General features: G+C 31.8%; 47 protein-coding genes and 3 pseudogenes (1 of these 50 cut by a window edge). 9 read left to right on the forward strand and 41 right to left on the reverse strand.

The window, feature by feature from the left end; all coding sequences use genetic code 11:
- From CLMAG_RS28945 to CLMAG_RS32820, 5 genes are all read right to left on the reverse strand, one after another.
- A protein-coding gene (locus tag CLMAG_RS28945; protein ID WP_066630855.1) for a dynamin family protein crosses the window boundary here: on the reverse strand, nucleotides 1–240 show its 5' portion. It extends 2,364 nt beyond the left edge of the window; 240 of the gene's 2,604 nt are visible here — the first part of the coding sequence; its start codon is at nucleotides 238–240; the stop codon falls past the left edge of the window.
- A 77-nt stretch (nucleotides 241–317) separates the two neighbouring features.
- Nucleotides 318–986, reverse strand: coding sequence for a hypothetical protein (locus CLMAG_RS28950; RefSeq protein WP_066630856.1), 669 nt, complete (start codon nucleotides 984–986; stop codon nucleotides 318–320).
- A gap of 410 nt (nucleotides 987–1,396) precedes the next feature.
- Nucleotides 1,397–3,295 carry a DEAD/DEAH box helicase gene (locus tag CLMAG_RS28955; protein WP_066630857.1) on the reverse strand — a complete coding sequence of 633 codons (1,899 nt, stop codon included), beginning with the start codon at nucleotides 3,293–3,295 and terminating at the stop codon, nucleotides 1,397–1,399.
- Nucleotides 3,296–3,984: 689 nt separating this feature from the next.
- Entirely contained in the window at nucleotides 3,985–5,706 is a 1,722-nt protein-coding gene (locus CLMAG_RS28960; protein ID WP_066630858.1) for an ATP-binding protein, read from the reverse strand.
- A 175-nt stretch (nucleotides 5,707–5,881) separates the two neighbouring features.
- On the reverse strand, nucleotides 5,882–6,055 hold the full coding sequence (locus CLMAG_RS32820; RefSeq protein ID WP_161487059.1) for a hypothetical protein: 174 nt from the start codon (nucleotides 6,053–6,055) through the stop codon (nucleotides 5,882–5,884).
- 127 nt (nucleotides 6,056–6,182) lie between these two features.
- On the opposite strand from CLMAG_RS32820, the gene CLMAG_RS31280 reads away from it, so the two are divergent.
- Nucleotides 6,183–6,353, forward strand: coding sequence for an H-type small acid-soluble spore protein (locus CLMAG_RS31280; RefSeq protein ID WP_073393363.1), 171 nt, complete (start codon nucleotides 6,183–6,185; stop codon nucleotides 6,351–6,353).
- A 36-nt stretch (nucleotides 6,354–6,389) separates the two neighbouring features.
- On the opposite strand, the gene CLMAG_RS28970 is transcribed toward CLMAG_RS31280, so the two are convergent.
- The 16 genes and pseudogenes from CLMAG_RS28970 to CLMAG_RS29040 all read right to left on the reverse strand — a co-directional run.
- Complete coding sequence (locus tag CLMAG_RS28970; RefSeq protein ID WP_066630930.1) at nucleotides 6,390–6,917, reverse strand: DUF5662 family protein; 528 nt, start codon at nucleotides 6,915–6,917, stop codon at nucleotides 6,390–6,392.
- A gap of 599 nt (nucleotides 6,918–7,516) precedes the next feature.
- The gene (locus CLMAG_RS28975; RefSeq protein WP_066630865.1) at nucleotides 7,517–8,083 is read right to left on the reverse strand and encodes a Uma2 family endonuclease; all 567 of its coding nucleotides are present in this window, start codon (nucleotides 8,081–8,083) and stop codon (nucleotides 7,517–7,519) included.
- Nucleotides 8,084–8,202: 119 nt separating this feature from the next.
- Nucleotides 8,203–9,912 (reverse strand): ATP-binding protein, encoded by a 1,710-nt coding sequence (locus CLMAG_RS28980; protein ID WP_066630867.1) that lies wholly within the window; start codon nucleotides 9,910–9,912, stop codon nucleotides 8,203–8,205.
- A gap of 192 nt (nucleotides 9,913–10,104) precedes the next feature.
- Nucleotides 10,105–11,394 carry a replicative DNA helicase gene (dnaB, locus tag CLMAG_RS28985; RefSeq protein WP_066630869.1) on the reverse strand — a complete coding sequence of 430 codons (1,290 nt, stop codon included), beginning with the start codon at nucleotides 11,392–11,394 and terminating at the stop codon, nucleotides 10,105–10,107.
- Between the two features lie 94 nt (nucleotides 11,395–11,488).
- Entirely contained in the window at nucleotides 11,489–12,385 is an 897-nt protein-coding gene (locus CLMAG_RS28990) for a DnaD domain protein (protein ID WP_066630871.1), read from the reverse strand.
- A 2-nt stretch (nucleotides 12,386–12,387) separates the two neighbouring features.
- The gene (locus tag CLMAG_RS28995; protein ID WP_066630873.1) at nucleotides 12,388–12,960 is read right to left on the reverse strand and encodes a sigma-70 family RNA polymerase sigma factor; all 573 of its coding nucleotides are present in this window, start codon (nucleotides 12,958–12,960) and stop codon (nucleotides 12,388–12,390) included.
- 28 nt (nucleotides 12,961–12,988) lie between these two features.
- A complete protein-coding gene (locus CLMAG_RS29000) occupies nucleotides 12,989–13,678 on the reverse strand; it encodes a sigma-70 RNA polymerase sigma factor region 4 domain-containing protein (protein ID WP_066630875.1) in 690 nt (229 codons plus the stop codon).
- Between the two features lie 484 nt (nucleotides 13,679–14,162).
- Nucleotides 14,163–14,309, reverse strand: coding sequence for a YvrJ family protein (locus tag CLMAG_RS29005; RefSeq protein ID WP_066630877.1), 147 nt, complete (start codon nucleotides 14,307–14,309; stop codon nucleotides 14,163–14,165).
- Nucleotides 14,310–14,403: 94 nt separating this feature from the next.
- Nucleotides 14,404–14,622, reverse strand: coding sequence for a DUF2922 domain-containing protein (locus tag CLMAG_RS29010; RefSeq protein WP_066630879.1), 219 nt, complete (start codon nucleotides 14,620–14,622; stop codon nucleotides 14,404–14,406).
- A 126-nt stretch (nucleotides 14,623–14,748) separates the two neighbouring features.
- Nucleotides 14,749–14,973, reverse strand: a complete 225-nt coding sequence (locus CLMAG_RS29015) for a DUF1659 domain-containing protein (protein WP_066630881.1) — start codon at nucleotides 14,971–14,973, stop codon at nucleotides 14,749–14,751.
- 431 nt (nucleotides 14,974–15,404) lie between these two features.
- Nucleotides 15,405–16,286: a VOC family protein gene (locus tag CLMAG_RS29020; RefSeq protein WP_066630883.1), complete on the reverse strand. Its 882-nt coding sequence runs from the start codon at nucleotides 16,284–16,286 to the stop codon at nucleotides 15,405–15,407.
- 358 nt (nucleotides 16,287–16,644) lie between these two features.
- Nucleotides 16,645–18,315, reverse strand: a complete 1,671-nt coding sequence (locus CLMAG_RS29025) for an AAA family ATPase (protein WP_066630885.1) — start codon at nucleotides 18,313–18,315, stop codon at nucleotides 16,645–16,647.
- Between the two features lie 55 nt (nucleotides 18,316–18,370).
- Nucleotides 18,371–18,583, reverse strand: coding sequence for a hypothetical protein (locus CLMAG_RS29030; protein WP_066630886.1), 213 nt, complete (start codon nucleotides 18,581–18,583; stop codon nucleotides 18,371–18,373).
- Between the two features lie 241 nt (nucleotides 18,584–18,824).
- Nucleotides 18,825–19,121: a Uma2 family endonuclease gene (locus CLMAG_RS31285; protein ID WP_139264202.1), complete on the reverse strand. Its 297-nt coding sequence runs from the start codon at nucleotides 19,119–19,121 to the stop codon at nucleotides 18,825–18,827.
- A 188-nt stretch (nucleotides 19,122–19,309) separates the two neighbouring features.
- The gene (locus tag CLMAG_RS29035) at nucleotides 19,310–19,735 is read right to left on the reverse strand and encodes a YkgJ family cysteine cluster protein (protein WP_242873167.1); all 426 of its coding nucleotides are present in this window, start codon (nucleotides 19,733–19,735) and stop codon (nucleotides 19,310–19,312) included.
- A 41-nt stretch (nucleotides 19,736–19,776) separates the two neighbouring features.
- Nucleotides 19,777–20,787, reverse strand: a pseudogene (locus tag CLMAG_RS29040) (DEAD/DEAH box helicase family protein); the annotation flags it as partial.
- Nucleotides 20,788–20,966: 179 nt separating this feature from the next.
- Between CLMAG_RS29040 and CLMAG_RS29045 the strand changes: the two are divergent.
- From CLMAG_RS29045 to CLMAG_RS33335, 3 genes are all read left to right on the forward strand, one after another.
- Complete coding sequence (locus CLMAG_RS29045) at nucleotides 20,967–21,290, forward strand: hypothetical protein (protein WP_066630888.1); 324 nt, start codon at nucleotides 20,967–20,969, stop codon at nucleotides 21,288–21,290.
- 646 nt (nucleotides 21,291–21,936) lie between these two features.
- Entirely contained in the window at nucleotides 21,937–22,188 is a 252-nt protein-coding gene (locus CLMAG_RS33330) for a hypothetical protein (RefSeq protein WP_066630889.1), read from the forward strand.
- Between the two features lie 7 nt (nucleotides 22,189–22,195).
- The gene (locus CLMAG_RS33335; RefSeq protein WP_242873168.1) at nucleotides 22,196–22,348 is read left to right on the forward strand and encodes an HRDC domain-containing protein; all 153 of its coding nucleotides are present in this window, start codon (nucleotides 22,196–22,198) and stop codon (nucleotides 22,346–22,348) included.
- 1,523 nt (nucleotides 22,349–23,871) lie between these two features.
- Here CLMAG_RS33335 and CLMAG_RS31295 read toward each other — a convergent pair.
- Nucleotides 23,872–24,241 (reverse strand): annotated as a pseudogene (locus CLMAG_RS31295) (VanZ family protein).
- A gap of 129 nt (nucleotides 24,242–24,370) precedes the next feature.
- On the reverse strand, nucleotides 24,371–24,949 hold the full coding sequence (locus CLMAG_RS29055) for a TetR/AcrR family transcriptional regulator (RefSeq protein ID WP_066630891.1): 579 nt from the start codon (nucleotides 24,947–24,949) through the stop codon (nucleotides 24,371–24,373).
- Nucleotides 24,950–25,090: 141 nt separating this feature from the next.
- Here CLMAG_RS29055 and CLMAG_RS29060 point away from each other — a divergent pair, with 141 nt between their 5' ends.
- Nucleotides 25,091–25,426, forward strand: a complete 336-nt coding sequence (locus tag CLMAG_RS29060) for a glycosyltransferase (RefSeq protein WP_066630893.1) — start codon at nucleotides 25,091–25,093, stop codon at nucleotides 25,424–25,426.
- A 74-nt stretch (nucleotides 25,427–25,500) separates the two neighbouring features.
- Here CLMAG_RS29060 and CLMAG_RS29065 read toward each other — a convergent pair whose 3' ends face one another.
- The 4 genes and pseudogenes from CLMAG_RS29065 to CLMAG_RS29080 form a co-directional block, all read right to left on the reverse strand.
- On the reverse strand, nucleotides 25,501–26,295 hold the full coding sequence (locus CLMAG_RS29065; RefSeq protein ID WP_066630895.1) for an ABC transporter permease subunit: 795 nt from the start codon (nucleotides 26,293–26,295) through the stop codon (nucleotides 25,501–25,503).
- A gap of 26 nt (nucleotides 26,296–26,321) precedes the next feature.
- Nucleotides 26,322–27,230: an ABC transporter ATP-binding protein gene (locus tag CLMAG_RS29070; RefSeq protein ID WP_066630897.1), complete on the reverse strand. Its 909-nt coding sequence runs from the start codon at nucleotides 27,228–27,230 to the stop codon at nucleotides 26,322–26,324.
- Nucleotides 27,202–27,818: pseudogene (locus CLMAG_RS29075) on the reverse strand (helix-turn-helix domain-containing protein). Before CLMAG_RS29075 ends, CLMAG_RS29070 begins: the two are co-directional and overlap by 29 nt.
- Before the next feature lie 472 nt (nucleotides 27,819–28,290).
- Complete coding sequence (locus CLMAG_RS29080; RefSeq protein ID WP_066616512.1) at nucleotides 28,291–29,565, reverse strand: IS110 family RNA-guided transposase; 1,275 nt, start codon at nucleotides 29,563–29,565, stop codon at nucleotides 28,291–28,293.
- A gap of 451 nt (nucleotides 29,566–30,016) precedes the next feature.
- On the opposite strand from CLMAG_RS29080, the gene CLMAG_RS29085 reads away from it, so the two are divergent.
- Nucleotides 30,017–30,556: a nitroreductase family protein gene (locus tag CLMAG_RS29085; protein ID WP_066630899.1), complete on the forward strand. Its 540-nt coding sequence runs from the start codon at nucleotides 30,017–30,019 to the stop codon at nucleotides 30,554–30,556.
- Nucleotides 30,557–30,589: 33 nt separating this feature from the next.
- Nucleotides 30,590–30,877, forward strand: coding sequence for a YciI family protein (locus tag CLMAG_RS29090; RefSeq protein ID WP_066630901.1), 288 nt, complete (start codon nucleotides 30,590–30,592; stop codon nucleotides 30,875–30,877).
- Nucleotides 30,878–31,164: 287 nt separating this feature from the next.
- On the opposite strand, the gene CLMAG_RS29095 is transcribed toward CLMAG_RS29090, so the two are convergent.
- A complete protein-coding gene (locus tag CLMAG_RS29095) occupies nucleotides 31,165–32,706 on the reverse strand; it encodes an AAA-like domain-containing protein (protein WP_066630903.1) in 1,542 nt (513 codons plus the stop codon).
- Nucleotides 32,707–33,555: 849 nt separating this feature from the next.
- Nucleotides 33,556–34,467: a PhzF family isomerase gene (locus CLMAG_RS29100; protein WP_066630905.1), complete on the reverse strand. Its 912-nt coding sequence runs from the start codon at nucleotides 34,465–34,467 to the stop codon at nucleotides 33,556–33,558.
- A 178-nt stretch (nucleotides 34,468–34,645) separates the two neighbouring features.
- On the opposite strand from CLMAG_RS29100, the gene CLMAG_RS29105 reads away from it, so the two are divergent.
- Nucleotides 34,646–34,987 carry a winged helix-turn-helix transcriptional regulator gene (locus CLMAG_RS29105; RefSeq protein WP_066630931.1) on the forward strand — a complete coding sequence of 114 codons (342 nt, stop codon included), beginning with the start codon at nucleotides 34,646–34,648 and terminating at the stop codon, nucleotides 34,985–34,987.
- 172 nt (nucleotides 34,988–35,159) lie between these two features.
- On the opposite strand, the gene CLMAG_RS29110 is transcribed toward CLMAG_RS29105, so the two are convergent.
- From CLMAG_RS29110 to CLMAG_RS29120, 3 genes are all read right to left on the reverse strand, one after another.
- Complete coding sequence (locus CLMAG_RS29110; protein WP_066630910.1) at nucleotides 35,160–35,603, reverse strand: hypothetical protein; 444 nt, start codon at nucleotides 35,601–35,603, stop codon at nucleotides 35,160–35,162.
- Between the two features lie 772 nt (nucleotides 35,604–36,375).
- On the reverse strand, nucleotides 36,376–37,746 hold the full coding sequence (locus CLMAG_RS29115; RefSeq protein WP_066630912.1) for an MATE family efflux transporter: 1,371 nt from the start codon (nucleotides 37,744–37,746) through the stop codon (nucleotides 36,376–36,378).
- A gap of 198 nt (nucleotides 37,747–37,944) precedes the next feature.
- Nucleotides 37,945–39,000 carry a sensor histidine kinase gene (locus CLMAG_RS29120; RefSeq protein WP_066630914.1) on the reverse strand — a complete coding sequence of 352 codons (1,056 nt, stop codon included), beginning with the start codon at nucleotides 38,998–39,000 and terminating at the stop codon, nucleotides 37,945–37,947.
- Between the two features lie 451 nt (nucleotides 39,001–39,451).
- Here CLMAG_RS29120 and CLMAG_RS29125 point away from each other — a divergent pair, with 451 nt between their 5' ends.
- Nucleotides 39,452–40,726, forward strand: a complete 1,275-nt coding sequence (locus CLMAG_RS29125) for an IS110 family RNA-guided transposase (protein ID WP_066616512.1) — start codon at nucleotides 39,452–39,454, stop codon at nucleotides 40,724–40,726.
- 250 nt (nucleotides 40,727–40,976) lie between these two features.
- Here CLMAG_RS29125 and CLMAG_RS29130 read toward each other — a convergent pair whose 3' ends face one another.
- The 9 genes from CLMAG_RS29130 to CLMAG_RS29170 form a co-directional block, all read right to left on the reverse strand.
- Entirely contained in the window at nucleotides 40,977–41,666 is a 690-nt protein-coding gene (locus CLMAG_RS29130; protein WP_066630916.1) for a response regulator transcription factor, read from the reverse strand.
- Nucleotides 41,667–41,719: 53 nt separating this feature from the next.
- Entirely contained in the window at nucleotides 41,720–42,241 is a 522-nt protein-coding gene (locus tag CLMAG_RS29135; protein ID WP_066630918.1) for a PadR family transcriptional regulator, read from the reverse strand.
- Between the two features lie 60 nt (nucleotides 42,242–42,301).
- Entirely contained in the window at nucleotides 42,302–43,150 is an 849-nt protein-coding gene (locus CLMAG_RS29140; RefSeq protein ID WP_066630933.1) for a sialate O-acetylesterase, read from the reverse strand.
- Nucleotides 43,151–43,843: 693 nt separating this feature from the next.
- A complete protein-coding gene (locus CLMAG_RS29145) occupies nucleotides 43,844–44,335 on the reverse strand; it encodes a hypothetical protein (RefSeq protein WP_066630409.1) in 492 nt (163 codons plus the stop codon).
- 540 nt (nucleotides 44,336–44,875) lie between these two features.
- Complete coding sequence (locus CLMAG_RS29150) at nucleotides 44,876–46,021, reverse strand: iron-containing alcohol dehydrogenase (RefSeq protein WP_066630920.1); 1,146 nt, start codon at nucleotides 46,019–46,021, stop codon at nucleotides 44,876–44,878.
- 154 nt (nucleotides 46,022–46,175) lie between these two features.
- A complete protein-coding gene (locus CLMAG_RS29155) occupies nucleotides 46,176–47,336 on the reverse strand; it encodes a UxaA family hydrolase (protein ID WP_066630921.1) in 1,161 nt (386 codons plus the stop codon).
- An 18-nt stretch (nucleotides 47,337–47,354) separates the two neighbouring features.
- Nucleotides 47,355–47,648, reverse strand: a complete 294-nt coding sequence (locus CLMAG_RS29160; RefSeq protein WP_066630923.1) for a UxaA family hydrolase — start codon at nucleotides 47,646–47,648, stop codon at nucleotides 47,355–47,357.
- Nucleotides 47,649–47,680: 32 nt separating this feature from the next.
- On the reverse strand, nucleotides 47,681–48,652 hold the full coding sequence (locus CLMAG_RS29165; RefSeq protein ID WP_066630926.1) for a 2-keto-3-deoxygluconate permease: 972 nt from the start codon (nucleotides 48,650–48,652) through the stop codon (nucleotides 47,681–47,683).
- A gap of 36 nt (nucleotides 48,653–48,688) precedes the next feature.
- The coding region (locus CLMAG_RS29170; RefSeq protein WP_066630929.1) for a dihydrodipicolinate synthase family protein at nucleotides 48,689–49,476 on the reverse strand (788 nt) is incomplete at its 5' end.

Below are 49,476 nucleotides of genomic sequence, written 5' to 3' on the forward strand. Positions count from 1 at the left end.
ATTACCAAAGGAGCTTTTTCCAACATTCTCAAGACCAATCATTGCTACTTCGAATGTACCTTTGTTTAGTTTATTTATAAAGGCTTTGTTATTCTCAGTTAATACTCTGAGCTTTTCTTGTGCTTGCTTATCTATTATTGAAATAGACTTTTCCATGCTGAATACTTTCTCTATTACATTATTGCAATTTTCTAGCTTTGTTAAGTAATTCATCTTCTTTTCTTCCCAGTTACTGTTCATTCCTATCCCCCATTTTTATTAGATTTAATTAGACCTTTTCCTGTTTTTCCTTGCTTTTCTTAAATTTAAATAAAAACCTATTCAATTATTTTATAGTCAGAGTTAACATACCTGGACTTATCCTCTAATTTCTTTTTATCTTCGGCACTTTTACTACGGATAACTCCATCTATGCTACCTGCTACAGTTGTTGCTGCATCTATTCCATGTAAAATAGCTTGTCCTGCTGCTATGCCACCACCGCCTGCTGAAAGTGCTCCACCACCTACAGCTGCTAAGGTAGCCTTTGTTGCTGCTGCACCATGAAGAGTTGCAATAGCTGTTCCTGTACTAGCTACACCTGTAGCCGCCGCCACTCCCGTTACTGCTGTTCCTATTAAATCTCCCGTAGCGAGTCCTACTAATCCTCCACCTATAGCATTGCCTACTGCTCTAGCCTTATTTATTTGTTCATCACTAGCTCCTTTAGATTTTGCAATAGTTGCACCTATTTCTCCACCTGCCTTTGAGCCAAGTTCTATAGCTTTGTCCATAGCAAAACCTGCTCCTTCTGCAATAACCTTTGTAGTTCCACCTACAAATTCACCTATACCACTACCTACTTTCCTGGACTTTTCTGCAAGTTCTGGCTTATCAGCCGCTTCCGCTACCATACCTATTACTTCTCCCGTTGCCTTCAGACCATATTCAGCAACAGTTCCTGCTATACTTCCTGCATTTTTTATAAGCTTACCCATAAAGCCCACTTTACTTCACTCCTTTACTTAATATTAAATTCTACATTCTTCTAAGTAATCCATGTTATTGTCTATAAAATTCTATACTAGTTAACTATACTACTTCTCCCCTATTTCTATCATCCAAAGCTATATATCTTGATACATTTATTTACAATTCACCTCTTCTTACCAACAAAATATTATTCAATATTTTGTTTTCTCCCCAAGTCAACCACTTAATATTTCACTAAATTGTAACATGTGCACATTATAGCATATCATGTTATTTTATCAAAATATATGTAAACCAAAAACTGCTGAATAAATTGAGACAAAAAGTGTTGACATTAATAAAACATCAATACTTTTACTTTTTACCAAAGTGATTTTCATTGGTATTAATATGGCATGAACTCAGAAATATTTCCGTTAAATTATTACCTTCCAAACAACCCCATTAATTTAGAAAGCAATCCTCCCTCATTCTTTCTCTCCACAACATCATCCTTTGTGGCAGCTACCAGCTCTCTTGCATCCTCACTATTTACTGAATTGGTCTTTATCTTTGCCTTTATTAAATCTCCTACAATGTCATTATCAATACTATAAGTAACCATCAAGCCATCTCTCGCCCTTGTCATTCCAACATAGAGAAGCTTCTTAGCCTCTTCCATACTTTCTGATAATCTATCATTTATACCACAAATAAATACATGCTTGAAATCCAATCCTTTTATACTATGAATGGTGGATATATTAACTGTCCCACTATCTAATTTAAACCTTGCCTTAGTATTTCCGCTCTTGCTAATTACAAAGTAAGGTATGCCTCTATTTTTAAAAATTTCTTCTATTATGTTTAAATAGTTTGTATTTTTATAACTGCTGTGAACATAAGCTACACACATATCACCATAGTCTATACCAGATTCCTTCAGCCTTATAATATTCATGGCAATCTTATTTATCTCTTCATGAAAATCTTGGCAGTACATTAAGTCTGGCTGTCTCCCCTCTCTTAGACTGTTATCAGGTTCAACTATATAATTGTTATCTTCTTCATTTATATTATCTTTTAACAATCCATCAGATAAAAAAGTGTGAGCAAAACTTAATATCTCCTTTGTGTTTCTATAGTTTTCCCTCATTATGATTGTTCTTCCTGCCGCTTTTATACCTACAGATTTTAGAGTGTATTTTCTACTATATAAATTTTGAGCTCCATCAGAGGTTAACATAAGATGACTATGTTCTGGATTTCTTAACATCTTAACCACAAAAGCAAGCCAATCTCTTTCCAAGTCTTGTCCCTCATCTATTAGTATTGCATCATATTTTGATACACTATTTAGCATACTGTCAGATATACTTGATATATTTTCACTAATTTCCTTATCCCTAAACAGTCCACTTCTTAATTTTAATGAATTAAATATTTTATTTATCCATCCATGGAAATGTATAACCTCTACATTTTTCAACTTATCATCTACTATTGAAGTCTTTAAAAAGTTAGCAAGAGTCTTGTTATAGCATAACACCAATATGTTCCAATCCTTATGGATCTCTGCTAAATATTTAGCCCTACATATTAATATTACTGTTTTACCACTTCCTGCAACTCCCCTAATTACTCTGTGGCCATAGCCTAAACCTTTAGCATATCCTTCCTGATTTAAGTTCATTACTTTAAAAACGGCTTCACTATCTGTGGAAAGCTTTACTTCTTTAAAGAGATTACCTCTAATTCTATCAGTAATCTGCTCTGACATTCTACCAAAGTCAAATTTAACTGGTATCATATCTCTAAGCATACTTTGCAATTTTATCTTATCGATACTATATTCAAGTTCTTTTAAATCATCTGAAAACATTATGCACTTTTCATCTATTGTATTAGCAAAAGGACTGCTTTCAAAGGTTCTCCTATTTATTTTACTAAACACTACTCCACAGCCAAAGTTGAAGCATAGGTTATTTCTATATTCATCTTTGTTTTGAAGTAGCTTACTATCTTTTTTTAATTCATCTACCATATTAAACATATAGGTTCTTGCCTGTTTTAGCGGATTTGTTTTAACCCCAAGTGTATTCAAAGTGTACGAAACAGTATCCGCACTTTCTATAGAACTTAAAGCCCAATCCTTTACCTCTAAAACTACACTTCCCAAATCCGGTCCTAAAATTATGAAATCTGGATATCTACCATTTACCCTTAAGTCATACCATACTGTGTAGTCTGAAGGCAGATTGCTTTTTAATATCTTAAATAATCTTTTTTCCCCTGCTGTAGCGCTGTCCAGAGCACTTATGCTCTCAGGAATCATTACTGCCATAGTTATACCCCCATAAACCCATTAAAATATAAATTTGAATATACAGTACAAATGAAAATCTTCTTTATTATATATTTTATTCCTGTATATTCCAATAATATATACTATTCTACCATGATTAGGATAAATTTGCAGTATATTATAATTTTCAGTTCCAAATTGTTGAAATAAAAAGAACTATAAGCAGATTAATTTATAAAAAATCCACCTATAGTTCTTCTATAATAGAGCACGCAATAATCTAAGTTGCACCACTATAGATAACTTATATTACCTCACTATGATGTTTCCACCATAATAAAGCAGTTCATTACCTATAATAATGGTTTCTTCGACTATATAAAATATCTACACAACTATATATAATCTTTCGACTATATATAACCATCTCAACACTCCATATAATCTTAGCTCGACCCTATATCATAAGTTGGAACCTTAATATAATCAATTAAATCGACTATATTAAAGCTTTTCCCCACAATATAGAATCTTCCCTCTGACTATATATAAGCTATCTTTAGTAACCTATATATAATCGTTGGCCGAATCACATACACCTCTAGTTAGAAGCATATATAACTCTTGGCTCAACTGTTACATACCCTATGCTATTATAATGACCTTTTTCGGTTTATTATATGATTGGTAATGTTTACCATAATAATAATAGAACAAATTAATAATTGTCATATTAATTCCTGTTCTATTTCAATATTTACCACACAGCTATCATTTACAAATACTAATGCCCACTTTTTTAAGTTAGGAAGTCCCATTAATTCCTGAGAAGCTTTATATTTTTGAAGCTGTTCTATTGCTTCCTTTTTCTTTTCTTCTATTATTTTTTCTCCTTCTTTTTCATACTCAGCTTTTGTTATATATTTCAGTTCGAAGATTGCAAAATAGGTTGGCTCCATGTTTGCTTGCTTTAAAAGTGCTATATCTATATAACCACTATCTACCTCATATTCTGACTTTACTAAGTATATTTTACTTAAAAAGCAGTAAGCTAGGAATATTAATTTTACGTATTTTTCATCGAATTTAATGTAATCTCTGTTTGAAAGCTTATTTAAAGTTTTTTCTACTATTTTTATTAGATTGTCATTCTTGCCTTTTAACCCTATTTCTCTAATAGCTTTTGTTATTTCAGGTGTATTTAATTCATAATTTAATTCTTCATTTATTTTTTTACTAAAATACTCAAAATATAATTCCTTTATCACATAATTAGGCACTTTAAAACTTACCCCACCTAAAATAGGCTTATCTATTGTAAGTAATCCAAGATAGAACAATATAGATTTAAAATCATCTTGATCAAAATTCTTTTCTAATGAAAATCCTTCTGTTATATTTCCTTCAATTTCCTCTTCCTTTAATATATCCTGTAAAACTTCCATATTGGCATCTTTATTCTTTAAATCAAACATCCTACCAAGCTTTCCATAGTCACTAGCTATATTTTTATCTATTAAACTTTCAGGTCCTTTACCTGAATCCATGTAACTTTGCATATAATAAAGAATCATATCACTGTTAAATAATCTTTCCTTACCATTACTTGCAAACAAGTATCCATTATAATTTTTTTGAAGTGTTTCAAGTAATTCCTTTAATTCAACCTCATCTAAAGGCTTTTTAACTGTACTATCTATTAGCCTTATAACCTCTGCTTTAGTAAAGCCCATCATTTCATTAAAGGCAGGATATCTCGTTATATCCATTGCTATATTAAAGCCGCTGGTTAAGCTATCTAGAGTTATAGGACTTACCCCCGTCATAAATATTCTTTTCACTATAAATTCTGTACCCTTTTTTAAAACCTCATAGAATTTCCTTACGAAGCCTGTTTTACTTACTATACTAGAAAATAATTCTGTTTGGAAGCTTAAAAGTTCATTGGCAAAGTGGTCATACTCGTCTATTATTACATAAATTTGACCTTTAATTTTGAAACTTACCTGTGTAAGGAAATTTTCAAATATGCTTGCTGCACTGCCTTCTTGTATGTAACTTATATCCAAATTATATATTTCGATAAACTTATCAAAAGAATCCTTTATAGTTCTTATAAAAGTCTTTTCCAAATCTTCTTTTGTGTCCGTATTTAACCCTGTAAAATTAAACTTTAAAATATAATAGCTGTTTTTTTCTCTAGTCACATTCTTTCCTATGTAGGTTTCACCAAATAGCTTTTCGAAGTTATCCTTTTCATTTATATCATAATAATTAGCTAAAACTGAGGTGAAAAGACTTTTTCCAAAACGTCTTGGTCTTAAAAAAATTATATACGGTGAATGAAAATTCTCTATTTTTTCAATGTATTCTGTTTTATCTATATACAAATATTTATCTTCTATTAAATTTTTAAAATTACTTATTCCATATGGCAACTTTTTATTCAAGTTTAACCACCCCTTATACCATTCACTATTATTTCTATTATATCCTAACCTCTAGTGAACTTAAACATGCATCCATAAGTTTAAACCACTCCCTTATTAGCCACCTTCATCATCTCTGCCGGTATCTCTTCCTTTAGCCTCCACACAAAACTGATAGGCATACTCCCACTATGGCTTACATACTCAGCATATCAATAGAGTCACAGCATAGTATTTCTTTTTTTATCTCACTCATCATGTTCGGCTCCTGTTTTGAACCAGTAAAAAGTGAACTTTGAGAAAGTGATGTTACAGGCCTTACTGCCTTTGTTTCCTTTACAGCTTTAATGCTATTTATTTTTGAGTACAAAGCCGTAAGTATTTCCCCTTCTTCATCAATCCTTAGTCCAGCGATATTTTTTTCATCAGCTAGCTTGCTTAGATATTTTAATGTAGAAGATATACTTGATAATAAAATATTAAAGGAGATTGCTACTATGGATATAAACCGCGCAAATGAAATCGCTTCCTCACCAGATATGGCTAGTGTCACCTATAATGGTACACCGATTTATATCGAAAGTGTGAACCTAGACAAAGGAATGGCTTATGTATATCCTCTTAACCAACCTGATAAAATACAAGAGGTGTCTGTAGATTCTCGTTAAAATGATATTAAAGTAGCTTTTCTTCTTATTTGTGTACTACTTTAAAACCTTATTTTTAATAAAAGCTAAAGTAGCCTCTTCCCCTTCATCTGCCAGTTTATTCAAAATCAATTCCAACAATTCTGCAGCTTCCTTATGCATGATACAATAATTCTTTCCTCTATTGTAATAATCAAGAGCATCTCTATCGGTATAGTTTTCTTTTCGATAATTTTTCGAAGCACACATTCTATCTATGAACATTTCCACCACATATCTAGTTGGCATTTTCATTCCAATTAGTCCATCTGTAGGGTTTATGCCAAAATCAATCCAATATTCAAAGTGATGTTTGTTTCTTCCTTTATGGTGAAGCCATGCTTCAGAATATCCTTGTTCTATCTTTTGCACTGCATTAGGACTCATAGTTCCTTTATAGTATTTTATTCCTGCAGAAAACTCTGTCCATGAATATTTTGATAAATCATGAAGTAATCCTTGTTTGTATAGTCCAATTTTAAAACAGTATTTCATAACCAACATTTTATGGTTTGTAATTGTTTTAAAATGATTAATCCCATTCATAATTTTTTTGTTAAGCATTAATTTATCCATCCTTCTTTCTCAATTACTCAACCACTTTATAATCTTAGTTAACATTCATGCTTAATAACCCCTTTCCATCTAATCGATCTATCTCAATTTTAGCTGATTTCAAAATTTATTGCTATAATCTACCGTTAAAAAACACTCATAATCCTCCATTCTGTAAGTGCGACCAAACAGATGAAAAGAGGGAAAATGAGTGCACTTACAGGATATCAACAAGCTAACTAGTAAACATACTGACGAAATATCACTTACTTTTATACCTTGTACCTGGTATCTTCAATACCTTAAATTCCGTTGTAAAAAATAGAACTTAATTCCAATTTTTCACTTTATATCGCAATAAAAAAACACTCACTAAAAAAGCAAGTGTCTCCATTTTACTAATATTACTTAACCAAAGTGTGTTTTAAATGTGTCATACCAAGAAACGTCCCAATTATTGCTAGCACATAGGTCATAAAGCTCCTCTTCATCATTTACTCCTGCATTAGTAATTACTTCATATCTCCATTTTGTAACTTTTGCTTTATTTGAATAGTGGGTTTTAGTAACTTTTAATTTTGAAGCCTGGTCTATTCCCTAAACAGTTCTCCTATATCTACAGCAAATCCATTAAAAATCTTAGAACTTATAGTCCCACTATTTTTAACAACATCAATTTGATCATATAATCCATCATTATTAAGGCTATATGTCTGAACTGTATTAATCATTGGATTGATAATCCAATATTCTTTAACTCCATATTTCATATATAAATTTAGTTTCACAACTAGATCATTGGATTGATTAGAAGGTGATAATATCTCTATTATAAACGTAGGAATACCAATATACTTATTGTCCTCTATTCCACTTTTATCACAAATAACCGAAATATCAGGGATTACCACTTTATCTTCTTTAATATCCTCTCTATGCAGTTGTACATCATAAGGTGCTGAAAATGCTTCACATTCTCTTCCCTCTAAAAAATTAAATAACTTAGCATACAGTCTACCTGATATTCTTTGATGTTTTGTAGAAGGTGAGGGAGACATATAAATAACTCCGTCAATAAATTCTAGTATTTTATCAGTGCTTTCCTTAATTTTATAAAATTCATCAATAGTAACTAATTTTTCCTTTTGTGAACTCATAAAATTTCAACTCCTTAATAAGTACCAATAATTTACTTATTCATATTATAGCCATTTTCTATAATTATATTTTATCATATACACGTCTTGTAAATAATTAATAATTGTCATATTAATTCCTATTCTATTTCACTATTTACCACACAGCTATCATTTACAAATACTAATGCCCACTTTTTTAAGTTAGGAAGTCCCATTAATTCCTGAGAAGCTTTATATTTTTGAAGCTGTTCTATTGCTTCCTTTTTCTTTTCTTCTATTATTTTTTCTCCTTCTTTTTCATACTCAGCTTTTGTTATATATTTCAGTTGAAAGATTGCAAAATAGGTTGGCTCCATGTTTGCTTGCTTTAAAAGTGCTATATCTATATAGCCACTCTCCACCTCATATTCTGACTTTACTAAGTATATTTTACTTAAAAAGCAGTAAGCTAGGAATATTAATTTTACGTATTTTTCATCAAATTTAATGTAGTCTCTGTTGGAAAGCTTATTTAAAGTTTTTTCTACTACTTTTATAAGATTTTCATTTTTACCCTCTAAGGCTATTTCTGTTATTGAATCTTCTATATCTGATACATCTATTTCATAATCTATAGTTTCGTTAAGCTTTTTATTGAAATATTCAAAGTAAAGACCTTTTATAGCATAATTGGGAACTTTTAGTGTAGACCTATCTAATACTTTTTTATCTATGGTTAGCATACCTAAATAAAACAATAAAGATTTAAAATCATCTTTACTAAAATCTTTCTCCAGAGAAAATCCCTCTGTTATCCTTGCAGTAATTCTTTCACCTTTTAATACATCCTCCAGCACCTGCATATTAGCACTTTTGTTCTTTAAATCAAACATTTTTCCCAATTTGCCGTAGTCGGTGGCTATATTTTTATCTATTAAGCTTTCAGGTCCTTTACCTGAATTCATGTAACTTTTCATATAGTAAAGAATCATATCACTGTTAAATAGTCTTTCCTTACCATCACTTGCAAATAAATATCCATTATAATTTTTTTGAAGTGTTTCTAAAAGTTCCTTTAATTCAGTTTTCTTCAAAGTTTTTGGCACTATATTTTTTATTAAATCCATAACCTCTTTCTTAGTAAATCCCATCATTTCATTAAAGCTATCATTTCTTGTTAAGTCGTCTGAAATATTAAATCCGCTGGTTAAACTATCTAGAGTTATAGGACTTACACCTGTCATAAATATTCTTTTTACTATGAATTCTGTGCCTTTTTTTAAGACTTCATAAAATTTCCTTACGAAGCCTGTTTTGCTAACTATACTTGAAAACAACTCTGTTTGGAAGCTTAAAATTTCATTAGCAAAGTGGTCATACTCGTCTATTATTACATAAATTTGACCTTTAATTTTGAAACTTACCTGTGTAAGGAAATTTTCAAATATGCTTGCTGCACTGCCTTCTTGTATGTAACTTACATCTAAATTATATATTTCGATAAACTTATTAAAAGAATCCTTTATAGTTCTTATAAAAGTCTTTTCCAAATCTTCTTTTGTGTCCGTATTTAACCCAGTAAAATTAAACTTTAAAATATAATAGCTGTTTTTTTCTTTAGTCACATTCTTTCCTATGTAGGTTTCACCAAATAGCTTTTCGAAGTTATCCTTTTCATTTATATCATAATAATTAGCTAAAACTGAGGTAAAAAGGCTTTTTCCAAAGCGTCTAGGCCTTAAAAAAGTTATATATGGAGAATGAAAGTTCTCTATTTTTTCAATATACTCTGTTTTATCTATATACAAATATTTATCTTCTATTAAATTTTTAAAATTACTTATTCCATATGGCAGCTTTTTATTCAAGCTCAACCACCCCTTACACCATTCATTATTATTTCTATTATATCCTAAACTCTACTGAACTTAAACATGCATCCATAACTTTAAACCACTCCCTTATTAGCCACCTTCATCATCTCTGCCGGTATCTCTTCCTTAGAGTATACTCATAAAAAGAACTATAAGCAGAATAAAGCAGTTCATTACCTATGTTAATTACACTATACTCTGAATCTCCGGCTTCCACTTAAGTCTGCTAGTCCCCACCTCCCCGTTCCTATTCTTTGCCACAATACACTCCATAATCCCTTTACTCTCACTGTCCTTGTGATAGTAGTCATCTCTATACAAAAGCATAACAACATCCGAATCTTGTTCTATGCTTCCTGACTCTCTAAGGTCTGAGAGCATAGGTCTGTGATCACTTCTTGTTTCCGGTGCTCTGGACAGCTGTGAAAGAACAATTATGTTTATATCTATCTCCTTAGCCATAAGCTTAAGTCTTCTTGTTATTTTTGAAATATCTTGGTTTCTATTTTCTGTTCTCTCACCGCTTTCTATTAGCTGAAGATAGTCTATTATTACCACATCCAGCCCCTCTTTAATCTTTAATTTTCTACACTCTGCAGCAATGCCGTTTAAAGTAAATATTTTATCATAAATTTTCATAGATGAATTGGCTAGGATGGATGCTTCTTTAGAAATTTGGTACCACTGCTCTTCACTGAGAGAGGCATTTTTTATATTATCTAAAGGTATTTTTGTTCTGAGTGCTACAGCTCTATCTATTATCTGCTTAGTTCCCATTTCTAAATTGAAAAAGGCAGTTTTAGCTTGTCCCTTGAAAGTTGTGTTTAAAAGAAGGTTAAGTGCCATTGCTGTTTTTCCCATAGAGGGTCTTGCTGCAAGTATTATCAGATCCTCCTTTGAAAATCCCCCTAACATCCTGTCTAAGGTTTTGTAACCACTCTTTACTCCATGAACCTCCCCTCCTTTTTCATATCTGCTTTGCAGGGTATCCATAAAATCATGTAATATTTTCTCTATCTCCCCGTCTTCCTTAGTTTCAGAGGCTTTTATAGATAATAAGGAGTCCTGAGCATAGTTTATCACTTCTTCCTGAGAAGCATCTCCACTTTGAAGTCTTCCAATAGCACTATTAAAAATCTTTAACAGCGCCCTGTTATTGGCCTTTTCTTTTACTATTTCCCCGTATTTTTTTATATTAACAGTGTTTATAATGGAGTTTAAAATGTCTGTTATATAGCTTATACCTCCTACTTCCTTCAAGCTTTCACCTAGTTTTTCTGAAAGTGTAACTATATCAACAGTTAAATTTTCTTCGTACATCTTTTTTAGGTTTTTATATAGGATTTTATGTTTTAGGTTATAAAAATCCTCAGGGTTTAAAAAGCCTATAACCTCGCATATGCTGTCACTTTCCATAAGTATAGAGCCAATAACATTGGTCTCTGCATTAAAATTATATATTCTATCCATATCCATTTTACCTGTACCTCCACCGCTAAAAACTCATTTATTTACAGCTTTGAAACCTAGGTGGATCAAAGAAATTTCCACCTAGCTTTACAACTATCTTTTAATCCAGATACTTATAGGCATCCTCATTGGCTCTTTTATTTACTGATCCTTTCTTGCTTTTGTCCCTATAGTTCTTTAACTTCTCCATGGTAAATAAGCCCAAGCTCCTCCAGCTTTTGACTATAGACTCCAGATATCCAATATGAGGAGCTCCGTACTTAACAGCAGCTAAAATAGCTTCAATTAATACTTCTTCTTCAAAATCCTTAAGCCAAAGGCTCATCTTCTCAATGTCATTAATAGTTGCCTGACGTATATTTTTATTATATTCCTCTAGAATTTTATCTGAGTTAGATTTATGCTTTACTTTATTATTTATTACTATCTCTGTACTAGAAGATTCTTTTTGTATATATATTTCTTCTTTTATTTCTTTTTCCCCTAGGGGCTTATTAGCCCCTTCCAAGCCCCTATTAATACTTAAATTTTCTTCATTAATATTATCTTCATCTACAGGGTCTGTCTTTTCTTCTGTACTTAGAAAAATACCTTCAAAAATTGCTGCAGCATCATATCCCTTATCTAAACATATTTTATATAGCTTGTTTACAAATTCTTTATTTTTAACTGCCTTTAGCTCTTTATTCATACAGCACATGGTATTTTTACTATTTATAAAATTGTACTTCATCCAGTTTAATATCATAATTTCTCTCGTTTCTTTGCAATATAATATCTTTCCATATTCCACAAATCTCTTTATCAATTTTTCTATTGTCTCTCTATTGTAACCTGTTTCTGCTTCCATAATTCTTATATTAATTTCAAATATGCCGCACTGTGCTGTTCTTGAATTTGTCAAAAGGTAAAAGAAAAAATATTTTTCCTCCGGTGTAAGTTCTGCCACAAATCCATCCTGCCAAAACAATGTTTGTATTTGTCTATATATTGCCATTGTTATCTCTCCTTTAGCATGTCTTTAAGTTTTTCTAAAGCCTTATCTTTTCTCTGCTTAACAGTTCTATAGGGAATCCCCTTCTCCTTTGAATACTGACTTAGGGTTTTATTTTCAATGTAGAACCACAGGATAACGTCCCTATACTTTTCAGGAAGCTTGTCCACTGCCTTTTTTAAGGCTGCTTTTTCTTCTTCTTCAAGTACTTTTTCTTCTAAACTTTCCTCTGAGGCTATAGTATCTATAAGCTCCTGCCCCTCATCATTTATACTATTAAGACTGCAGCAGCTAACTTTTTTTATGGTGCCTCTCATTAAATAATAAAAATTTTTAACTATGGAGTTTTTTATATAGCTGGCAGCACTTTTGCTTTTATTTATATCAAACATGTTTACAGCTTTTATTATGGAAAGCCTACCGATCTGTATTAAATCACTAACCTCGTGCCCATTTATATAAATACTCCTAGCATTTTTTATAATACAGGGAGTAAAGCTTTTTATTACTGCTTCCATAGCGGCCTTATCTCCAGACTTAGCTAAAATGATCTCATTTATTAAAACGTTTTCATTGATATTAACACCCCCTTACATAGTTACTGTTTTACCCAACTATTAAACCAGCTATATATAATAAGTCCATATATTCCATTTTCTCTTTAAGAAACAATAAAATAGACAGTTCTATACAATGAAATTTCTTTATTTGCTCTTTGTTATTACGGATCTTCTTTATAGCATTTCTGAAAATTCTTTTTACACTGTCTAAGTTCATACCATTATTATCTGCATATGCTTCAAAGCTTTCACCTTCAATATGGGAAAAAAATATATCATTCTCTCTAGGACTTAGTTGATGCCTGATGTTAGTGCTATAACTTTCGTAAACCACCATATCCCCTATTATGTGGTTGTCAAAGTTATGTACATGCTCTCTATAATCAACTTTATTTTTATCCATTGCATCGGAAGAAATTACCTCTAATTTGTTCTGTCTTTTATTTTTTCTAATAATATCTCCAGTTAAGTTTCTTATACTTATCTTAACTAAACTACTTAAACTTCCATAGTTTATTTCATTTAGTACTTTAATACAATGATCAATCTTTACATCACATTCCTGATAATAGTCATCTTTTGAGATTTTATCTTTATCATGAATATATTTATTGTAGTAAGTTTTCTTTAGCCAATTAAAACTTTCAAGGATCATTTTTAACTTTAACTGGTCACCTTCCTTGGCGCCTATTATAGTAATTTCTCTTTCTTTTGTGCTTAGTGATCTTAACGGCATAGTTATCTCCCCCTTAATTGAAGCAAGATCTTAATTCAGATGGGGATTCTTTTACCCCATCTGAATTTTAGATCTGCGAATGCATGGCTTACTTGGCGTTGAACTCCCACTCTCCTCTGACGTTAGGAAAAGGAGAGTGGGAGACTTACGCCAAGTTAGTCATGTTAAAATTATTGTTAACTTCAAATTTCCCCTCTATATATAGGGACGTCATATTCTCAAAAATACGGAACGTTTTTTAACAACAATCGTTCTTTCTATTCCCCTATATTTTGGCAAATTCACCTTCTTTTTTGTTTTTATAGTAGACTATTGTTCTAAACTCCATCTTTTAGTTACCATATTGTACCTAAAATCACCTTTTTCATCAAATTATACTTTTCCGAAACAGAATTTTGTCCTAAAGTTTCTTGTCTATATTAGGATTTTGATTTACTTTTTTGCATAAAAAAACACGCAAGACTAAATCAATCTTGCGTGTTTTTTAGGATCTTACTTCAATGGCCTTAGACAAATTATTGATACTGACTGTTAAAACTTCCAGTTTTGCCTCCAACCTTACCAGCAAATATACTGATACTGCAATAGGAAAACCCATATTTCCAATAATGTTTAACAGATCGTTACTCATGAAGTTCACCTTCTTTTCATATCTAGTAGATTTCTTTAGGCATCATTAAAAATATACTAATCAGTTATTTTTTAATGATGCCTTGTATTCTAGGTTATTTCACTGATAATTCAGTGGAGTTCTTGTCTACAATCTCTGCGGAGTCTTTAAATTTCAGGTCTCCCCCAGTAGTTGTAAATATATTCTTAGCTATAATTACATCCATAGCAGCACTAACCTCTGCTTCAGTTACAGCATCCTTAACATTATTAAGCCTTACTGCTGTTTTTTGGCCTGCCTCGTTTAAAAAGTTCATAACTAATGTTTTGCTCATTCACATATCCCCCTTATTATTTAGTTGACGTTGAGAATTGATAGTGGAGAGTTAAGGAAGACTTTTTCAATGTAAGGAAAAAAAGTTCCTTAACTTTTAATTTTCCACTTTCAGCTCTTAACTAAATTAGACGCTGGTTATTCCGCTTTGATCTTCTCTAATAACCTCATTTAAGGTTTTTCCAAGAAGCTTTTCAATCTCTAGTGCCACATCAAGAATGTTTTGCTCTGTGGCAGTAGTCTTTACCTTTGAAAACCTCTGACTTTTGATTATTTCTTTTCCCTGTGCATCTACACCATCCCCATATTTAACTAATAGTGTGCTCTGCAGTTTTGTTGCTATTGCAGCCATACATATCATCTCCTCTCACTTAATATATAAGCAGCTAGAGATAATATGGGCATAAAAAACTCACTTTTTTATTAAAGCTAAAAATAATTTCTCATGAGATCTTCTAAATTATCTCTCCTTCTAATAACCTTTATTTCTCCATTTTCTTTTATGGTAATTGCCGTTCCTTATAATCATCATCTAAGAAATTTCTATTTTAAAAACTGCACAGCAATATACACGTAACTTTTCATATATTTTGCAAAAGGGAATCAGTCACTCAAAAGGTACACTAGTATTTATAGACATATTAAACAATTATGGAAAGAGCATCTAAGTTCTCAAAATTAGGACAGGTGCTTAGAGATGTAGGTAATCCAAAATAAGGCAAGAGAATACCTGTAATCCTCTTGCCTTTAGCTTTACCATATTAGAACTAGATTGATTAACATTTATCCTAATCGCGCCTTTTCAAGGGTAGCTAGATCAAACTTCTTCATTTTCAGAAATGCCTCCGTCACATGTTTTATTTCTTCTTTTGTACCTTTCATGAGAATTTCATTCATACTAGCAGGTGTAATCTGCCAAGATACTCCAAATTGATCTTTGATCCATCCACACTGTTCATCCTCTGGAACAAAAGAAAGTTTATCCCAAAAGTAATCTATTTCTTCTTGATTTTCACACAGTACCATGAAAGAAAAAGCTTCATTAAAGGTAAAATCCCCGCCAAAGCCATGATCCATAACTATGAATTCAGTTCCCCAGATATTGACCTCTCCATAGTTTATTTTTGCTCTTGTATCCATTGCTTCTTCGACCGCATAATGGTTTATAAATCCTTTTTTAGATTCCTCAAAAGTTGAAATATAATAGTCAATGGCATCTTCAGCCTTACCACATGCATCTCCAGCAAATAGTAATGATGGACGTATTTTTTGATGTTCTTCCATATTTTCAACTAGCATGAGCTGCCAGCTTAAGCCATACCTATCTTGTACCCATGCATATCGTTTACTGAATGGATAATCGCCTAAAGGCATAAGTTCTGTACCACCAGAAGACAGATTCGCATGTAATCTATCCACCTCTTTGATTGTACCACAAGCTACCATTAAAGAAATCGATGGATTAAATGTAAAATACGGACCTGCACTGATTGCTGAAAATCTAAGATTAGCAAGTTGAAAATCAACAAGTTCTGCATCTCCCGATGGGGTATCTGGAATCGTAGTAATGTTAATGATTCTGGAATTCTCAAACAAACTGACGTACCATTTGGCAGCTTCAACAGCTTCTTTATCAAACCATAAATGCGGAATTATCTTTTGCACAATATTATCCTCCTTCTTTTTTTACAATTCTATTTAAAGTTCTGCTCACTAACCCTTCCAACGTTTTGTCCGGCACTTATTTTTCCTTATGTAAAACCTTTCTTAGTTCTGCTTACCCTATCTATAAAGTTGTTCCTTCAGTTATACACCGCTAAATCAAGCTAAGTTTGAATTAATCTAATCGATGGTCCAAATTTAATGTATTTGTTTAAAGAATACGGATATGATGTTAGAATTGATCTAAAAAATAAAAAAACTATATAAAAAGTTTTAGAATATATAGGTTAAGAGAACTAAATGGCCCCTTGAACACCTTTAGTTCCCTTATCTTCTTTATGATTTCCAGATCACTGATAAATTATAACTTTTCTCTTATCATAACCTCTTTACCATCAAAAACAATAGCCAATTCTAAAATTTTCTTTATTCCTAGCTCTTTCAATTCCAGACTATATTTGTTATGCTCAATTTGTTCTAATGCTTTTGTTGCAGCCTCTTCTAAAGTCTCATTTCTTCTTTTATTTACTTTTTTAAACTCTATGATTAAACCTAATTTACTCTTATCCTTTGGTATTACCATAACATCATATCTTCCATATCCGCTTTCTCTATTGGATTTGACATCATGGCTATCCTTTAAAGCTACAAGCATTCCTAATACAAAAGCATGATAGAATTTTTCACTTTCTCCAGCTACATCAAAATAACTTAAAGTTTTTTCTACTGTATTTGAAAACATAATATCAAAGGTTTCCACATCTCCTTTTGTTAAAGCCACTAACATGTCATTAAAATCTTCATTTACATGAGCTTTATTAAACCATCCAAGAATTATGTCTTTAAATAAAATGTTAACTTCTTTATTTGGAATAGATAGTTTACCAACAATGCTCCCATCTATATTTTTGACATCACTAACTTTTAGGTATCCAGTGAACAAAAGAAAACTCCATATATTTTCTGAACTTACATCTACATCTTCTAAAACTATATTTTCATTTATTCTTTTTTCTAAAGAATCTCCCTCTATTAAAGATTCACAATCAACTTTTATTTTATTATCTGATTTACCTAAAATATCTTTTATTAAATCGTTAGAGCTGGTGTTTATCCAATGGCATATAAGGCCTCTATCTATATCTTTTATATAATTTAATATGCTCCAAGGATTATAAATAACCGCTCCACCAAAATTATATCCATTGTACCAATATCTTATGTTTTCTAACTTTGTTTTTATGTTATAGTATTCTAATAATTCTTCTACCTCATTTTCTGTAAATCCAAAATATTGCTTGTATTTACTACTGGTTAAACTGTATACTTTTATATTGTTAAGGCCTGAGAATATGCTTTCTTTCGCGACTCTTAAAATACCTGTCATAACAGCCTTTTCTATATAATCATTGTCTTTCAATGCCCCACTTAAAAAATTTCTCATGAAACCTATAAATTCGGTATAATATCCATTTAAATAAGCCTGCTGAATAGGTACATCATATTCATCAATTAGAAGTATGGGTTTCTTTTTCATAACTTTATATAAAAGTTTTATTAAAATTTTGAAGGACATTTCTAATTCAACAAGACTGCACTTTCTAGCTAATATATTATCAAAGTATTCTTTTTCTTCTTTAGAGCAGTCCAAATATATGCTTTCCTTAAATTCTTCAAAAATGCCCGCCATTAAAAAAGCCATAGCTTCCATACAATTCTCAAAGCTAGAATGTTTCATATCTTTAAAGGTAATATAAATTACAGGATAACTTTTTTGAAGTCTCATTATACTTTCATATTTACTTACCTGTAAATTATCAAACAAATTTATATTCTCTGCTTCTATACTTTTAAAGAAATACTTAAGCATAGTCATATTAAGTGTTTTACCAAATCTTCTTGGTCTTGGAATTAATATAACCTTTGAATCATCTTCTATAATCTCTTTAATCAATAAACTTTTATCAACAAAATAGTAGTTATTCTCAATAATCTCTCTAAAGTCACTTATACCTATTGGGATCTTTTTCATATAACTCATCACCCTTAATTATGTTTTCCTTATGTGCAAAGGCACCTATTTACTATTAATTTATTGCTAATTCAGACCTGTTAAAAGCTTCAATTTTATCCACATTTGCATATTTAGCAGTTATATATTCCTTTAATTGTGGAATTGTCTTGTAGCTGTCTAAAAGTAGTTCTATTAATTCTTCTTTACTTTGCTCCTTAAGCATTTTTCTTACTTCTGTAACACTTAGTAAGTATTCATTCTTTTTCATTTTCTTTATCTCCGACATATTCTTTCCCTCTTTTCATTTTCTTAAGTGAAAAATTCAATATTTTCTTTTTCAACTGTACGTCAAAAGATGCAGAGATGTATTTTTGCTACAATTATATTATAAATTTTCTTATTAACTATGCCAATATGAATTTTGTATTCAGAACAGCCTGTTATCATATTTGGTGGAATAAAACCACTCCCAATGATTAAACTACTTGTTAAAATGTTATCAATGATCTGTGATTTTATTTCATTCTCTATTCCTTAAATAGTTCTCCTATATCTACAGTAAATCCATTAAAAATCTTAGAACTTATAGTCCCACTATTTTTAACAACATCAATTTGATCATATAATCCATCATTATTAAGGCTATATGTCTGAACTGTATTAATCATTGGATTGATAATCCAATATTCTTTAACTCCATATTTCATATATAAATTTAGTTTCACAACTAGATCATTGGATTGATTAGAAGGTGATAATATCTCTATTATAAACGTAGGAATACCAATATACTTATTGTCCTCTATTCCACTTTTATCAAAGATAACCTATATTACCTCACTATGATATTTCCACCATAATAAAGCAGTTCATTACCTATAATAATGGTTTCTTCGACTATATAAAATATCTACACAGCTATATATAATCTCTCGACTATACATAACCATCTCAACACTCCATATAATCTTAGCTCGACCCTATATCATAAGTTTGAACCCAGTAATACTCCCTAATACCGTCCTCTTCTCTTAAAACCATAAGTTTTCTTCAGTCTTTCCAGCATTTCAAAAACTACAGGGCATACACTTGCAAAATCAACTATACTAAGCAAACTAAGTAATCTTTCTGGTCTATTTGTAAAAGGGTACTCTCTACAGCCCTCTGGTTTGCACTTTTCAATTTCACAAGCACCATTTTCAGTTAGAAAGCAGCATGGCTTACCTTTTATATCATATCCATTAGTAGTCTCCTCTATATACTTATCCATAAATTCTTTCTTTGTTATTTTAAGTAGCTTAGAAGCTTGCTCTATTTCAGTTTCTTCAAAAGTTATTTGATACATTTTCTTTCTTAATTTGAATATTTGTAATGGCAGTAATATATACATATTTTCTTTTAGCAATTTATCTATATTACAAGTAAAATATTTAAACACCTTGCAAGTATATGTAACTGTATTTTGCTTCGGAATTTCTATGCATGGTGAACTTCATCTACAATTATAAAATCATAGAAATCAGCTGTGGTTTTTTCATAAAGCTTTGTTGAATTGAAGCTTTGAATACTCATAAACAAATGATCTATAGCCTCAGGTGTATTTCCACCTACATATAAATCTCCAAAGTTATTATCCTTTAGTATAGCTCTAAAGGTATCTCTGCTCTGCTTTAATATTTCTTCTCTATGAGCTATGAAGTGGAAACTTGGATCAGATGGGGTTTTAGACCCCATCTGATTCTTAGTTGAACGAATCCAGGGATGTATATCTAAACTAAATATAGTATCGCTATTGCCTTCAAACTTTCCTTCCCTTTTTAAAGAAGTTATAAGTCTCTTCTTATCTTCTTCAAAGATTCCATTAAAGCTTGTAAATTCATCGTCATTCCAGTAGCTTTCAAAGGTTGCTTCAAGCTTTCTAATAGTATCAAAGGAATCCTTCTCTGTAACCTTTATATTCCATTCCAGCCCTGAAGTTAGTGCTGCATTGGATAAATTAGAAGATCCTATATAGGAGGTGGTAATTATTCTTAGCTTATGGTTTTCCTTCTCTGTAAATTCTCTAAGCTCTTCAATTATGCATCTCAATCCGCTCCATTTAATAAAGGACACCAGCATATCAATAGAATCACAGCATAGTATTTCTTTTTTTATTTCACTCATCATATCTGGCTCCTGTTTTGAGCCAGTAAAAAGTGAACTTTGAGAAAGTGATGTCACAGGTCTTACAGCTTTAGTTTCCTTTATAGCCTTAATGCTATTTATTTTTGAGTACAAAGCGGTAAGTATTTCCCCTTCTTCATCTATCTTTAACCCAGCAATATTTTTTTCATCAGCTAGCTTACTTAAACTTTTTATAAGCTCATTGCAAGCCTTTATTTGTGAAAGCAAGGCCTCCTTATCATTTTTTTTACTACTTTCTCTTATGAATCTTAAAGACTTTTTAACTACAGAGGATATGTAACTTGTTAGTATGGTTTTAGCTTCTTCTACTGTTGACTTTATAGCATTAATTTTAGTGCTAATATATCAGCTATGCTTAATAATAATGCTCAAATTAAATCTTTTACCCATATACAAATATATCCATATCCTATATAATTGAATTAAATCTCAATCGTAAAAAGTCCGTCACAACGCTAAACTTTATGAATAGAGAGGACAATTAAATGAATAAAAGTTTTGAAAAAATACAACCAATTATTGATAGGTTAACTAAGATAAATAAAAAATATCAAAAAATCGAACCAACAATTGGAATTTTGATTGTTTATATGTTTATTGGCTTATCAATGGGTTTGGTACAAAATTCAAACTATCAGTTCCCTAAAGTAATTATAATATTAATATACTCTGGTGGCTTTTGTACATTTCAAATGTTACTCTCTTACTGTAGGGAAAATCAATTAAAGATATTTGGGACGATTAGCCTGAATATATTGGGATTTGCCATCTGGATGATTTTTTATGGCGTTCCAATATTCTTGGATTAATGTACTGTTTTTGGCTAGTTTTAAGTAAATCCTAAGTATAGATAAATATTAAATCCATGTTTTTTAGCAGATTTACATTAGGATCTTCATCTATTTCTGCAATTGATAGGTGCCTTAAATGGATATTTATACCGTAAAGTCCCATCTTTATTTTATTTGTATTTATTATTAGATATTTTGTTGCATGCCAGCTTTAATGCATTTGACAGTTTACTCATTATAACCCCCCCCAATTAGTATCCTGTGCTTTTTAATCTTATATATTCTATGCTTTATGTCAAAATCCTCTAGTAGGCTTCAAATCTTATTTATATAAAAAATAAAATATAATACCACGCTTCATCTAAAACCCTTTTCATGCATAAAAATTTACTTTTTTGTTACCTTTGCTACATAAAATATAAATATTTTCTCTTTATTTTAGGTTTGTTATCCCTTCAACCATTTTGACATTTCTTAAAAAGTCAATTTGTTATTTTGATACGTAAGTTGATAATTTACGTTGTTATCTGTCCATTTTAGATAATGTTATATCAATTTATTTTATAGCATTAATCATAATTTGGAACTAATTCATAAAATTTGAAGGATATTAATACTTATTGTAGAATATAGAATTTAACAAATCTGTACAGGAGGCACAATAATGGCTTTTTTAGAAAATGCTCTAAATTTAATCTTCAGCAAATCTACAATTACTAGTCCTATTTTTATAAAGGATTTTCAAAAGGAAAACGAACAACTTAGGGATTTGATAGAACTTTCCTGCAAGGTTACATCAAATAAGAAAAAATACATAGATAGGGATATTACCTTATTAAAACAAGGTCTTGCTGGAGAGCAAAATGTGTACTATGAGTTAAAAAACTCATTTCTTCCTAATTTTATGTCTACATGATATTAGATTGGAATATGAAGATCACACAGCTCAGCTGGATTCCTTAGTTGAAGCCAAGCCTAAAACTAGAAATGAACTTCTGAAAATTAGTGGGTTTGGAGAAAAGAAGATTGAAAAATATGGTGATGCTATTATTAGTATTATAAATGCTGAAGAATAGGTACCTATTTTATAGCAGTTAGAAGAATCCTCGTGTATATAATGTTTATGAAGTATTTTCGGCAAAAAAGTAAAATGTTATGAAGATGTAGTTAAGTTTATATTGAGATAATAAATATAGTATGAAATAAACTTACAGCATATTATAAATTTAAGTTCATATATTCTTGAAATACTGAAATTAAAAGAACCATAAGCAGATTAATTAATAAAAAATCCACTTATGGTTTTTCCTTAACAGAGCACGCAATAATCTAAGTTGCACCACTATAGATAACCTATATTACCTCACTATGATGTTTCCACCATAATAAAGCAGTTCATTACCTATAATAATGGTTTCTTCGACTATATAAAATATCTACACAGCTATATATAATCTTTCGACTATATATAACCATCTCAACACTCCATATAATCTTAGCTCAACCCTATATCATAAATTGGAACCCTAATATAATCAATTAAATCGACTATATTAAAGCTTTTCCCCACAATATAGAATCTTCCCTCTGACTATATATAAGCTACTATAAGTAACCTATATACAATCGTTGGCCGAATCACATACACCTCTAGTTAGAAGCATATGTAACTCTTGGCTCAACTGTTACATACCCTATGCTATTATAATGACCTTTTTGTGTTTATTATATACTGGAACATTTTTCATTGATTAATTACTACATGTTTAACTGGTTATATCACTAATTCTTAATGATATTAGCTCAAGTAGCTAATTTTTTAGAATGCAGATTTTAAAACCAATAAAAAAAATAGAAACCAAATCACCTATAATACTAAATTAGGTAATCTGGTTTCTATCTTTTTACAAACTTATTTTTCAAATAATAATCACCTTAAACAATTTTCCTAAATGTAACATCTAAATCTTTCAATTTGACCTGACTAATTAACTTTGTAACTCAATCCTCACTATAGTAAGAAAAATTTTTATGAAATAGTAACATTTAACTGTTGCTAACTTCAATTTAAAACTTACTAACCATTTTCATATTTTTTCCAACCTGAATCCTTTAAACTAATTGAACTAGAATAAATAGTTAACTATTGAACTCCCAAATTACATAAGAGCACATAACTTTAATCTAAACAAATAACTAAAATTACTGAGTTAGAAATTTTTAAATAGCTTAAATTTAAGACCTTGACTTAAAAATTAATTTAATCATACATTTGGATTAGCCTACTGTTTTGGTGGACTCACCTCGCTTCTTTTATATTTACTTTCAGTTTTAAAATAGCTACTTAAAAAACTAAAAGTATGTGTTAACTTAATATCTTTTAATAACTAATTAGCTATCTTAAATTTATTATAATAGTATATATTAAAATTGTCAATATAATCTGTAAAATTTTAATATTCAAAATCAACTGTGTTTTTACAGATACACAGCATCAAAACGTAACGTATAACCGGTATTACTATGGATTTTAATCATTTCTATTGCTGTTTCTATCTTTTCTTGTATTTTTCCTTCCTCAGATATGCAATAAAGATATTCAGAATCTCATTTTCACCATGAATAAATAATATAATATACGAGGTAATCCGATGGCAGATAGTATTGTGATTGCAGTATGTACCTTTTTCTCATCTCGTAATATAATTGATTATTACTCTTTTATCATTTTTCAATAATGACAAATATGTACCAAGGGGAATAAAAATAACTATATTGCCAACCACATTACTAAAAGCAAATGCTTTTATATCCGCAGATCTGCCAGATATATATTCCACTATACTATAAAAAGGAATGAGATTGATTGACCTATGCTCCAAATGGGAAATTCTTGATAAGAACAATATTTTAATTAACAAAAGTATGTAACAAATGAAAACACCATATAAAAAGACTGTTCTAATTATTTATTTGTTGCAACAATATATATTCCAAAATAAAAAGAACTATAAGCAGATATTCCTGCTACTATGCAGTTAGCAGCAGAAAAGTCATAGCAAAATGCTATACCTTTTCTACAAGCTCTGTATATAACATTAACTATTAGTTATATTACTCTGAACACGCTTCTTAACTCCATTTTCCATAAGGTCGTACATTAACGAAATCAAATCTTTTGCAGGCAATATTTTATTCTGGCTGAACCAATAGCTCATTACTCCTATCATAGCTGATAGAACAAACTCTAAAATAAAGTCAAACTCTATAGGATCTACATTATGCTTTTCAAGGAATACTTGCTTAATCACAGGCTTTGTTGAGTTTTTCAGCTTGCTTGCAAAGGCAGGGTCGCCGTTGTCACCAAGAAGAACAGAATAGTATTTGCTGTTCTGTTCATAGAGGGCCATAAACATATCAAGGGGTATCTCCATATTTTGATTTGGTATAGAAATAGGAGGCAATTCGTGTACTGCAGGTATGAGGGCTTCCTCAATCTGCTCCAGCACATCATAAACATCGGTAAAATATTCATAGAAAGTCCCCCTGTTATAGCCTGCCTTCTGTGTTATTTCCTTTACCGTTATTTTCTCAATTCTTTTCTCACAATATAAGGACCAGAATGCATCAATTAAGTTCTGCTTAGTCTGTGCGGTTACTTCCGGCTGCTTTTTCATTTTAACACTCCTCTTCTGTTCTCTTTACCTTCATCAAAATCCAACATTCAGTATGTAATTGTCGGTTGATGGACTACTAAAACGCAATTATACTGTAAATATACAACAAGTTGTCGGATAGTACAAGGAGGAATAATAATTATGATTACAATACTTTGTTCAGGTTCAAGAGGAGATTTTCAGCCATATATCGCTCTGGCACAGGAACTTAAGGAATTAGGAAAAGATGTGCGTATTACTGGTATGAGAGAGTTTGAAGGTTTTGTTAGAGGCTATGGAGTAGATTTTTACCCTATCCAGGCAGATTTCAAATCTCTTAATGTTGATGAGAGTATTCTTAAGGAAGCTCAGTCAGCGGATAATCCTTTAAAGATGCTGCTAACCTTTAATAAAATGAAAGGATACGGATTAAGCATAGCCAATGAATTCTATGCTGCCTGCGAAGAAAGCGAATTAATTAAAAAAGCTTTAATCTAGCTCCGATAAAAATGTGGTATAACTTTCCGTAACGAGGCATTTTGAGACGGTAATTATATAGTTAAAACAGATATTTAAATCAGTTTTTCTGGAATAAACTTAGAGGAAATCTTCTTTATCAACATATAATCAATTATGAAGATAACTCCTCCCCCTATAAGCATTACAAATTTACTGATCAAAAGTACACCTGTCATCTGAGCCACTAATATAAGAATCACTGGAATCACAAGAAGACCACTTACTTGCTGTGCTTCTTGGAATGTTTCTGACTTTGCCGATACCATCACAGTAAATACTAAGGATAACAAATTGATTGCTGGTGAAATCCAAAGTATGATTATAAGCCATTTTATATCTGGAAAAATAAGTCCTCCAAAATATATAAAACCACCTACATTAAATATGATGCCAAAGACTATGAAGGAAACCAAAGTTACAATGTAGGAAGGCACAAAGACCCCTAAGATTTTAGCTCTAAGCAGTTGTTCCATGGATATTGGGGTGTAAAGTAAAGACTCTAGAGTTTTATGCTCCTTTTCTCCAACAAAACTACTAGCTCCAATAACTCCAGAACACATTATTGGAATTATAAGAAAGTAAGACGGAAACATAAAGTTTACCGTTATTTTTATTAAAAGTTGAGCCGGAGTATATGCTGCATATTCAGAGGGCAATTTTTTTAGAAGAGGAGCCATTTTTGTAAACATATTTGAATCAGCTCCAATAAAGCTGGCACCTATTATTATTGCTAAAGGGATAACTACAACCATAATAAGGGGTACAATAGCCATAGGCATAATAACCCGTTTTGAACTTGTTATTTCGTTTATATCTTTATATATCAATGCTTTTTCATTTCCATTCATATTCTTCTCACTCCAAACTTGTAAGGTTATATCTTAAGATTTCCTTTTATATATTTAAAGTACAGTTCTTCCAAAGACCATCTCTGCTGTACAGCCTCATAAATTTCTCCACCACTTGCCAGTATACCTTGTATTAGAGTATTTACCTCTTCATCTCCTAAAATAGCTTTGCTATATATGCCATTACCTTCATGGGTAAATCCAAGTTTCTCTGAAATATTTCTCCCTCTAACTTTTAATTGCAGGGCTGCATTTTTCCTCGAAGCAAGTTCATCAAATGTACCTAAACCAAGGATATTGCCATTATTTATAAAACCATATAATGTACAAATATCTTCAGCATATTTTAGTTGATGAGTACAAAGAAATATTGTAACCTCATTTTCTTCTGCAAGTTCTTTTATGAGCCTTGTAACATTAAGAGCGTTTTCTGGGTCTAAGCCAGAAGTAGGTTCATCAAGGAATAGAATCTGAGGATTGTGAACTAATGCTACAGCCAAGGAAATCCTCTTTCTCATACCTGTACTGAAAGACTTTACCTTTTTATTCTTTACATCTAGTAACTCCAGCCTTTTCAATATAAAATCAGTACGTTCATTAATAGATTTTTCATCCATTCCATGCATTTTCCCAAAGAATATTAGATTTTGCTCTGCAGTAAGATTTTCGTAACAGGAGGAACTTTCAGTCATTACTCCGCATAATCTGTGAATCTCAAGATTATTGTTTCCTACAGGTATCCCTAAAATTTCAGCATGCCCTGATGTTGCTGAGAGAATTCCATTTAGAATTCTAACTGTGGTAGTTTTTCCTGAACCATTGGGACCAAGGAAACCAAATATCTCACCTTTTGGTATACTTAAACTTATATTGTTTAAAGCATTAGTCTGATTATCATAGGATTTTCTAAGGTTTTCTATTTTTATTGCATTCATTATTTTTCACCTAATTTTTCTTTCAATTTTTTAACAAGCAAATCATACCGTTCCTCTTCCCTTAACGGTATAAAGGCAGGATTTTCAGTAACTGCAATAACTAAATTTTTCTTAATAGTTTTCTCGTCTACCGGAGTATTTGTACCAATACAATTATTATTCTCAAACCATTTATATACATGAGTGAAATATTCATTTCCTTTTAAACTCAATGGAAACTGAATACTGCAAGCAGTGTTCACATATTGCTCTAATGCATCTAATGCTTTTTCTTTCTTTTCTTGAAGCAAATACCCTTGTGCAGCAACGATATGGATTCCAAAAACATCATTTGTCCAAACCTTTCTCAAATTAAAAGAATCAATAATCTGATGTAAGTTGTGGAGAATATCCCAATAATTCATCCACTGAAATATTAAAATAAGTTGCAAGCTCAGGAAGAAGTAAAATATCAGGATAACTTGATCCAGATTCCCATTTGGAGACAGATGCTTTGGAAACTCCAATCTAGTCTGCCAACTGTTCCTGCGTTATTCCCTTCTCTCTTCTCTTCTGAATAATGCATTTACCTATATTTAACTCTCTCATAGCTATCACCTCTAATAATATTGTATCCATTGGCTCAATTCTCGTAAATGGATTTGTAGTTAACCTTAGTTAAAAAAGTTAACTTACAAGAAACCTCACTTCATAATTAAAGCCCTGCTCTTTTATTTAAGCAAGGCTGAAATTCCTCATAGGGTAACACGCTTTTATCTGGAATAGCTGAACAAAATTTGCTCATCCATATACCTCTTTGTATCTATATCTTTATTTTAAAGATCTGTTTTGTACTAGGACACTTTATGTTTTTGATCATTGTAATGAGTACAATTATACTATACACTCTAAGTGTACCATATTGGGGTGACACTAGAAACACTCCTCTGTCACCCTAAAGAGCAATTTGGTAATATGTCAAGAACAAAATGAAAAGAAAATCAAATGATTTCTTTAAAAATGGGTAACCTTAATAAACATACAGTCCAATGAGAAAGTATGTTCGTATAATTTATATAGATTAATCTACTCTATTTGAAGAGTAGAGCTGATTTTTAGCCAGCAATCCAAAAATCATACGAATAAGTTTACGAGATGTTAGCGCGAGTGCTCGTTTGTGCTGATGTGTAGTTACTTCAGCAAATTTCTTCTGATAGAACTCTTGATATTCAGGAATATGGCAAACAACACTTCCTGCAGCTTCTATGAGATAATAGCGTAAATAACGGTTACCAGCTTTGTTCATAGGTGTATTTTCAGCTTTAAAACCTCCAGATTGATTTTCTTTCCACACGATGCCAGCGTATTTAGCAATAGCATCATTACTAGGAAATGCATGCACACTTCCTAATTCAGCAAGAATGCCACTGGAGTAAACAGGGCCAAAACCAGGAATAGACATTAATATTTTGTATTCCACAGGATTCATTCCCATAACAGCTTTTTCAATGGCTTTGTTAATACCTTTAAGTTCTTTATCAAAAGCCTGAATACAGTTGAAAGAACAAGCAATAGAGGTTGTTAATGGCTCATACAAACATTTATCAAGACGGTATGAATTACGTGCAGCTTGCTGCAAAATTTCAGCAGTCATCTGAGGATTAGAAATCCTTTTCCGACTTTTTCTATTGACGAAGTCAACAAGTTCTTCAATTGATGTATTTGCAATATCTTCGGAAGATAGAAATTCAGTAAGTATTGAAGATGCGGTAGCACCGTATTTATTAGAAAAAGGATGATCTTCTCCCTGTAATAATGCAAATTCGCTGAACTTAAGAAATACATTGGATAACATGTAAGTTTTTTCTCTAGTTAAGCATTCAACAATATGAAGTCTGTGCCTTGTAAGTCTTTGCAGAGCAAGATATTGAGAACCACGCCAAGGTTCAATATGAATTCTGCCAACTCTTGCAAAGTCAGCAATAACAAAAGAGTCAATGCCATCATTTTTATCAAGAGAATTAAAGGATTCTTTGTAGTTAGCAACTTCCTTAGGATTCAAGCAGTAAACATAAGGTTTGTAAGTCATAAGTTTTTCACTAGCAGATAAAAAATTGGCTATATGTACTCCATAAAAGGAAGTAGATTCTAAGCCGATTATAACAGCTTTAAAAGTATTGTTTTCTAAAACCTTAACAAGCATGGATTCAAGTTGCTCTGCACCAAATTGCGTATTAGGAACAGGTTTCATCTTAATCAAGAATTCCTGTTCAAAATTAATAGCAGAGACAACATTTTGTCTCGCACCAATATCGATACCAACAAATAGAGTTGATAAGTAATCTAATTTCTTCATGAAATCACCACCTTTCAAAAATAATGAGGAAATTAGAAAGGATTATCCTAATCCAAAGTACTAACTGCAACCTCGCGTAATTAGCATTCATCCAGACGCAAAACCTTGCTGGTGGCTGCGAAAGGAGATGCAACATTTGTGTAAGCAGAATATGATACTTTGGTCAGGCTGCAAGCTTTACAGGCAATAACACAATGTGTTTTGCAGGAGGAATACAGCAGTAACCTTCGCTAAAGTTCCGTTATGACTATTTTAGCATTAGAAAATCCTTTAATAAATAGTAGGTTAAAACAGTATAGATCGGAAAGTATAAGAATCAGCAATACTGAATTGGGAGAATCCCCACTAGAAAAATTGAGATGCTTTCTTAATCTATACAAAATATAAAAAATAAATAAGTTTATAGGCAGTAAATAACTGCTATAAACTTATTATACGAGGAGGAACTGTTATGATTAAAGAAATTAGAACTCGTAGAAGTATACGAAAATACGTTGATAAATCAGTAGAAGACGAGAAAATTTTCCAATTACTTGATAGTGCTCGGCTAGCACCAACTGGCAGTAATACTCAACCCTGCCATTTCATTGTGATAAAATCAGATTTGAATAGACAAAAGTTATCACAAGTATCTCACAATCAAAAATGGATGCTCTCCGCTCCAGTTTTTATTGTATGTGTAGCTGATATACGTTGTAGAATAAATGATGATGTACCTATTCATGTTGATGAGTGTAGCCCTGAAGAGGAAGTCAAACAAATAATAAGAGATGCTTCAATTTCCATAGAGCATTTAGTGCTTGAAGCAGAGAGTTTAGGTTTGGGGACTTGTTGGGTTGCATGGTTTACTCAAGAAGAAATCAGACCTCTATTAAACATACCTTCTGATAAATATGTAGTTAGTATTATTACTGTTGGATATGCTGATGAAACGCCAAAAGCTCGCCCTAGAAAAAAACTTGAAGAAATAGTTCATTATGAAAACTGGTAAAAAGATGAAATATGAAAATGGAGGTAATTAGAAATGTTTATTTTGCTTTTAAAATATATAAAGCCTATTGAGGATGTTGAAAGAGAACTAAATTCTCACATAGCCTATCTAGAAAAATATTATTCCTTACAAAAGTTTATATGTTCTGGTAGGAGGAATCCAAGAACAGGCGGTGTTATACTTTGTAAAGCTTCACATATTAATGAGGTGGAGGAAATAATTAAAGAAGATCCCTTCTATGAAAAAAAGATTGCTGAATATGAAATAATTGAGTTTATGCCTACAAAATATGATGATAAATTTGAGTGTTTTATCCTCTAGTAAAAAGAACCATAAGCAGATTAATTTATAAAAAATCTACTTATGGTTCTTTCATATCAGAGCACACAACAATCTAAGTTGCACCACTATAGATAACTTATATCCGATGACTACCCGCTCTAATACTTTCATTTTATTCAAAATGAAAGTAAAGAGCGGCTTCGTCCCTGGATTCGTTCAACTAAGAATCATATGGGTTTGAAAACACATATGATTCAAGTTTCCACTTCATTACCTCACTATGATATTTCCACCATAATAAAGCAGTTCATTACCTATAATATAAGTTAAACCATCACTTCAAATATTCTTTTTTCCTCTTCTTTGATCCACCCAGCAGTATATTTTTTATTTTTATTAAAGTTAAAAGTTAATAAATATCCTTCTTTTACCCCTTGCTCTATCATATATTCTCCAAGCTGATGTACCCCTTTTTCTCTGTAAACTTCACCATTCCATATTTTAAGTTCTACTATGTACTTTTTATTTCCATAAGTAATTACTACATCCATTCGTTTATTTTTTCTTGTTTGAGGTTCTACAAAGCTAAAGCCTTTTCCATTTAAAATAGGCTTTAAGTATGCTAGAAATATTAGTCTTCCGTTAGTTTCATAAAAGTGTTCATCTTCTTCTCTATACTGTTCATACATAAATTCCTGGAATTTTAATAGAACTTTTTCCATATTTAAATCTTCATCATCTAAGACTTCATTCTTATCTACTTGTGTAAATTTTGCTGCTGTTTCTTGGATATCCTTCTGAGCAATAAGGTAATCATATAATAACATTTCAAAAATCTTATTATTCATAGTAAGCTTACCCTCATATTCTGATAGTATTCCGTACATCAATCCCTTTTCATAAACAAAAGGATTATAAGGAATTTGTTTTCCTTCTACTAATATCTGATAAACTACTGTTTTTATTTCATCATAGTTTTCAATATTTTTAATAACATCATCAAAAAGAGTATTATGTTCATTTAATGTCATTTTGATAGATCTTTCAAGTCCTTTTAATGTCCATTCTCTGCCGAGATATTCATCAATATTTTTACAGAGTCTGCTTACAAGGTAAGGATATCCACTGGTAAAATTTCTTATCGCTTTAGACAAAAGCTTTACATCCATATCTATTTCGCTTTCATTTACATACTCATTAAGCATTGTTTCAATTTCTTCAGAAGAAAAAGACATATCTATCTTAAAGTCTGCAGCTATATTCCAAGGAGAGTTAAAAACTCTATCTTTTTCATCTCTTATTTGAAGTTTAATATTCTTAATATCATTTACTCCACCTAATATAACACTTTTAAAGGTTAAATCTTCCTTTGAAGCCATAGCTAAATATTTATTTCTAAGTACACCTAAAAACTGCATAAATACTCTATTACCACTGCTTTTATCAACTTCATCTATAATTAAAACCATATCATTACCATACTCATCAATCATATCAGTAATATTTTCAGATAAGTCATTAAAATTTCTTGTTTTGTCTGCATAACTTTTTAATTTTTCATATAACTCTTTATTAGTAAATCTAACACTTTTGGCAAATATACTAAATATAATCTCACAGAATTTCTCTTCAGTTTTGAATATATCATCTCCAACGCCTTCAAAACTTGCCTTAATAACAACATATTTTTTGCTTAATTCCTCTACTAATTGATTAAATGTAGTAGTTTTACCAAATTGTCTTGGTCTGTTAACTGTAAAATAAGCTCCTTTATCTACCATTTCAGCAATTTTCTTTACCTTACCATCTATATCAACCATGAAATGTTTTTCAGGTATACATAAACCCGTAACATTAAACTCTTTCATTTAAAATACTCTCCTTCCATGTCCACCTTTTAAAATCCTAACTCTAACTCTCTCTTTAGCAATATCAGGATTCTAAACTCCAATATAACTCATTACAACATAAAACCTTTTCTATCTTACTTTTTCTATGTTTCTAATAATACTTTATTATATTATAGCCCAACAAATTATTAACATAAACAATTTTTTATTAACTCAGTAATATCCTTTGAACTTGAAATAAAAAGAACCATAAGCAGATTAATTAATAAAAAATCCACTTACAGTTCTTCTATAACAGAGCACATAATAATCTAAGTTGCACCACTATAGATAACTTATATCCGATGACTACCCGCTCTAATGCTTTCATTTTATTCAAAATGAAAGTAAAGAGCGGCTACGTCCCTGGATTCGTTCAACTAAGAATCATATGGGTTTGAAAACACATATGATTCGAGTTTCCACTTCATTACCTCACTATGATGTTTCCACCATAATAAAGCAGTTCATTACCTATAATAATGGTTCCTTCGACTATATAAAATATCTACACAGCTATATATAATCTTTCGACTATATATAACCATCTCAACACTCCATATAATCTTAGCTCGACCCTATATCATAAGTTGGAACCTTAATATAATCAATTAAATCGACTATATTAAAGCTTTTCCCCACAATATAGAATCTTCCCTCTGACTATATATAAGCTACTTTCATAACCTATATATAATCGTTGGCCGAATCACATACACCTCTAGTTAGAAGCATATATAACTCTTGGCTCAACTGTTACATACCCTATGCTATTATAATAGCCTTTTTGTGTTCATCATATACTGGAAATTTTTTCAGAAAGGTATTTTAATCATTCAAGGACAATTCGGATTTAAATATTATCACAGCATTACCAGAAACTTTAACTTGTATAGGTTTTTCATCTTCTATTTTTACCTCAACTTCAATAATACCTGGTCGTCCTATAGCTTCACCCTGCTTAGCCTTGAAGCTGAACAAAGAATTATTTTGCTTAACTAGTTTATGATGAACAAGATATGCACCTAAAGGACCATTTGCATTTCCAGTAACAGGGTCCTCATTAATACCTATTGCAGGTGCAAACATTCTGCCATGTATTAGAATATCGCTATCTTTTGAGTTCACTGTAAAAACATAATATCCATTACATTTAATGGTTTCACTTAACTTTGAAAGTGCATTATAATCTGGCTGCAGTGTATTTAAAGTTGCAATACTTTTAATACCGACCATAACCTTGGAATGACCTGTTGAGACAATCTGAATTTCATAGTTTTCCAGCAAATCACTATTTTTTATATTAAGTGCTGCTAAGAGTTCTTCTTTATTTATGCTGTCAATAATATCGCCAAACTCAATTTTACCCTGTGTCATAACAATTTTATAATCCCCATTTTCCTTTACTATATCAACAGGCAAAATCCCAGCACCGGTCTTATGATAAACCCTTGACGTACCTAGTCCATTTTCAATAGCACGGGCATAATGAGCAGCAATAGTTGCATGACCACAAATTGGTACTTCATTTGTTGGGGTAAAAAAACGTACATGAGCATCATACTCATTGCTATTGGAAGAAAAGATAAATGCTGTCTCAGAATTATTAAGCTCTCTAGCAATTCTCTGCATTTCGTCATCAGTTAATCCATCTGCATTTGTTATTACTCCTGCTGGATTTCCTGTGAATTTTTCCTTTGTAAAGGAATCAATTTGATATAAGTTGTATTTTCTTGCCATAACTTACTCCTTAAATATATTATATATTTGCAAATAGCCCTATACTTTCTTAGTTTGTGGTAATTAATACCTATATACTATATAATTAAGTATAGTTTTGCTTGAATGCATATACAAGTACGCACTTATTAGTCAGATACTTACTATTTGGAAAGAAGGATAAGATGTGGATACTGGTATGATTGAGAAATTCCCAAATCAAAAGAAAAGGCAAAAAGATTTTAAATGTTCAATAGGATTTCCAATGACTGTAATCGGAAGTAAGTGGAGAGCAATAATATTATGGCATATACTAAAGACTTATCCTATAAGATATGGTGAGCTAAAAAAATCTATACCTAATATAAGTCATAAGATATTATCTCAAGAACTGAAAAATTTGGAACTGGATAGTCTTATTAAAAGAATTATTTATGCTACAATCCCGCCTAAGGTAGAGTATATGCCTACTGATAGGGGAAAGTCCTTAGAAAATATCCTAACCGAACTATGTCTTTGGGGCAAAAAATATATGGATTGATTTCTACTTCCAGCTCATTTTCTGTAAATCCAAAAAAAGGCAAGGGAACACCTATAATTCCCTTGCCTTTTGATGTTATAATCAGCCGCTATTATTGCATAAAATACTCCGGTATCTACCGGCACATCTTTTACTATAACTGACTTTCCTTCGTGTCTGAGAGTTATAGAATTTAACCATTACTAATACTTTTTTCAACCTTTATAAATTCCGCCTGTTCGATTATTTCTAAATTTTCTACATCAATACTGTTTTGTTCCAAAATGCTTTCTTTAATAACATCATCGCAAACATCAGCTTTAATTAATAATTCTAAGCATCTTGAAACCTTTTTATTGATCATACCTGCACCTAATAAAACAAATGCGATACCCCCATATATACCAATTGGTTCAAATACTCCTGGAAGCAATTGTGCTGGTATTAATTGCTTCATAACAGTAGCAGCAGGATACCCCTGAGCAACATATTGATTAACAGTATCTCTAAACAAGAACACATTATCAACTAATAATCCAACTCCAACAAGTGCTACAACTGAAGCAACAATATATAGAGCCGTTGAAACAGTAAATTTTCTTGATTTTTTAGACATATTTTTATCTTTAAGTTTCATAATAATTTGTCTCCATTTCCACCTTTAAAGGTTATATTATAAATTTCAAGCTACCGCTGGCCTGATATAATTTATGATACTAAATAATTGTCTCATTTATATCTCAATATTGTTAACAATTTATAAACTTCACAGTAAAACGTTGTGAATACTTTAAATACTTTGTTACTAACTTCTTTAAGTTTGTTACAATATGAAATGCTGAAATAAAAAGAACTATAAGCAGATTAATTAATAAAAAATCCACTTATAGTTCTTCATATAAGAGCACACAACAATCTAAGTTGCACCACTATAGATAACTTATATTACCTCACTATAATGTTTCCACCATAATAAAGCAGTTCATTACCTATAATAATGGTTTCTTCGACTATATAAAATATCTACACAGCTATATATAATCTCTCGACTATATATAACCATCTCAACACTCCATATAATCTTAGCTCGACCCTATATCATAAGTTGGAACCTTAATATAATCAATTAAATCGACTATATTAAAGCTTTTCCCCACAATATAGAATCTTCCCTCTGACTATATATAAGCTACTTTCATAACCTATATATAATCGTTGGCCGAATCACATACACCTCTAGTTAGAAGCATATATAACTCTTGGCTCAACTGTTACATACCCTACACTATTATAATAACCTTTTTGTGTTTATCATATACCAGAAATTTTTTCATTTAACTATGGATATATTTAACATTTAATATTTCTCCATCTTCAGGGATAATAATATTAGTATTAATTTAACTTGTTTATTCATTCATAGAGATTTCTTGTAAGCTTTTCCGTCTAATCATAAGCCACATTGTAAGACCAACTATACAAGCCAATCCCTCTGAAACTGTATTAGCCCAAATAACACCATTAACAGTAAATAATAAGTTTCCCAAAATCAGAATAGGAACAAAAAAGATTCCCCTCACAACTGACATAATTGTGGATTGTACACCTGTTCCAAAGGCTTGAAAAATGCTTGTAAAAAGTGCAGAAAGAGCAGCAAAAAGAGTAGAGCAAAGCTGAGCTAGGAGAATTGTTTGTCCAATGGCAATGACCTTAGGATCAATGCTAAAGATACCAATTATCTGTGCTCTCAGTACAAATAGAATCATAGAAAGCGCTAATGTGATGCCCACCATATATAGTACGACTTTTTTTATAATTTCCATCAAGCGCTCCTGATTCTTTGCTGAATAGGCAAATGCAATCAAAGGTACTGCTCCCATGGAAAAGCTCATACCAATAAAATCCACAGCCTGAACAACTCTTTGCGCAATACCAAGCCCTGCAACAACACTGTCCCCATAGAGAGTAGAATAATTATTAAATAGTAAGCAAGTTACTGCCATAAAACAATCAAGCAAAAATGCTGACACACCAACTTTAAAAATATTTATATAAATCTCTCTACTCCATTTAAAATCTTTAATAGACACACTCTGAACAGAACTTTTCTTTTGAAGATAATAGATGAAATAAGCTACAGATAGTATGTTACCAATCACAGATGCCAAGGCTGATCCCGTAACCCCCAGGTGAAAACTAAAAATAAAAACCGGATTCAATATTATGTTGATTATAATGCCAAGTAGCATCCCAATCATTGAGTCAGTGGATGCCCCTTCTGCACGAACAATTTCCCCTAGTGAAAAACTGCCAATAACAAATGGAGCCCCAATAACAAACACCTTAATATAATCTCTTGTGTACAGCAGTGTATCACCTCTTGCTCCTAAAAGGTGTAAAAGAGGAGTTAGCAGCGGCACACATATGCCCATAAACATAATTCCAGCTATCATGGATGACCAGAAATTTACGGAAGAAACTTTTTTTATTTCATCTACATTGTCTTCACCTAAAAGTCTAGAAACATATGTCCCTGAACCTACTGCAAATAGCTGCCCAAGTGCCATGAGTATTACCGAAAAAGGTAATGCTAAGGTAACTGCTGCCATCATAGCTGTATTTTCAAGTTTACCAATAAAAAAGGCATCCGTGATATTATAAATAATGTTAGCAATTAGACTCAGCATCATTGGAATAACCATATGCATAATTGCTTTAGAAACAGGTGCTTTTTCAAGATAGTATAGAGATTTTTGATCTACATTTTCCATGTTTTCCATATAAAAAACTCCTTTCCCGTTGTGTGAATAACAAATTGGAACTTTAAAATAATATTATTTCTAAATCCTGTTTGTTTTCTACAAGCACAGTATATGACTGCAATTTAAACCGAACTTAAATGGAGTTTAAACGCAATGTAAACAAAAAGAAAAACCACAGTCCGTTAATTCAGACTGTGGTAATTGACATATTAGTTTCTATTTAGGTAACAAAACAGTAAATTCCGTACCTTTTCCAATTTCACTGGTAAGAGATATTTTTCCTCCATGTAAATCAATAATCTTTTTTACTATTGAAAGTCCAAGTCCGTTGCCGCCCAAAGAACGGTCACGGGATTTATCTGCTTTATAAAACCGCTCGAAAATTCGCTGCTGATCTTGCGGTGAAATACCTATACCCGTATCGGAGATTTTACATTCAATTGCGTTCTCATTGCCTAATAAGCTAACGGCTATACTACCGTTTTTTGGTGTAAATTTAATAGCATTATGAAGCAAATTTATAAATACCTGACTTAATAAATCCTCATCACCGCATATTATAGTTTCCTGAAGAGAGACGTCAAGTGTGATACCTTTCGCCGACCACTGCGGTTCTAGCATGAGTAAAATACTTTCAATTTGCTTGTCTATTTGATATTTCTTTAAGTTTAAATTATGATCTTCCGATTCCAAATTAGATAATCTTAATAAATTTTCACTTAGTTTGGATAATCGTTTGCTTTCGGTTTCTATTATATTGGCATAGTGTGATATTTGGCTCTCGCTTAAATTTCCTTTTCTCAGTAGTGCCGCAAACCCTGAAATAGATGTTAACGGTGACTGTATTTCGTGGGATACATCTGATATAAAATCTTGCCGCAGTTTTTCCAAAGAACCCAGCTCTTTTGCCATTCTGTTGACATTGTCTGCCACCTCATTAAAAGGGTCCAGTTCGTTTGTTTTAACAAGCACATTGAAATCACCGGAGGCTATCTTGTTCATGGCTTCAATAGCTCCGCTCAATGCTTTAAAACGTGAAAGGTCAAATTTTCTATCTTTATTAGCGAAGCGCCAGTGCAAATAGAAATATATTTTCAAGCTCAGAAAATATATCACAGTAGAAAGGAAACTTTGAACAATAAAGATTAGATATGAAGGGATAATTTCTGATTGACTGAAAACAGATATGCAAATATAATATCCACTGGTAATGCCAAGTAATGTTGTAAGAAAAATTAGTATTGCTGAAACAAAAGGCCAGTTTCCTCTCACTTCGCTTCCTCCTCGTATAATAAGTTTATAGCAGTTATTTACTGCCTATAAACTTATTTATTTTTTATATTTTGTATAGATTAAGAAAGCATCTCAATTTTTCTAGTGGGGATTCTCCCAATTCAGTATTGCTGATTCTTATACTTTCCGATCTATACTGTTTTAACCTACTATTTATTAAAGGATTTTCTAATGCTAAAATAGTCATAACGGAACTTTAGCGAAGGTTACTGCTGTATTCCTCCTGCAAAACACATTGTGTTATTGCCTGTAAAGCTTGCAGCCTGACCAAAGTATCATATTCTGCTTACACAAATGTTGCATCTCCTTTCGCAGCCACCAGCAAGGTTTTGCGTCTGGATGAATGCTAATTACGCGAGGTTGCAGTTAGTACTTTGGATTAGGATAATCCTTTCTAATTTCCTCATTATTTTTGAAAGGTGGTGATTTCATGAAGAAATTAGATTACTTATCAACTCTATTTGTTGGTATCGATATTGGTGCGAGACAAAATGTTGTCTCTGCTATTAATTTTGAACAGGAATTCTTGATTAAGATGAAACCTGTTCCTAATACGCAATTTGGTGCAGAGCAACTTGAATCCATGCTTGTTAAGGTTTTAGAAAACAATACTTTTAAAGCTGTTATAATCGGCTTAGAATCTACTTCCTTTTATGGAGTACATATAGCCAATTTTTTATCTGCTAGTGAAAAACTTATGACTTACAAACCTTATGTTTACTGCTTGAATCCTAAGGAAGTTGCTAACTACAAAGAATCCTTTAATTCTCTTGATAAAAATGATGGCATTGACTCTTTTGTTATTGCTGACTTTGCAAGAGTTGGCAGAATTCATATTGAACCTTGGCGTGGTTCTCAATATCTTGCTCTGCAAAGACTTACAAGGCACAGACTTCATATTGTTGAATGCTTAACTAGAGAAAAAACTTACATGTTATCCAATGTATTTCTTAAGTTCAGCGAATTTGCATTATTACAGGGAGAAGATCATCCTTTTTCTAATAAATACGGTGCTACCGCATCTTCAATACTTACTGAATTTCTATCTTCCGAAGATATTGCAAATACATCAATTGAAGAACTTGTTGACTTCGTCAATAGAAAAAGTCGGAAAAGGATTTCTAATCCTCAGATGACTGCTGAAATTTTGCAGCAAGCTGCACGTAATTCATACCGTCTTGATAAATGTTTGTATGAGCCATTAACAACCTCTATTGCTTGTTCTTTCAACTGTATTCAGGCTTTTGATAAAGAACTTAAAGGTATTAACAAAGCCATTGAAAAAGCTGTTATGGGAATGAATCCTGTGGAATACAAAATATTAATGTCTATTCCTGGTTTTGGCCCTGTTTACTCCAGTGGCATTCTTGCTGAATTAGGAAGTGTGCATGCATTTCCTAGTAATGATGCTATTGCTAAATACGCTGGCATCGTGTGGAAAGAAAATCAATCTGGAGGTTTTAAAGCTGAAAATACACCTATGAACAAAGCTGGTAACCGTTATTTACGCTATTATCTCATAGAAGCTGCAGGAAGTGTTGTTTGCCATATTCCTGAATATCAAGAGTTCTATCAGAAGAAATTTGCTGAAGTAACTACACATCAGCACAAACGAGCACTCGCGCTAACATCTCGTAAACTTATTCGTATGATTTTTGGATTGCTGGCTAAAAATCAGCTCTACTCTTCAAATAGAGTAGATTAATCTATATAAATTATACGAACATACTTTCTCATTGGACTGTATGTTTATTAAGGTTACCCATTTTTAAAGAAATCATTTGATTTTCTTTTCATTTTGTTCTTGACATATTACCAAATTGCTTTTAGTCGGAAACACGGGGTAATTTAACCCGTTCGCTCCCCTTCGGGCACGGGGTAAATTAACACGTTCGCTTCCGCTCACAATTTACCCGACAAAGTTCATTTAGAACTTTGTCCTCACAAATTACCCGTCAAAGGTCATTTAGACCTTTGACCTCCAATCTGTAACCAAGTCCCCTAATAGTAGTAATTTTGAACTTGTAAACATCAGACGGAAATTTCTCTCTAAGACGATTTATATGAACGTCAAGTGTCCGTTCATTTCCTTCAAAATCAAGACCCCAAACCTCTTCAATCAACCGGTTACGAGAAATGGTTTTACCTGGATAACTTCCAAGCATGAATAGAAGTTCAAATTCTTTCATGGGTATATCGCATTTTTCATTGTTGCTAATGACAGCATAACTACTTTTATCCATGACTAAATCACCAATATTAATAGTCTGTGAAGTAACTACTTTATAACGCCTCAGAAGTGCTTTTATTCGAACAAGCAGCTCATCAACCTCAAAGGGTTTTGTTAAATAATCGTCTGCACCAAGTTCAAAGCCCTTTACTTTTTGGGAAAGTTCGCTTTTGGCGGTCAGCATTAAAATTGGCATATCCTCATAATATCTACGTACTTGTTTGCAAAATTCGTAGCCGTCCATTTGTGGCATCATAATGTCAAGAACACAAAGGTCTATTTTTTCCTCTCCAAGTTTTTGTAAAGCATCCCTGCCGTTTACAGCTTCAGACACAGAAAATCCGTCGTTTTTCAATACTGTACAAATTAGTTCTCTTATATATCCGTCATCATCTATAACTAAAACCTTATTCAAATCTATCACCCTCTTTTTATAAGCATACACTATGAATGTAAACACAATATAAACTAATTTTCATTTCTTATATCTTTTAACAGTCCTTCAAACCATTGAACATTTACTAAGTGATGAGAACGTGAATTTTCCAACATTTTTCTAAAATAAGTGGGGATAGTTTCATTATGCTCAAGAGATTCTTCTAATAAAAAAATTTTCTGTTTAGTTTGTTCGATTTGTATTTCTATTAGCTTTTTTAGTTCCTCGCTTTTATATTCATTAGCAAATAGCATTGCTGCATAAAAAGATAAATTTACATACTCAGTCTTAGAGCCATACTTATACATCAATTTTTCAAATTCTTTATCCCCTAGTTCAGTGATGATATAATTATGTGTTTCTCTAGTATTGTCTAGTTGGTCAATTTTTTTAATATATTGTTTTTCTTCTAATTGTTGAAGATTATAATAGAATGACCCTTTAGTGAAGTTCACTATATATTTATAGTGTCTCTCTTCCATTAAGGCTAATAATTCGTATCCGTAAGAGCCTGGGTTTTGTTTTAATAAACCTAAAATTAGTAATGGTATCAAAAAAACATCTCCTTTATGTTTTTCAAAATTATATTAATAGTTAGTTCATAATTATAAGGCTTAATCATTGTTGATTTGCATGACTTGAGATGCAAATTCATCATATGATATTTTTCCCAATGCAAAATCTATACTTTTTATATATATCTTTTCTCCTTTGGTATGTGTTCTGGCATAATTTAAATTTAGCAATTCATTTTCATTAATTAATGGCTTCAATACATGTTGCCTATTGGAAAAGGCTTCAAAATATCGTAAACCAAATTTTCTTTGAGAAATTGCATCAATATGAATACCATCAGGGTTAGAAGTTAAACCTGAAGCAGTGACAAAGTAACAATTATCTTGTTCAAAAGCAAATTTTTGTAACTCTTGATTAATGAAATTATATTCAGTACAGCCTTTTCCAAATCCTTCTTTGCCTAAAAAATCTCCTAAGCCACCAATAATAACTGGAATATCTGGAGCATTCAACTCCTTTCTAAGAGCTTCAATAATTAAAAGTAACTTTTTATAATATACTTTGTAGTTACCATTAACACTATCACTTTCTCCTTGATGCCATAGAATCCCTGTTAACTCACTACTTTGCATAGCAAATTTAGCTTCAGTTATTGCATGTCTAAAAAGCACTTCATCTACAGCCCACTCATCCAGTGAACTTCCACCTTCAGCACAAGGGATTAAGCCAATAATATCTTCTTGATTTTGACGACACCATGCATCTGAAAATGAACCCGCTAAACTTATTCCCGAAACAGGACGGTCATAATTGATGGGCTCAGTCATCATTTGCCATCTACCATTACGCAACATTTGTATTCTTTCATTATAAATCGGGGGTACTTCATGAATAAACCCCCGTCCAGCCATATTTGACTGTCCTAACATTAAAAACGATTTAACCACTTTTTTCATCCTCTCTTTTATCCGATGACTACCCGCTCTAATACTCCCATCTTTTTCAAAGCGTACGTTGCGAGCGGCTATGTCCCTGGATTCGTTCAACTAAGAATCAGATGGGGTATGAAACTCCATCTGATTCAAGTTTCCACTTCATTTAATATTTATGAAGAAATGTTTCCAATTCTCAATAAATACTAAGTAGTTACTTATTTAATTCATTGATTCAGTAAATTTTCTTAGATATCAAAAACCACCAAATTTATCATTAGTCTAATTAGACTAATGATACTTAAATATTATAGTTTAATTAGACTAATTGTCAACTATATTTTTTCAGAAGTAGAGTAAAAATATAGTTTAGACGATGCTGAGACATATTCATTGCTATCTCCTCCTCTGTTTTTGCCTGCTAAAAGCTTAGAATTCTTTTTGCCTAAAGCAAAAAAGCCGTAAATGAATACACGTTCACTTACGACCTAAAAGTCTTTGACTTATATATTCAAATCGTTCCTTCTGATCTTCTTTGATTTTACAAAAACTGATTATATTCCAAGCATTCTTAAAATACACATCCAAATCTACCTCTACTTACTTTTAATAGTTTCTGCAAAAATTAGCAGACTTAATTCATCATATTTTACTAATGGCTAACTATCGTAGTTACACCATTAGTAAGCAAAATAAGAAGATTCCGAACTACCCCAAATAACTATCTGAAGAAATGTAGGAAATAGTATATTTATCACCAAGTTCCTTTTGTACCTTCTTTAATAGTTCTAGGCCATTTTTGTTGTGCTTCTGTGAGACTTCATAGATATATTCAGATTCATCAAGAACTGTTTTTGAATAGTCATCAATCCAATTCATAGTGTCATCAAACCAAAATCCTTCATTATACATAAAATAATCATCACTCTGCCATAAAGTATAATCTGAAATATTATCTATTTCATATGCTAATCCATGCTCTCTAAACTCATATAATTTAACTACACCATGTTCTTCCAAAATTGATTTTATGAAACTTATCTTTACCGACTTATTAATATACTCTGAATCAAAAGAAATGACATCATCCCTAGTACATTTTTCAAGTGGATACCAATAACGTTTTTCTATATCCCATGTGGATTTTAGTTTTTCTAAAATGTACGTTTTCTTTATATTATTTAACTTGTTTTTTATCATATTATCCTCTCTTTTGCTTCGTCTTATTTTACAAGTCAGTCATAACTATTTCAAGTATATCATGAAATTTTTTGTAACCAATCATTTTTATAAGGATAAAATGGTAATTGCCGTTCCTTATAATCATCATCTAGTTAATAGAGATTTTTCAAGGTATTACTTTTATATCATCTCTTGTTAGCGAAACTGCACTAATAAATAAAGAAATTTCTATTTTAAAAACTACTCATCAATATATTCGTAACTTTTCATATATTTTACAAAAGGGAATCAGTCACTCAAAAGGTACACTAGTATTTATAGACATGTTAAAAAATTATATAAAGAGCATAGGTACCTATAATTAAAACATTATAAGTACCTATGGTTTAGATTTATTATAATTTAATTTTAAAATATCTTAGCTAAGCTAAATTCAAAAACAAATCTTGCAACTATGTATTGGGAAAATTTCGATAGAGACAAACATATAACTTTAATTGACGGATCACACTTAATATATTGGTTTAAGGAATATGGATACGATGTGAGAATTTGTTATTATGCAATCTTCTTAAATAGCTTAATTAATTTTTCTTTATCAAAGAATACAGGGTTAGCACCTGCGCAAGCATCCTTCATAGCAAACTCAGCCAGCTTATCAAAGTCAGGGTTATCCACTCCAACTTCCTTTAGAGACTTAGGAATACCAACCTCTTCGGAAAGAGCTTTAATCCTACCAATTACAAAATCAACACACTCTTCATCAGATTTGCCTACTATATTCATACCAATAACCTGTGCAATTGGGCGGAATTTAACTGGTGCAACCTTAGCATTTTCCTCCTCAACATAAGGAAGAAGCATTGCATTACATACACCATGTGGTAAGTCATATAGTCCTCCTAACTGATGTGCCATAGCGTGAACATTTCCTAGTCCAGCATTACTGAAAGCAATACCATTTAAGAAGCAAGCGTAGCACATCTGCTCTCTAGCCTCAATGTCGCTACCATCTTTAACAGCCCTCGGTAAGAAGTTAAAAATCTGCTTGATTGCATAAAGCGCAGTAGAATCAGTAATATCATATGCACCCTTAGCAACCACTGCTTCAATAGCATGTGTCAATGCATCCATACCTGTAGCAGCTGTTAAACCAGCTGGCTTACCTATCATTAATTCTGGGTCATTTATAGTCATGGTAGCAAGAGAGTTTGTATCAACCATAATCATCTTTACATGACGCTCTTCATCAGTAATAACATAGTTAATAGTAACTTCTGCAGAAGTACCAGCTGTAGTTGTTACAGCAACTATAGGAAGACATTTCTTAGTTGTCTTGTTTACTCCTTCATAGTCCTTTGTAACCCCGCCGTTTGTAGCAAGGATAGAAATTGCCTTACCACAGTCTTGAGGAGAACCTCCACCAATAGTAATAACAATATCACAGTTTTCTTCTTTAAGAATCTTTAGACCATTGTTTACATTATTTACAGTTGGGTTAGGCTTCACATCGTTATAAATAACATATGCAACTCCGATTTCCTCTAACATGTCAGTTACTTTTTTAACAGTTCCATTAGAAGTAAGAAACTTATCACTAACAATAAACGCTTTCTTCGCTTCTAAAGATTGGATTGGTGCTTTTGCCTCTGCAAGACAGCCCCTTCCAATAAGGTTAATTGGTGGAACGTAATAAATACTCATAATAAATATTCTCCCTTTAATTCTTATTTGCTAACTGTTTATTAATTATCTAACACAAGTAATAAATAGTTTAATTTTTATAAATAAGACTGTTAAAATCTAATTTCACAGTTAACAGTCTTACCTTATAGACCATTATTATGGTTTGCTTCCGTTATACGTAGTTACATACTCTGCTTATAGCAATGTCATTAAATCCAAGAGCCTCAGCCTTTACAACTTTTCCATTTGCAACATCCACTATTTCCTTTAAAAGCTCTTCTCCCATTTCCTCTACGCTTTTAGTACCTGCTATTACTGGACTTGCATCGAAATCCATGTTTTCTTTCATCTTTTCATAAGTTATCTTATTAGCAGTCATCTTTAAAACTGGAGCTAACGCATTTCCTGTTGGTGTTCCTCTGCCTGTTGTAAATACTACCATTTGAGCTCCACCAGCCACTAGTCCTGTAACTGAAGCTATGTCATATCCTGGAGTATCCATTATAACAAGTCCTTTTTTGCTTGGACCTACACCATAGTCTGTAACTTCAACTATTGGTCTATTTCCACCTTTGTGTATACATCCTAATGATTTTTCTTCTAATGTAGTTATTCCACCTGCTTTATTCCCTGGAGAAGGATTACCATTTCTTAAATTTTCTCCAGCATTCTTTAAGTGTTCTTCATATCTCTTAATTATATGGTAAATTTGTTCCTTTATTTCTGGAGTAGCTGCTTTTTCAGCTAGTACATGTTCTGCACCTATAAACTCTGTAGTCTCGCATAGAATTGAAGTAGATCCTAAATCAACTAATCTATCGCTTGCATTACCAAGCACTGGATTCGAAGCTAATCCGGATGTTGGATCTGAACCACCACAATTAGTTGCAACAATTAGCTCTGATAGCGGAAACTCTTCTCTTTGTAACATTGAAGCTTCCATAACAAATTGTCTTGCATACTCTACACCCTTCTTTATAGTTGCAGTAGTACCACCTTCTTCTTGTATAACTATACTAACAAGTGGTTTATTAGTCTTTGACTTTATCAATTCATACATATCATTTGGTTGAGCGTTTTCACATCCAAGTCCAACTAAAACGGTTCCATAAACATTTGGATTTGCAGCAAGCCCCGATAATATATCCATTGTTATCTTTAAATCACCTTCAACCTGAGCACATCCATTTTGATTTATGATGTGTACTGCCCCTTGAACTTGGTTAGCTATTATTCTTGCAGTTTCACTTGAACATGCACAAGTTGCTAATACTAATACATGATTTCTTATACCTACTTTTCCATCTGGTCTTCCATATCCTAAAAAATTCATAATTAATTCCTCCCTTTATTAATCTTCTAATAGTTCACGAATACCTGTAATATTATGAGTGTGTAAATGTTGTCCTTTTTTTATATCCTGAGTAGCTTTTCCTATGACTTGTCCATATTTATAAACCAAGTCTCCCTCTTTTATGTCAATAATAGCAAACTTGTGGTATATAGGAACATTTTGTACTATGCTCACTGTTTTTATTTCATTATCAACTTTAAATCTGGCAATATCCCCCTCTTTTAATTCTTCAGTTACTACTGCAACACTATCATTTTCGCTTATTAATAATGAATTAATATTATTTTCCATTTATATCTTCCTTTCTTTTTCCTTATTTTTACTTATAGTGCAATTTCAGCTGCATTTTTTTCAAATTTAGGTGCTCCATACTTCTTTGCTATCCAATCAACAAAAGGTGGTACTATAAGAGCTGTTATAACAACAGCTGCCGCTATTTGTGCTGTTGCTGATGCAACAAATGGCTTAAGTGTTGGATCAACTAATGCAAGTGCTGCTGGACTCGCAATTGTGTTTCCTGCTGCACTTGCTATGGCAGCCCCTGCATATCCAGGTCTTCTACTGATGAGTTTGTCACCTAGAATAGCAAATCCTCCTCCAATAATAAATATCATTGCTGCTAATAACACTCCGCTAAATCCTGCTTTAACAATAGTAAAGAAGTTTATGCCTGCTCCTAGTGCAAATCCTATGAATGGTATTACTAAACCTACTCCTGGTGCAAAGAACTTTCTTATGTCTGTATCTAGATTTCCTAGTATACATCCAATTATTAGAGGTACTATAGCTGCAAATAGTGACATCACCGGTATATTAGCCATACCTGAAACACCAAATGTTAAAAGAGCCAAGAAGGGACCATCATGAATATTCATGATACTTTGTGCTGCAAGATCTTTAGAATCTCCATACTCACCCATTAAAGCAAGATATAGGCTTCCATTAGCCCCTGTAACAGAGCAAATTATTGCTAAAGTTGATACTCCCAAAATTCCTGCTGGGCCAAATACTTTGGCGATAAGAATACCAAGTATTGCACCTGCTGCATATTTTGATATAAGTAAAACACTCCCTCTTTTGATTGCCTCTGGCGCCTCATTCAGCTTTAACCCCGTACCTATAAAGAATAACTGCATACCTACTATTGTAGCTGCTGCTGCATTTGAAAAAGTAGCTGTAGTAAAAGAACCAATCTTTAAAGCACCTGGCGCAAAAGTATTAATTAATGCTCCTAGTATTAGTGGAACAACCATCATTCCACCAGGAACTTTTTGAATTGTTTTCATTATTTTCATAGACTCTTTCTCCCCTCTTATAATTACATCTTATTTTTATATAGCTTTTACTTTTATAAGAATTTCTTTAATTTCTTCTACTTGGCTATTACTTAATGTTGTAGCCGGACTTTTGCAAATTGGCTTTATATCGTATCCTGTTAACATTTTTGCTGTTTTAATTGCTGGAATAAAAAAGTCTGATACTGTATAAATACCCATTAAAACATTTACATCTCTTTGTAATAATTCAAGTGTCTCAAAATCTCTTTCAGTATATGCTTTATAAAGTTTTTCAAATTTCTGTGGAACTATATTAGATAATCCGCCGATAAGTCCGTTTCCACCTGCAAGCAAGTTAGGAACAAAATATTCATCAAAACCTGAAAACACTGCAAAATCTTTTAGTTCTGATTTAACTATATTTATTAATTGTCTTGTATGGCTAATATTGTCTACTGTATCTTTGATTCCTACAATATTTGTGAATTCTTTTGCCAATTTCAAAACAAGCTTAGGATCCATACTTACTGCTGTTCTATCTGGGAAATTATAAAGAACTATTGGCAGTTTCGTATTTTGTGCTATTTCAGAATAATAATTATAGAGACTATCATCGCTTAGTTTGAAGAAATAAGGTGATATAATTAATGCTGCATCTGCTCCTTCGTTATCAGCAAAATTTGTTAACTCTATAACCTCATCTACTACAGTACCACCGGTTCCAATTAAAACTGGCACTCTCTTATCTACAGTTTTAATAACAAATCTTATAAATTCTTTTTTCTCTTCCATTGTAAGTGCGAATATTTCACCTATGCTTCCCAGAAATACAAGTCCATTTA

Source organism: Clostridium magnum DSM 2767 (assembly GCF_001623875.1).
Taxonomy (GTDB): Bacteria; Bacillota; Clostridia; order Clostridiales; family Clostridiaceae; genus Clostridium_AM; species Clostridium_AM magnum.

What these genes read in the sequence shown, in the direction of transcription:
- CLMAG_RS29150 (WP_066630920.1), bottom strand. Translation starts at nt 46,021, where the DNA reads ATGAGTATTTATTACGTTCCACCAATTAACCTTATTGGAAGGGGCTGT.
- dnaB (WP_066630869.1), bottom strand. Translation starts at nt 11,394, where the DNA reads ATGGATATGGATAGAATATATAATTTTAATGCAGAGACCAATGTTATT.
- CLMAG_RS29085 (WP_066630899.1), top strand. Translation starts at nt 30,017, where the DNA reads ATGATTAAAGAAATTAGAACTCGTAGAAGTATACGAAAATACGTTGAT.
- CLMAG_RS29000 (WP_066630875.1), bottom strand. Translation starts at nt 13,678, where the DNA reads ATGCCGTTAAGATCACTAAGCACAAAAGAAAGAGAAATTACTATAATA.
- CLMAG_RS29125 (WP_066616512.1), top strand. Translation starts at nt 39,452, where the DNA reads ATGAAGAAATTAGATTACTTATCAACTCTATTTGTTGGTATCGATATT.
- CLMAG_RS28970 (WP_066630930.1), bottom strand. Translation starts at nt 6,917, where the DNA reads ATGAATGGGATTAATCATTTTAAAACAATTACAAACCATAAAATGTTG.
- CLMAG_RS29165 (WP_066630926.1), bottom strand. Translation starts at nt 48,652, where the DNA reads ATGAAAATAATGAAAACAATTCAAAAAGTTCCTGGTGGAATGATGGTT.
- CLMAG_RS29090 (WP_066630901.1), top strand. Translation starts at nt 30,590, where the DNA reads ATGTTTATTTTGCTTTTAAAATATATAAAGCCTATTGAGGATGTTGAA.
- CLMAG_RS29030 (WP_066630886.1), bottom strand. Translation starts at nt 18,583, where the DNA reads ATGTCGGAGATAAAGAAAATGAAAAAGAATGAATACTTACTAAGTGTT.
- CLMAG_RS29160 (WP_066630923.1), bottom strand. Translation starts at nt 47,648, where the DNA reads ATGGAAAATAATATTAATTCATTATTAATAAGCGAAAATGATAGTGTT.
- CLMAG_RS29080 (WP_066616512.1), bottom strand. Translation starts at nt 29,565, where the DNA reads ATGAAGAAATTAGATTACTTATCAACTCTATTTGTTGGTATCGATATT.
- CLMAG_RS28975 (WP_066630865.1), bottom strand. Translation starts at nt 8,083, where the DNA reads ATGAGTTCACAAAAGGAAAAATTAGTTACTATTGATGAATTTTATAAA.
- CLMAG_RS28990 (WP_066630871.1), bottom strand. Translation starts at nt 12,385, where the DNA reads ATGGCAATATATAGACAAATACAAACATTGTTTTGGCAGGATGGATTT.
- CLMAG_RS29025 (WP_066630885.1), bottom strand. Translation starts at nt 18,315, where the DNA reads ATGAAAAAGATCCCAATAGGTATAAGTGACTTTAGAGAGATTATTGAG.
- CLMAG_RS29110 (WP_066630910.1), bottom strand. Translation starts at nt 35,603, where the DNA reads ATGAAACTTAAAGATAAAAATATGTCTAAAAAATCAAGAAAATTTACT.
- CLMAG_RS29055 (WP_066630891.1), bottom strand. Translation starts at nt 24,949, where the DNA reads ATGAAAAAGCAGCCGGAAGTAACCGCACAGACTAAGCAGAACTTAATT.
- CLMAG_RS29095 (WP_066630903.1), bottom strand. Translation starts at nt 32,706, where the DNA reads ATGAAAGAGTTTAATGTTACGGGTTTATGTATACCTGAAAAACATTTC.
- CLMAG_RS29115 (WP_066630912.1), bottom strand. Translation starts at nt 37,746, where the DNA reads ATGGAAAACATGGAAAATGTAGATCAAAAATCTCTATACTATCTTGAA.
- CLMAG_RS29070 (WP_066630897.1), bottom strand. Translation starts at nt 27,230, where the DNA reads ATGAATGCAATAAAAATAGAAAACCTTAGAAAATCCTATGATAATCAG.
- CLMAG_RS31280 (WP_073393363.1), top strand. Translation starts at nt 6,183, where the DNA reads ATGGATATAAACCGCGCAAATGAAATCGCTTCCTCACCAGATATGGCT.
- CLMAG_RS29045 (WP_066630888.1), top strand. Translation starts at nt 20,967, where the DNA reads ATGAATAAAAGTTTTGAAAAAATACAACCAATTATTGATAGGTTAACT.
- CLMAG_RS29065 (WP_066630895.1), bottom strand. Translation starts at nt 26,295, where the DNA reads ATGAATGGAAATGAAAAAGCATTGATATATAAAGATATAAACGAAATA.
- CLMAG_RS29060 (WP_066630893.1), top strand. Translation starts at nt 25,091, where the DNA reads ATGATTACAATACTTTGTTCAGGTTCAAGAGGAGATTTTCAGCCATAT.
- CLMAG_RS29010 (WP_066630879.1), bottom strand. Translation starts at nt 14,622, where the DNA reads ATGAGCAAAACATTAGTTATGAACTTTTTAAACGAGGCAGGCCAAAAA.
- CLMAG_RS28955 (WP_066630857.1), bottom strand. Translation starts at nt 3,295, where the DNA reads ATGGCAGTAATGATTCCTGAGAGCATAAGTGCTCTGGACAGCGCTACA.
- CLMAG_RS29100 (WP_066630905.1), bottom strand. Translation starts at nt 34,467, where the DNA reads ATGGCAAGAAAATACAACTTATATCAAATTGATTCCTTTACAAAGGAA.
- CLMAG_RS29015 (WP_066630881.1), bottom strand. Translation starts at nt 14,973, where the DNA reads ATGGCTGCAATAGCAACAAAACTGCAGAGCACACTATTAGTTAAATAT.
- CLMAG_RS29145 (WP_066630409.1), bottom strand. Translation starts at nt 44,335, where the DNA reads ATGATAAAAAACAAGTTAAATAATATAAAGAAAACGTACATTTTAGAA.
- CLMAG_RS33330 (WP_066630889.1), top strand. Translation starts at nt 21,937, where the DNA reads ATGGCTTTTTTAGAAAATGCTCTAAATTTAATCTTCAGCAAATCTACA.
- CLMAG_RS29005 (WP_066630877.1), bottom strand. Translation starts at nt 14,309, where the DNA reads ATGAGTAACGATCTGTTAAACATTATTGGAAATATGGGTTTTCCTATT.
- CLMAG_RS29105 (WP_066630931.1), top strand. Translation starts at nt 34,646, where the DNA reads ATGATTGAGAAATTCCCAAATCAAAAGAAAAGGCAAAAAGATTTTAAA.
- CLMAG_RS29155 (WP_066630921.1), bottom strand. Translation starts at nt 47,336, where the DNA reads ATGAATTTTTTAGGATATGGAAGACCAGATGGAAAAGTAGGTATAAGA.